This window comes from Edaphovirga cremea (assembly GCF_003332275.1).
GTDB classification, from domain to species: domain Bacteria; phylum Pseudomonadota; class Gammaproteobacteria; order Enterobacterales; family Enterobacteriaceae; genus Edaphovirga; species Edaphovirga cremea.
Genome location: NZ_QOVA01000005.1, coordinates 287,550 through 335,426, shown reverse-complemented (window position 1 = coordinate 335,426; position 47,877 = coordinate 287,550). Strand labels below are relative to the sequence as shown.

The following is a 47,877-nucleotide window of genomic DNA, read 5'->3' as shown; positions in this document are numbered from 1 at the left end:
CCGGGTAGCCCGTTTACGGGCCGTAAGTAATCCATAGATGCAAATGTCAGATCGCGATGCGCCTGTTAGGGCGCGGCTGGCAAGAGAGCCTTATAGGCGCATATGAAAAACCTCCGGCTATGCCGGAGGATATTTATTTATTCAGCATCTGTACGTTTTCCTGATTCATACCTATCTAAAATGTTCCCTCCTCACATTCCGCTGTTCGTTGTCTGTTACTATGCATGAATGATTGCGGCGCGTGCCGACATCAACCAATTTTCTGTCAGCGCTCTCTTTTCTCCCGGCAGATAGTCAGCTAGCATCGGGAAAAGGACTGGTAATGAGATGATTTCATTGAAAAGATGGCGTTTGTTTCCCCGCTCACTGCGACAACTGGTGCTGATGGCTTTCCTATTGGTGCTGCTTCCGCTGCTGGTGCTGGCCTATCAGGCGTATCAGAGCCTGGATCATCTGAGCGCTCAGGCTGCCGATATTAACCGTACTACGTTGACGGATGCGCGGCGCAGTGAAGCGATGACCAGCGTGGCGCTGGAAATGGAGCGAAGTTATCGGCAGTACTGTGTCCTGGATGATGAAACGCTGGCGCAACTTTACCAGAGCCAACGCAAACAGTACTCCCAGATGCTGGATGCGCATGCCGCCATCCTGCCTGATGTGCGTTACTACCAGACTTTGCGGCAGTTGCTTACCCAACTCACCCAGGTGCGATGCCACAAGAGCGGGCCTGACGAGCAGAGTTCTGCGCTACTGGAACAGTTCTCCCATTCCAATGCCGAAATGGTACAAGCCACGCGGGACGTTATCTTTTCGCGAGGACAACAGTTACAACATGCGATTGCAGAACGCGGCCAATTTTTCGGCTGGCAATCCCTGCTGCTTTTTCTGGTCAGTGTGCTTTTAGTCGTACTCTTTACCCGCATGATTATCGGACCAGTCAAAGGGGTTGAGAGGATGATAAACCGCTTAGGGGAGGGGCGATCCTTGGGGAATACGGTCTCTTTCAAAGGACCGCGTGAAATACGATCGCTGGCACAACGCATTATCTGGCTGAGTGAGCGTCTGGCATGGCTGGAGTCCCAGCGCCATGAGTTTTTACGACACATATCACATGAACTGAAAACACCGTTAGCCAGTATGCGCGAAGGAACAGAGTTGCTGGCTGATGAAGTCGCCGGGCCGCTCACCCCGGATCAAAAGGAGGTCGTGGCTATTTTGGATAACAGCAGTCGTCATCTACAAAATCTGATTGAACAACTGCTGGATTATAATCGTAAGTTAGCCGATGGACCGATGGAAAAAGAGCGGGTAGAGCTGGACGATTTGGTTGATATGGTCGTTTCTGCGCACAGCCTGCCTGCCCGGGCCAAACTTATCCGTACCGAAGTGGATCTACAGGCGGATACCTGTTGGGCAGAACCCACCTTATTAATGCGGGTTCTGGATAATCTCTATTCCAATGCGGTGCACTACGGGGCTGAATCCGGTAACATCTGGATCCGCAGTCGCCAGGTAGATAAACGTGTACAGATCGAAGTGGCAAACACCGGAACGCCGATTCCTGAGTCTGAGAAAATAATGATTTTTGAGCCTTTTTTCCAGGGCAGTCATCAACGCAAGGGCGCAGTAAAAGGAAGCGGACTTGGATTGAGCATTGCCCAAGACTGTATCCGCCGTATGCAAGGTGATTTGCAACTGATCACTGTGGACTATGCAGATGTATGTTTCAGAATTGAATTGCCCTTAACCGCCGAGAATGAATAACCAATGTACAAATGGTCTCCCAGAATGCATTTAAAACGGGGCTTACACTTTTTCCAGGTGGCGAAAGCTGCGACGTCGGGCAAACGCTATTTATCTCTTATTGGCGCGATGGTTCTTTTGCCTATGCTGCTCACGGGGTGCGTCGACCACGCCGTCAGCAATAATCAGACTCTTTCATCCGATGTAGTGATCCCCGACACGACAGTGGTGGATTTCAACATCGCATCCTGCGACACACTATGGAGCGTTGACAGTAAAGAAGACCTTGAGAACTCGTTGTATTGGTTGAGAGCGATGGATTGTGCCGATCGCCTCAGTACCGGTCAAGCCAGACAGTTGGCCAATGAGATATCGGTAGAATCGTGGGACAGCGCGTTCAAGCAAAGCATTCTGTTAGCCAGTGCTGAACCAACTGCTCCTGAACGACGTCGATTGCTTGATAAAGTGAACAGCTACCGTGCTCAGATGCCAGGTTCACTGCGTCCTCTGGTGCAACTGTGGCGCGAACGGCAGAATTTGCACATTACGCTGATCAATGAGCGGGAAAAGTCGCAACACATGCAGGACACGAGTGAAAGCCAGCTTTCAGCTATGCGTGAAGAGCAGTTACGTTTGCAGGAGAAGTTGGATGATACCCAGCGCAAGTTGGAGAACCTGACAGACATTGAACGTCAACTCTCCTCACGCAAGCAAATGCAGGGTGATATGTCGGAAAGCAGCAGTGAGCTGCGTTCGCGCGCTGAGAGTTCAGCCACAGATGCAGGGAAATCAACGACCAAATCGAAGAGTCGCAATGCAAATAGCGTTGAACCGGACGATACCTATGTGCCACCGGCCAGCGAATTGAAGGATACCTCAGCATCTAAACAGGAGTCTTCATCCCGATGAGTCAACGTAAACCCGCCAACCTTTTATTGGTCGATGATGATCCCAGCCTGTTGAAACTGCTTGGTATGCGCCTTACCAGTGAAGGGTTCCGCGTCACGACGGCAGAGAGCGGGGCTGACGCGCTGCGTTTGCTGGCGCGTGAACAAATCGATTTGGTTATCAGCGATTTACGCATGGACGAAATGGATGGGATGGCGTTGTTTGCAGAGATACAAAAGTATCAGCCTGGAATGCCGGTGATTATTCTGACAGCGCACGGTTCCATTCCAGACGCCGTGGCTGCGACGCAGCAAGGGGTGTTCAGTTTCCTGACCAAACCCGTCGATCGCGACGCATTATATAAAGCGATTGATGAGGCGTTGGAGTTATCAATGCCTGCCGGTGATGACAGCTGGCGTGAGGAAATTGTTACCCGCAGCCCATTGATGTTGCGTCTGTTGGAGCAAGCCAAGATGGTGGCACAGTCTGACGTCAGCGTTCTGATTAATGGTCAGAGCGGAACCGGTAAAGAGGTACTGGCTCAGGCCATTCACGCCGCCAGCCCGCGGGCTAAAAAGAATTTTATCGCAATTAACTGCGGTGCGTTGCCTGAGCAGTTGCTGGAGTCCGAACTTTTTGGTCATGCAAAAGGGGCATTTACCGGTGCAGTCAGTAGTCGTGAGGGCTTATTTCAGGCTGCCGAAGGTGGAACGTTATTTCTTGATGAAATCGGCGATATGCCTTTGTCTTTACAGGTGAAGTTATTGCGGGTTTTACAGGAGCGCAAGGTTCGTCCAGTGGGCAGTAACCGGGATTTGGACGTAGATGTCCGTATTATTTCCGCCACTCACCGTGACTTGCCGAAAGCCATGGAAAAAGGCGAATTTCGCGAAGATCTGTTTTACCGTCTGAACGTAGTCAGTTTAAAGCTTCCGGCGCTGAACGAGCGGGCGGAGGATATTCCACTGCTGGCGAATCATTTGTTGCGTATTGCAGCGCTGCGGCATAAACCCTTCGTGCGGAGTTTCTCAACGGACGCGATGCGACGATTGATGGGCGCAAGCTGGCCGGGTAACGTCCGGCAATTGGTGAATGTAATTGAGCAGTGCGTAGCGCTGACAACGGCACCGGTAATCAGTGAAGCGCTGGTGGATCAGGCGTTGGAAGGTGAGAATACGGCGTTACCGACATTTGTTGAGGCGAGAAATAAATTTGAACTGCACTATTTGCGTAAATTATTGCAGATAACCAAGGGAAACGTGACCCAGGCAGCACGGATCGCTGGGCGTAACCGCACTGAGTTTTACAAACTATTGTCGCGGCATGAGCTCGAGGCGAACGACTTTAAGGAATAGCGCCAGCATGCGACTGGCTTCTAAACAAACTGGGCAGAATGTTTTACACTCTTTTGATCACTTCCGGCTTTTTGCCGCGAAAATTGGGAAATGAAAAGGTCTACCATGAAAAAAATTGACGCGATTATTAAGCCGTTCAAATTGGATGACGTCCGTGAGGCATTGGCGGAAGTAGGCATTACAGGCATGACGGTTACAGAAGTAAAAGGTTTTGGCCGTCAGAAAGGACATACAGAACTGTATCGTGGCGCAGAATACATGGTGGATTTTTTACCTAAGGTAAAAATTGAAATTGTCGTTGCCGATGACATAGTTGATACCTGTGTTGAGACGATCATGACGACCGCCCAGACCGGCAAGATCGGCGACGGTAAAATCTTCGTCTTTGACGTGGCGAGAGTGGTGCGTATTCGTACCGGCGAAGAGGATGAGGAGGCGATTTAATTAGGTGTTGGGGGGCGGGAGTGTGCCCCAGGCACTTGGTATAGTACGCTTTGCAAGCGGTGCTTTTGAGTGTTTCAAGGTGGGCTCGGAGCCGGTTTCGGCTGATATAAATGGGTTTTTCTACTTGAGCCTTGCATCTCAATGTATGTGAACGTCAAAAGATAGCTTTGTTGGTTGAACGCTTTGGCTATGTTATTGTTCTTTAAATATTAAGTTTGGCGTTCAAGATACCGTCTTGCCAACTAAGGTGACAAGACGGTATCTTAGATGCCGATCTTCACACTAACAGAACAAAATCATAGGTTAAGCATCTAACCAACAAAACTATCTTTGGACATTGACTCTACTCACCAAGATAAATACCAATTTAAACTCAACCAAAACCTGCTCCGAGCCTCAACCCACTCCACATGAAATGTGAAAAATTTATCTCACAAAACCTTATGTGGCCCAAAACACTCATAATGCATATATTCCGGCGCTACGCCGAGATCCAGCAACTGGCGTGCGACAAACTGCATAAAACCTACCGGCCCACAGAAATAATAGTGCATCCCTGGAATGTTCAGCATCTCCCTCAATGGCGTCAGATCCATCAAACCCCGGCTCTCAAAGTGAATACCAATCTCATCTTCTGCACCTGGTTCGCGGTACCAAATGTGACGGGTCAGTGCGGGCATCTGGGAGGCGATAGACGCGACTTCATCGGCAAAGGCATGAACGCTGCCATTATCAGCGGCGTGTAACCAGAAAACTGGCGCCTCATGCTGCTGACGGAACAAAGTATTCAACATCCCCAGCATTGGTGTTTGACCAACGCCTGCTGAAATCAGCACTACTGGCGTGGTGGCAGGTATCTCGAGGAAAAAATCACCGTGAGGGGCAGCAAGCTGCACGACATCGCCTTCTTTGGCAACATCATGCAGGTAATTTGACACTTTTCCACCCTGTTCGCGCTTAACTGCAATGCGATAGTGTCGGCCATTGGGTGCCTGCGTTAGGGAATATTGCCGGATCTGCTGAAACTCCAGACTTTCATCATTGAGGTAAACCGAAAGATATTGTCCTGGCTGGAAATCAATCACCGACTGACCATCAACAGGCTCCAACTCGAAGCTGCAAATGACGGCACTTTGCGGTTGTTTCCGGCTGATGCGAAAGGCGCGCAAGCCTTCCCATCCACCTGGCTGAAGAGCCGTTTCCTGATAAATCTGCTGTTCGCGTTCAATAAACACATTGGCCAAAACTCCATAAGCTTTGCCCCAGGCATCCAAAACCTCTTGCCCCGGGTGCAATAATTCGTCAATCGAAGCCAGCAGGTTTTCACCCACTATTGCGTATTGATCGGGACGAATATTCAGGCTGGTGTGTTTCTGTGCAATTTTTTCAACGGCAGGAAGAATCGCGGCAAGGTTCTCAATATTTGCAGCATAAGCGCAAATGGCATTGAACAGTGCCTCACGCTGATCGCCATTGGTTTGATGACTCATATTGAAAACGTTTTTCAATTCTGGATGACGGTTGAGCATTCGATCATAGAAATGAGCCGTCAATTTTGGCCCGGTTTGCACAAGCGCCGGGATAGTGGCTTTGATAGTGGCGATGGTTGCTGAATCCAGCATGGAGAACTCCTTTTTATTCTATTCGACAGGTGTTTTTTAATAGATGCATTTTAAATGCATCTTATAGAATCAAATAAAGGAAGTAAATGACCTTGTGGATGTTAAGGAGTTGTAGATCGTGCGTGCTGCCTCGCAAACGTGAAATATTTGCATCTGTTGATGAGTAAATATCCATTGTCACTTTCGACTTTTTAAGAGATCAAAGCCTTGCCACATCTGGAGCCAATCGTTTGCGTAAAAACCTCTGTCAAGACCTATCGGAACTGGGTGAAAACAGTTTACACTGTGTGCCATAACCCGATGGGCATGGTGAAAACCATGGCTTTTGGTTCTTTATTGAGTGTATTGAGTCAGGAGAAGCGGATGTTAAAGCGTGAAATGAACATTGCCGATTATGATGCCGAGCTTTGGCAAGCAATGGAGCAGGAAGTCGTGCGTCAGGAAGAGCATATCGAGCTGATTGCGTCGGAGAACTATACCAGCCCGCGCGTTATGCAGGCTCAGGGATCTCAACTGACCAACAAGTATGCCGAAGGATATCCAGGCAAACGCTACTACGGCGGCTGTGAGTACGTTGATATTGTTGAACAATTGGCGATTGATCGTGCTAAAGAGCTGTTTGGTGCTGATTATGCCAACGTGCAACCGCACTCTGGTTCCCAGGCCAACTTCGCAGTTTATACGGCACTGTTGCAACCGGGGGATACCATTCTTGGTATGAATCTGGCGCACGGTGGTCACCTGACTCATGGTTCACCGGTTAACCTGTCCGGTAAACTCTATAAGGTTGTACCTTACGGTATCGACGAAAGCGGTCAGATTGATTATGAAGATCTGGCGCGTCAGGCTGAAACCCATAAACCAAAAATGATCATCGGTGGTTTCTCTGCGTTCTCCGGGATTGTTGATTGGGCAAAAATGCGTGAAATCGCCGACAGCATCGATGCATGGCTGTTCGTGGATATGGCTCACGTTGCGGGTCTGATCGCAGCTGGCGTCTATCCTAACCCGGTTCCTCATGCGCATGTCGTGACGACGACGACTCACAAAACGCTGGCTGGTCCACGTGGTGGTCTGATTCTGGCGAAGGGTGGCGATGAAGATCTGTACAAGAAACTGAACTCGGCGGTATTCCCTGGTGGACAGGGCGGCCCGCTGATGCATGTTATCGCGGGTAAAGCTGTCGCACTGAAAGAAGCGATGGAGCCGGAGTTCAAGATCTATCAACAGCAAGTGGCTATAAACGCCAAAGCGATGGTAGAAGTGTTCCTGTCCCGTGGCTACAAAGTCGTTTCTGGCGGCACTCACAACCATCTGTTCCTGCTGGATTTGGTTGATAAAAACCTGACCGGTAAAGATGCTGATGCTGCGCTTGGCCGAGCCAATATCACCGTGAATAAAAACAGCGTACCAAACGATCCGAAGAGTCCGTTTGTAACCTCTGGTGTGCGTGTGGGCACGCCTGCGGTAACGCGTCGCGGTTTCAAAGAAGCTGAAGTGCGTGAGCTGGCTGGCTGGATGTGCGATGTGTTGGACAACCTCAATGATGAAGCGAACATTGAGCGCGTGAAGCAAAAAGTACTGGCTATCTGCGCCCGTTTCCCTGTTTATGCCTAACCTCTTGGTATTTGACGTTGCACAGGCGTTAGCTTGCTGACTGGCTGCAATTGCAAATACTTTGGTTATAAACAGTACCTTGGCTAAAAACAGTACTTTGGCAAAGAACAGTTATTGGTAAAAACTGATTGATGTTCGGCAAGCCCGTTCATCAATCAGTGTCAACTGAGTTATGCGGTTGACACTAAGGTTTCTTTGATCACCAACGTCCCTGTCAGTTCAATCTCAGCACGTCAGTCACATGAATGCGACCGGGATAACGTGCCCTGCATAAGAAGGCGAAGATTTTCATTAGCGTAATGCTTCGTTATTTTTTGCCTTCCCGTTGGCGGGTAAGAAGTAATCATTTGAATAGTTCGCTGTGGAATTATAAGTCATATCATGCTCTTTCCGCTGGCAAGCGTTGCCTGTCAGGGGGGCCTCTGTCAAAGTAGCGCCTCAAACGGAGGAAGTATGGTATTGCAATCATCGCGCTGGTTGGCGCTCAGTTATTTCACCTATTTTTTCTCATATGGCATTTTTCTCCCATTCTGGGGCGTATGGCTGCAAGGTGAAGGGCTTTCACCCGAAACTATTGGAATGTTGTTGGGCGCAGGGATGGTCGCGCGTTTTATTGGCAGTTTATTGATTGCCCCTTCTGTTAAAGATCCCTCCTTGCTGGTCACCGCGCTGCGAATTCTGGCGCTGTTGACGCTGGTCTTTTGTGTCGGCTACTGGATCAGCAGCAGTTGGGCGTGGTTGATGGTCGTGATTGCGGGTTTTAACCTGTTCTTTGGTCCATTGGTGCCCATGACCGATGCCTTGGCCGGTACCTGGCAGCGGCAATTCCCAATGGATTATGGCAAGGTCAGGTTATGGGGATCGCTGGCGTTTGTGGTTGGCTCGGCAGTGACGGGGGAACTGGTTTCTGCGTGGGGCCACACCGCGATTTTATACACTCTGTCGCTGGGCGTTTTGGCGATGCTACTGGGAATGCTGTTACGGCCATCTATCATGCCTGTTGCGAGCAACAGCGCTGATGAACTGCCGGTAACACCATGGAAAACTCTCTTGGCCGAAAAACCGGTCTGGCGTTTTCTGCTCTGTGTAACATTACTGCAAGGCGCCCATGCGGGGTACTACAGTTTCAGCGCGATTTATTGGCAGGAGGCCGGTTATTCACCCTCTACAATCGGTTATCTGTGGTCGCTTGGCGTTGTTGCCGAAGTACTGGTCTTTGCGTTCAGCCATTTCCTGTTTCGCCGCTGGAGCGCCCGATCACTACTGCTGCTCTCCGCTTGCAGCGGGATCGTCCGTTGGTCGCTGATGGCATCATTCATTGAGTTGCCGTGGCTGGTGGTGATGCAGATTCTGCACTGCGGTAGTTTTACCGTCTGTCATCTGGCTGCGATGCGCTTTATTTCGGCACGCAATGGCAGTGACGTTATTCGCTTGCAGGCGGTCTATTCTGCACTGGCGATGGGCGGCGGGATTGCGGTGATGACGATGGTTTCTGGGTTCTTGTTCCAGCATCTGCATGCAGGGGTTTTCTGGGTGATGGCTTTGGTGGCGGTTCCCGCTATTTTCTTGCGTCCCCGGGTTCAGCCTCAGGGGTATTGATCGGCTGATCCGTTTTTTCAAGCATAACGCGGATCTCTTTGCGCTGGGCCTTTTGCAAGGGCAGCGCAATATAAATCACCGACAGATGACTTTGCGCGTTTTTTACCGGGTAGGGCGTAACAATGAGTTCAATGCCCGCTTCTGGCCCGTCCCGTTCGAACTCATCCAACCTCTGATACTTGATATTGAGAGGAAGCAGCGTTGCTTCACGCACTTGTTGCTCCACCGCCTGTTCCAGCGCTGAATCGTTATGGGTCAATAACAGTACCTGTTTTTCCTGAAGTGAATTTCCCTGCATTAACCAGGCACCAAAGCAGATGGCGACCAGCCCGGTCTCTTCTTGCGAAAGCGTTATACCGTAAGCGATTTCAAAATCACTCAGCGCCTCGTGCGTGGTGCGTACCAGACGAGGATACATACGCACGACTTCTTCCAGCAGCAGATTATCGATGCCAATATTAAAGTGGCAACGTTCTATCGCCGGAGCCAAATGGGCAAATAACTGACCAACGATCCCCTCTTTACTGCTGAATGTCATGCCTGACAAGTCCTGAAAACGAGCCACCAACTGCTCGATTTCATTCATCAAACGCAGGTCTTCCTGTGAGTTTGAACTGTCGTAGCTATGCGTTTTGATCAGGGTAAACATCAATGTGAGAAAATTCTGCTCTGGGCTATTGAGCGTAATGCCAAAGTGTTTTTTCAGTGCCAGAGTCAAGTGACGCGCTGCCTGATGCTCACTTTTCTGTTGAAGCCAATGTTGCTGATGCGGTGCGAATCGCGGATGTTGCTGGCAATGATGTTGCCAAAGACAGTATTGCAGAAAGATTAATAGAAAACGTTTATCACGCTCGCTGAACGAACGCTGAAGCATCGCTTCGCAGTCATCGATCAAGGATAACAGTGCGGGCTGGTCGCCGAGCAACTCGCCATATTGCAATGGCGTCAGCGCCTCTTGCAGCCAAACAGAGAGGGTTTGTTCAACAAAATCCGGGCTGATTCGCAGTCCGCGACGTAACCAATGCAGTAAACATAACCGTTGGTTAAGTGTGGTCCCCTCGATATGGCACTGATTGGCGGGGGTGATGGTGAGATCCAGATGATGGAAACGCTGGATTTCGCTGGCAACCTCGGCTATATCTTGCCGCGTAGTGGGGAGGTCAACGCGATTAAGCTGGCTGATCGTCTCCAGTTGCACCTTTCTCGTTGGCGCATAGAGCATCAGCAGCAGGTGGCAGCGCCGTTGTTGCCCGGAGAGCTCAGGCACAGAAGAAGTGTCCAGGCTCATTAATACCCTTATGAATAATAATATTGCGAGTGAATATATTAATCATAGCAAAGGGCTTTTATTAAAAGGATGAAGCTTCACGGTTTTACATCGGCTTACAACTCCCATCACACTTTAACGCAGCTCAGGGATTAAAAGGTGTAGGTTAATGTTATATTATAACACTTCAAGGGCGGTGAATTGGCGTATTGCCAGGAGAGAGGGATTGAGAACGTGGGTAATGTGTGGACTGTTGGCCAGCGCAAATCTCGTTGGGAGCGCAACAGCATGGGCGCATCCACACAGTTTTATCGATCTCAATACCACCTTCGTCGCCGAAAATCAGCGCCTGACGGGTTTGAAAATGGTGTGGACAATGGATGAAATTACCTCTGCCGACCTGCTTTACGACGCTGAAAATGCGCAAGCAGATTCTGAAATCTGGAAAAAACTGGCCGCTGAAGTGATGGCGAATGTATTGGGGCAGCACTATTTCACCGAAGTCTACCGCGACGAAAAGCCAGTGAAGTACATTAATCTCCCCAGTGAATACAATTTGTCTCGCAAAGGGCATCAAGCCGTGCTGGAGTTTGTACTGCCCTTTGCTGAGCCGCAACCGCTGACTGGCAAGCCATTTGTCATCTCTACCTACGATCCGAGCTATTTTGTAGACATGGCTTACCCTGATGGTGCCGCGCTGAATCTTTCTGAATCCATGAAAGAAAACTGTAAAGTCACGCTGTATACTCCCGCCCCCAATGCCACTTTGCAGACGTATGCGCTGTCGCTCGACAAGAGTGATGCACCGCCGGAAGATATGGAGCTGGGGCAGCAATTTGCCCAGCGGGTGACTCTGCAATGTCAATGAATACGCGCGAGCGTGCACTGCGTCAGCGACACTGGCTCATCAGTCTGTGGCCCTTGGCGTTATTTCTGCTGCTGGCTGTGATAGCAGGCCAAATGATGGCGCATTACTGGCCGCGGATCCTGATAGAAAGTATCGTGTTCCAGAAGCAGCTCCATCAGCAGATGGCGGGTCTGTTGCAACAGGTGAAAGCGGAGCCACGCAGTGCGGGTCTGTCGCTGGTGGCCTTTAGTCTGGTCTATGGTGTGCTGCATGCAGTCGGTCCGGGGCACGGTAAAATCGTCATCACGACTTATCTGGCAACGCATCCATCGCGACTCAAGAGCAGCCTGAAACTGACATTGTTGGCCTCGCTGGTTCAGGGCGTCGTGGCTATCGTGCTGGTCACGCTGATGCTGCAAATTTTCAAATTGTCGTCACGCCAGTTGCATCAAAGCAGTTTCTGGTTGGAGCGGGGCAGTTTCATTATTGTGATGCTACTGGGGGGCATGTTGTGCTGGCGGGCGTTGAGAAGAGGTTACCGTGTCTGGCAAAAGCATCAGAATCCGACGGCTGTGACAATCCACAGTATTTCACCTTTACCCGATCACCAGTATCATGCGCACTGTGGATGCGGCCATCAGCACATGCCGAGTGATGAACAACTGCAAGCGGGTGCCGACTGGCTTACGCAGATGGCGGTGGTATTGGCGATGGGCCTGCGTCCCTGCTCAGGTGCCATCCTGGTTTTGCTGTTTTCCAAAGTGATTGGTGTTTTTGGTTGGGGAATTCTTTCTGCGCTGGCAATGGCGGCGGGAACATCGCTGACAATCTCGCTGATTGGCGTGCTGGTTCATTACAGCCGGTCGCTGGCCGTAAGATTGAGTGCGCCACGTGCATCAGCGTTATGGAGTAGCCTGAGTTGGTCGCTGCTGGCTTTTGTCGGCGGGGCAATTCTTATCGCGGTGGGATATTTGCTCTACAGCAGTGGCTCAACGGAAATGATCGGCGGGATCCGCCCCTTTGCGCGCTGAATAGGCAGCAAAATAGAGAGAAAATGGCAAAAAAATGCCGGTCGACAAGTACGGACCGGCTTTTTTCAAACGTCTTTTTTATTATTGGCTTAGCGCTTAAGCGCTTCGCTCAGATCTTCACGCATGGTATTGATCAGCGCTTTAACCACACGCGGATTACCGGCTACAACGTTGCCTGAAGAGAAATGGTTGTGACCACCAACGAAATCCGTGACCACACCACCGGATTCACGTACCAGCAGCTCGCCGCCAGCAAAATCCCATGGTTTCAGGCCAATCTCGAAGAAACCGTCAACGCGGCCAGCAGCCACATAGGCCAAATCGAGGGCGGCAGAACCGGTACGACGGAAGTCAGCACATTGGGTGAATACTTTACCCAGCACGTTGATGTAGGACGGTGCGTGTTGTTTGACCTTGAATGGGAAGCCAGTGGCAATAATGGTGCCATCCAGATCTTTGGCATTGGTTCCGCGTAGGCGGTAGCCATTGAGCTGTGCGCCCTGACCTCGGGTCGCAGTGAACAGTTCGTTACGCATTGGATCGTAAACCACAGCCACTTCAGTACGGCCTTTGATGCGTACAGCGATAGAAACAGCGAAATGGGGGAGACGTTTGATGAAGTTGGTGGTGCCATCCAGCGGATCGATTACCCATTGCACATCGTCATCTTCACCGGTCAGCTCACCGCACTCTTCACCAATTACGGTGTGTTTTGGGTAAGACTTACGGATCACTTCAATGATCATTCGCTCTGCTTCGCGATCGACATTAGTTACAAAATCATTGGTACCTTTCTGGCTCGCTTCAACAGCGTCCGGAGTTTCATAGTTTTTGGCAATCAGGTTACCAGCCTTGCGCGCAGCGCGCACGGCGATCGTCAGCATCGGATGCATGGGTATCTTCCAACTAGGATGTTAAAGAACGGGAAACGGCGCGGAGTATAGCAGAGGATCTGATAAAAGCCTACGGTTGTGTTAGGATGTTGCGATTTTCCGCTAAGACAGAGTTTGTATGCTGCACAATATCCGCATCGTTCTGGTTGAGACATCTCATACCGGCAACATGGGCTCAACGGCCCGCGCCATGAAAACCATGGGCTTAAGTAATCTTTATCTGGTCAATCCGCTGGTCAAACCCGATTCCCAGGCAATTTCTTTGTCTGCGGGCGCAAGCGACGTTATCGGAAACGCCACCATTGTTGACACCCTTGATGAAGCCCTGGCGGGTTGCAGTCTGGTCATTGGTACCAGCGCCCGTTCCCGTACGCTGCCATGGCCGATGCTTGAGCCGCGTGAATGTGGTGAGCACAGCGCCCGCGAAGCAGAATCCGCTCCCGTCGCGCTGGTCTTCGGTCGTGAACGCGTTGGGCTGACCAATGAAGAGTTGCAAAAGTGCAATTATCACGTTGCGATCCCCGCCAATCCTGAATACAGCTCGTTGAATCTGGCGATGGCGGTGCAGATTATCGCTTATGAAGTTCGCGTAGCCTGGCTCGAACGTCAAAAAGCCGTGCAGCCACACTATGAAGAAACCCCCTATCCGCTGGTGGACGATCTGGAGCGTTTTTATCAACACCTCGAAGAAGTGTTGCTGGAAACCGGATTCATCCGTCAGGCGCACCCTGGCCAGGTGATGAGCAAACTGCGCAGATTGTTTACGCGTGCGCGGCCTGAAAGTCAGGAGTTGAATATTTTGCGAGGAATTCTCACCTCCATCTCTGCGAAAAAGTGATCGGCTACTGCGCGTCGCCACTGCGGGATTGTGCAGTGCTCGTAATCCTCATGGACTTTGTGTCCACTCCGGTTACTGCGCGCTGTACGCACCCGCTTTGGCTTAGCTCGCTACGCCCTTGGCCATTGTGTTAAAGAGTAGGAGAATTGTTTTCGCTGTGAGGATTTTGCCTTGGCAATGTCCCATTTTAGGGGGAGCAGATGGATGAGGTTCCCGGAGGGATGCCTCGCCATCTGGTAGACCCGTGTATCTCGGGATAGATGACTATTAACTGCATAGACCCATGTTTTTCCCAGAACAAGTTAGAGCTTTAATCATCCTGTTGGGTGACGGGCGGTAACGGAGTATAATGTTAAAAATGCTAATACTTGAGTAAATTAGTAGGTTAAATAGTTGACTGAATTACTCGGGAATGTCAGACTCGCTGCATGATTCACCTAACAGGTAACTACTAGCCATGAGACTGACATCTAAAGGTCGTTATGCCGTAACCGCTATGCTTGACGTGGCGTTGCACTCCCAGGAAGGGCCAGTGCCTTTGGCGGATATTTCTGAACGTCAGGGAATTTCGCTTTCATATCTGGAGCAACTGTTTTCACGTTTGCGTAAAAATGGCCTGGTGGCCAGCGTGCGCGGTCCGGGCGGTGGTTATCTGCTGGGTAAAGATGCTGCTGAAATCGCTGTCGGTGAGGTTATCACTGCTGTTGATGAGTCCGTGGATGCGACCCGTTGTCAGGGCAAAGAAGGTTGTCAGGGCGGCGATCGTTGTCTGACTCACACCCTGTGGCGCGACCTGAGTGAACGTATCAGCGGTTTCCTGAACAACATTACTCTTGCTGAGCTGGTTAACAGTGAAGAAGTGCTGGATGTTGCCGATCGTCAGAACAATGACACCCGTCGTACCGCAAATGGTCGGGTGCAAGAAACGATTAACGTCAATCTGCGCGCATAAGCAGACGGCGAGAAACTTTTAGTTTTTGGAAGTGATGTACGGAGCTTAAGAGCAATGAAATTACCGATTTATCTGGATTACTCAGCAACAACGCCGGTTGATCCGCGTGTTGCTGAGAAAATGATGCAGTTTTTAACCTTGGACGGTACTTTCGGTAACCCGGCTTCCCGTTCCCACCGTTTCGGGTGGCAGGCAGAAGAAGCTGTAGATATCGCACGTAACAACATCGCCGAACTGGTGGGTGCCGATCCTCGTGAGATCGTCTTCACTTCGGGCGCGACTGAATCCGATAATCTGGCGATTAAAGGTGCAGCCAATTTCTATCAAAAGAAAGGCAAGCACATCATCACCAGCAAAACCGAACACAAAGCTGTGCTGGATACCTGCCGTCAGTTGGAGCGCGAAGGCTTTGACGTCACCTATCTGGCTCCGCAGCGCAATGGCATCATCGATCTGAAAGAGCTGGAAGCTGCAATGCGTGACGACACCATTGTGGTTTCGATCATGCACGTGAACAACGAAATCGGCGTAGTGCAAGACATTGCCACTATCGGTGAGTTGTGCCGCAGCCGTGGCATCATCTTCCACGTCGATGCAACCCAGAGCGTAGGTAAACTGCCTATCGATCTGAGCCAGCTTAAAGTGGATTTGATGTCCTTCACGGGCCATAAAATCTATGGTCCAAAAGGCATCGGCGCACTTTACGTCCGTCGTAAACCACGTATCCGTATCGAAGCCCAGATGCACGGCGGTGGTCACGAGCGCGGTATGCGTTCTGGTACCTTGCCTGTTCATCAGATCGTCGGTATGGGCGAAGCCTACCGCATTGCCAAAGAAGAACTGGCAGAAGAAAGCCGCCGTCTGGCTGGTCTGCGCGATCGCCTCTGGAACGGTATCAATGATATCGAAGAAGTTTACCTGAATGGCGATCTGGAGCACGGTGTTCCTAACATTCTCAACGTCAGCTTCAACTATGTTGAAGGTGAATCGCTGATTATGGCCCTGAAAGATCTGGCTGTTTCCTCGGGTTCAGCTTGTACTTCCGCCAGCCTGGAACCCTCTTATGTGCTGCGCGCTCTCGGTATGAACGATGAGTTGGCGCATAGCTCGATCCGCTTCTCTCTGGGCCGTTTCACGACCGAAGAAGAGATCGACTACACCATTCAACTGGTGCGTAAATCTATCGGACGTCTGCGCGATCTCTCTCCTCTGTGGGATATGTTCAAGCAGGGCGTAGACATCAGCAGCATTGAATGGGCACACCATTAATTCGTTGTCACTTTCCTTCTGCGAAAGACAACGAATAGTGTTTCCCGCTGTGGCGGGAATAAAACGGATTCAGGAGCAATACCATGGCTTATAGCGAAAAAGTAATCGACCATTATGAAAACCCCCGCAACGTGGGATCTTTCGACAGCGAAGATCCTACCATCGGCAGCGGCATGGTCGGTGCACCGGCTTGTGGCGACGTAATGAAGTTGCAGATCAAAGTCAACAATGAAGGTATCATTGAAGACGCCCGTTTCAAGACTTATGGTTGTGGTTCAGCCATCGCATCCAGTTCGCTGGTCACCGAATGGATGAAAGGCAAGTCCCTGGATCAGGCGGAAGCGATCAAAAACACCCAGATCGCCGAGGAACTTGAGCTGCCACCGGTCAAGATTCACTGCTCTATCCTGGCTGAAGATGCCATTAAAGCAGCGATCGCTGACTACAAAAGTAAGCGTAGCGCCAAGTAACTGAATAATATATTACCCAAAGTACCTGGAGATGCAGGCAGCAGGTTAGTGAATGTAGCTATCGCCCCTGCAGCTTCAAATACGAAGGGTTAACAAGAGGTTTTTGTATGTCGATTACCATGAGCGACAGCGCTGCGCAGCGTGTCCGGGCATTTATGGATAACCGGGGCAAAGGCTTGGGCCTGCGTCTGGGGGTCAGAACCTCCGGCTGTTCCGGAATGGCGTATGTGCTGGAATTTGTTGATGATGTTAATGATGATGACCTCATTTTCGAAGACAAAGGCGTCAAGGTGATTATCGACGGAAAGAGCCTGGTCTATCTTGACGGTACAGAACTCGATTTCGTTAAAGAGGGGTTGAACGAAGGTTTCAAGTTCAACAACCCTAACGTTTCAAGCGAATGTGGCTGCGGCGAAAGCTTCAACGTCTGACAGTCCATCGTGTTCCTATCGGGAACTTTCCGCATTGCCGACGACTCCCCTGCCAGCTTACTGGCAGAGGGAATGAATCAGGCGGCAAGCTCATTCATGACGCAAACTCCCAGAGCACGGTATGGATTACTTTACTTTATTCGGGCTGCCTGTTCGCTATGCGCTGGACGGCAGCCTTCTTGCTTCCCGCTATCAGGATCTGCAACGTCAGTTCCACCCCGATCGATTTGCTTCCAAACCTGAACGCGAACGCTTGATGGCGCTGCAACAGGCCGCCACCATCAACGACGCCTACCAAACGTTGAAGCACCCGTTAAAACGCGCCGAGTATATGTTATCTTTGCACGGTTTTGATTTGGGCAATGAACAGCATACGATGCGTGACACCGCGTTCCTGATGGAACAACTGGAATTGCGCGAAGAGCTGGACGCGATCTCGCGTAAAGCCGATGCCGCCGATGCGTTGATTGCCTTTGTCGATCGTCTGACGGACATGACTCGCCAGCGTACTGCTCAAATGGTGCAGGAGCTGGATAACGAGGCGTGGATCGCGGCCGCCGATACGGTGCGCAAACTGCGTTTTCTCGACAAACTTCAGCAGCAGGTTGAACAACTTGAAGAAAAGCTGCTGGGTTTTTAAGAACCTATTTGTTGTTTGATGGAAGCTTTCTATGGCCTTATTACAAATCAGTGAGCCCGGTCTCAGCGCTGCGCCGCACCAACGCCGGCTGGCGGTGGGCATCGATCTGGGTACCACCAATTCACTGGTCGCAACGGTGCGCAGTGGACAGGCCGAAACGCTGGCAGACGCCGAAGGGCGCGACTTGCTGCCGTCGGTTGTCCATTATCAGGCCGATGCCCTGAGCGTTGGTTGGAATGCCCGTCAGCAGGCGGCGCAAGATCCGGCAAATACCGTCAGTTCGATCAAACGCATGATGGGGCGTTCGCTGGCTGATATTCAACAGCGTTATCCCAATCTGCCCTACGCTTTTCAGGCCAGTGAAAACGGTCTGCCGCTGATCCACACCGCCGCTGGATTGGTCAATCCAGTACAGGTGTCAGCCGATATTCTCAAAACCCTCGCTGCCCGCGCCCAGTCTGCCCTGCAAGGGGATCTGGATGGCGTGGTCATTACCGTTCCGGCCTATTTTGACGATGCCCAACGGCAGGGCACCAAAGACGCCGCGCGGTTTGCGGGGCTGCATGTGTTACGCCTGCTGAATGAACCTACTGCTGCCGCCATTGCCTACGGTCTGGATTCCGGCCAGGAAGGGGTGATTGCTGTTTATGACTTGGGCGGCGGTACTTTCGATATCTCGATCCTGCGCCTCAGCCGCGGTGTATTTGAAGTTCTGGCAACCGGTGGTGATTCAGCATTGGGCGGCGATGACTTCGATCACCTGCTGGCCGATTGGCTGCGTGAACAGGCTGGCGTGGCGGATCGTCACGATCACGGCGTGCAACGTCAACTGCTTGACGCCGCGATTGCCGCTAAAATCGCGCTCAGTGATGCTGACTCAGTGACAGTCGACGTCGCTGGCTGGCAGGGTGAGATTACCCGTGAGCAATTTGATGCGCTGATTGCCGCGCTGGTAAAACGCACGTTGCTTGCCTGTCGCCGTGCTCTTAAAGATGCCGGGGTGACTGCCGAAGAAGTGCTGCAAGTGGTGATGGTCGGTGGATCAACCCGCGTACCGCAAGTGCGTGCGCAGGTTGGAGAGTTCTTTGGCCGCACGCCATTGACCTCCATTGATCCCGACAAAGTCGTGGCGATCGGTGCAGCGATTCAGGCCGATATTCTGGTAGGCAACAAACCCGATTCAGATATGTTGCTGCTGGATGTTATCCCGCTGTCACTGGGTCTGGAAACCATGGGCAGCCTGGTCGAAAAAGTCATTCCGCGTAATACCACCATTCCTGTGGCGCGTGCGCAAGAGTTCACCACTTTCAAAGATGGTCAGAGCGCGATGATGATTCACGTGCTGCAAGGTGAGCGGGAATTGGTGCAGGATTGCCGTTCGCTGGCGCGCTTCACGCTGCGCGGTTTACCGCCATTGCCTGCGGGTGGCGCGCATATCCGGGTGACATTCCAGGTCGATGCAGACGGTTTGCTTAGCGTGACGGCCATGGAGAAATCCACCGGCGTTGAGGCTTCAATTCAGGTCAAACCCTCCTACGGGCTGTCAGATAATGAGATCGCCCATATGATTAAAGACTCAATGACCCATGCCAGTGGCGATATCACTGCCCGTCGGCTTGCGGAACAGCGTGTCGATGCGGCACGGGTTTTGGAAAGCCTGCAAGGTGCACTGGCTGAAGATGCTGCGCTGCTGAGTAAAGAAGAGAGTGATGCGATAACGCTGGCAGTCGCGGCGTTACAACACGCGATGCAGGGCGAAGATCCTGCCGCTATTGAAGAAGCAATCAAACATGTCGATGAACAAACCCAGGAATTTGCCGCACGCCGCATGGATAATTCTATCCGCCAGGCGCTGGCAGGCCATTCTGTGGACGAGGTCTAATAATGCCTAAAATAGTATTTTTGCCCCATCGTGATCTTTGCCCGGATGGCGCAGTGCTGGACGCTGAAAAAGGGGAATCCATTCTGGATGTTGCCCTGCGTAATGGAATTGAGATTGAGCACGCCTGTGAGAAATCCTGCGCCTGCACCACGTGCCACTGCATCGTGCGGGAAGGATTTGATTCACTGGCTGAAAGCACAGAAGATGAAGATGACATGCTGGATAAAGCCTGGGGACTGGAGCCGGATAGCCGCCTCGGTTGTCAGGCTCGGGTGACTGATGAAGATCTGGTCATCGAAATTCCACGCTATACCATCAACCACGCGCGTGAACATTAATTAGGAGCCTGCATGAGCCTGAAATGGAGCGATACCCGCGAGATTGGTGAAGCGCTGTACGATCAGTTCCCGGATCTTGATCCCAAGACCGTGCGTTTTACTGATATGCACCAGTGGATTTGCGATCTGAAAGAGTTTGAAGACGATCCGCAGGGATCGAACGAGAAAATTCTGGAAGCAATCCTGCTAGTCTGGTTAGATGAAGCGGAATGAAGAGTGGACGGGCTACCTGAGGGTGGCCCCAATTTTATATACCCTTGCTCTTGAAGATGCAGGGTATAAGTCAGCCGCTTTTTATGAGGCCGGTTTACCTGCACCGGTTCATACCCTGACAAAAGAGAAGAACAATCAGGAGTTACGCAATGACATCCGAAGTAATGGCAGTATCGCTTTCGCACAATCCTGCTGATGCACGCTGGGGCGAGAAAGCCCTCATTAGCACCAATAACGAAGGCATCACTATCCATCTGCAAGAAAAAGATCAGCGTACAGCGGTGCAACGTGCTGCGCGCCGTATTGATGGACAAGGCATCAAGAAGGTGAAACTGGACGGCGAAGGCTGGGATCTGGAAAACACCTGGGCGTTCTGGCAGGGTTTCCGTGGGCCGAAAGGGCAACGTGAAGTGCAGTGGCCAACGCTATCAGACAGCGATCGCGCCGAATTGGATCAACGCCTGAAGATCATCGATTGGGTACGCAACACCATCAATTTGCCCGCAGAAGAGTTGGGGCCTGAGGCATTGGCTTCCCGCGCGGTGGATCTGATGTGTGCTGTTGGCTGCGATGCCGTTTCCTATCGCATCACCAAAGGTGAAGATCTGCGCGAGCAGAAATACGCCGGTATCCACACCGTTGGCCGTGGTTCCGATCGTCAGCCAGTATTGCTGGCGCTGGACTTCAACCCGACCGGCAATCCCGATGCACCGATATTTGCCTGCCTGGTCGGCAAGGGCATCACCTTTGATAGCGGCGGTTATAGCCTGAAGCCAGGCAGCTCAATGGATTCGATGAAATCCGATATGGGCGGTGCCGCCACCTTAACGGGCGCACTGGCCCTGGCAGCGGCGCGTGGCCTGCAACAACGCGTCAAACTCTATCTCTGCTGCGCCGATAACATGGTCAGCGGCAACGCGTTTAAACTGGGTGACATCATTCGTTACCGCAACGGCAAAACCGTTGAAGTCATGAATACCGATGCGGAAGGGCGTCTGGTGCTGGCCGATGGCCTGATCGATGCGTCCGAGCAGAATCCTGCGTTGATCATCGACTGCGCCACGTTGACTGGCGCAGCGAAAACCGCTCTGGGCAACGATTACCATGCGCTGTTCAGCTTTGACGATGCACTGGCGAAAGAGTTGCTGGAAAGTGCTGAAAGTGAGCAAGAGCCGTTCTGGCGTTTGCCGCTGGCTGAATTCCACCGCAGCCAATTGCCGTCCAACTTTGCTGAGCTGAATAACATTGCCAGTCCAAGCCATACGGCGGGAGCCAGCACGGCAGCGGCATTCCTGTCGCATTTCGTGAAAAATTATCAGCAAGGCTGGTTGCACATCGACTGTTCTGCCACCTACCGCAAGGGAGCCGTGGATCAGTGGTCTGCGGGCGCAACCGGACTGGGTGTGCGTACCATTGCCAATCTGTTGTTGGCAAAAGCAAAATAATGACACTACCGGGCATCCTTTCTGGATGCCCTTTCTGATTTGAACTGAAATGAATTATGTTCACTGGAGTATCCCATGAGTATCTCACCCCCGCATTCCAGCGATGACGGCAGCGAAAATGAGCTGGAGCGTCTGCTGAAACTGGCTGTTTCCGAACCGGCGCATCGACCGGCATTCTTCCGTGCCTTGCTGGATGCCACAGTGCTGGTACTCGGTGATTCCGGTCAGAAAGAGCAGGACGGTGAGATTACGCTCGACGCGGGCAGTCAGGTTAATCTCCAGCTTTGGGAAAAACAGGACGGCACGCGCACCATTCCTTTTTTCTCGTCCGTTGAAGTCCTGCAGAAGGTGATTGAGGAAGAGCAACCCTTTGTGGCGATGCCAGCCAGAACGCTATTTGAAATGACGGCGGGAGCGGATCTGTTCCTCAATCCTAAATCTGAATACGGCAAAGAGTTCTTCCCGGAAGAAGTGGCACTGTTGCTGCGTGAGGGCGGACTCAGTAAACCGGTTGAAAAAGTCGTTGAGCAGGACACGCAGTTACTGCTGGGTCAGCCAGAAGAGTATCCATCGGCGATGATCGACGCGCTGACCACGTTGTTCAGCCAGCGCAAACCGGTACGCCGCGCATTCCTCGCATTGATGCATGACAAGTCAGTTGATGAAAAACCGAATCTGCTGATCGGGCTGGAAGTAGACGGCACGCCGCAGGAAATCGAGATGTTGATTCATGAAGCGGGCAGCGTCGCCAGTGAAACGGCACCGAATGATGAACCGGTCGATTTCTGTGTGGTGTCAGATTCCGAACGCGGCATCAGCCATTATCTGATCAGCCATACGCAGCCTTTCTACCAGCGTAAATGGGGCGGTTGGTTGCGCAATATTATCCCTTCGTCCGGGACGGCGTAAGCTACGGCGAGCGGTGCACGCAATAGCAGTAGTTAGTTTTAGACTGGATTAGCCGCTTTTTTTATGGAAAATGTGACTTGTGTGCAATAAGTAGGGAATTGGATCGCATTATTTTAATGAAATGTTGCTTTTCAGGTAGGCAAGCGGCGTTGTCCCACCTATAATCTGCGCCATTTTAACCGGCGGGCATAACATTTCATTAACCCAGCCTAACCAAAAAAACAGACAGAGGCCTCAATGACCATCGAACGTACTTTCTCCATGATCAAACCTAACGCCGTCGCTAAAAACGCAATTGGCGCTATCTATGCCCGTTTCGAAAACGCTGGCTTTAAAATCATTGCATCAAAAATGGTTCACCTGACCCGTGAGCAGGCGGAAGGCTTCTACGCAGAACATGAAGGCAAACCTTTCTTTAACGGTCTGGTCGAATTTATGACGTCTGGCCCGATCATGCTGCAAGTACTGGAAGCGGAAAACGCGGTTCAGCGCAACCGTGACATCATGGGTGCAACCAACCCGGCTAACGCATTGGCTGGCACCCTGCGTGCTGATTATGCAGACAGCTTCACAGAGAATGCGGTTCACGGATCAGATGCAGTCGAATCAGCGCAACGTGAAATTGCCTATTTCTTTACTGAAAATGAGCTGTGCCCACGTACTCGTTAAGAATATGCATCGGGGTAGAATCATTAATCTGCTGAAACAATAAATGTGACGCCGTTGGCGTCAAGTCATAGCAACGCTGCCCTGAAGTTTGTACAATACTGCGCCCCGTCTGAGCTTGTCTCGCCGGGGCGCATGTTTTACCGCATTGGCCGGATTTTCCGCGCCATGCACTTCCTTTGAGCCATAAAGTGTAACAACGAGGCCGCTAAATCATCATGTTAGAATCAACTGCTTCTGAGCAAACCGTGTCTGAAAATCAAACAGCGTGTGGAACGCACCCGGAATCTGCCGCAGCCGTTCAGTCGGTCAAACCGGCTGTCGAAAAAATTAACCTTCTCGATCTGAACCGCCAGCAACTGCGCGAGTTTTTTGCCAAACTGGGCGAAAAACCGTTCCGTGCCGATCAGGTCATGAAATGGATGTATCATTACTGCTGTGACGATTTCGAGCAGATGACCGATATCAACAAAGTGCTGCGCGGGAAATTGCAGCAGATCGCCGAAATCCGCGCACCGGAAGTGGTTGAAGAGCAGCGCTCGGCGGATGGCACCATCAAGTGGGCCATCCAGGTCGGTGACCAGCAGGTAGAAACGGTCTATATCCCGGAAGAGGATCGCGCCACGCTGTGCGTCTCTTCCCAGGTGGGCTGTGCGCTGGAGTGCAAATTCTGTTCGACGGCCCAACAGGGCTTCAACCGCAATTTACGCGTTTCTGAAATCATCGGCCAGGTCTGGCGCGCCGCGAAAATTATCGGCGCCATCAAGGTGACCGGTCAGCGCCCGATCACCAACGTTGTGATGATGGGGATGGGCGAGCCGTTGCTGAACCTCACCAACGTGGTTCCTGCGATGGAAATCATGCTTGATGATTTCGGGTTTGGCCTGTCCAAGCGCCGCGTTACGCTGTCGACGTCGGGTGTGGTTCCGGCACTGGATAAACTGGGCGACATGATTGACGTTGCACTGGCAATTTCCCTGCACGCACCGAACGACACCATTCGCGATGAGATCGTACCTATCAATAAAAAGTACAACATCGACATGTTTCTCGCGGCTGTTTCGCGTTACATCGAAAAATCGAAAGCGAATCAGGGACGGGTTACCGTGGAGTACGTTATGCTTGATCACGTCAATGACGGAACCGAGCATGCGCATGAATTGGCGGAGCGTTTGAAAAATACGCCGTGCAAAATCAACCTGATTCCATGGAACCCCTTCCCGGGTGCGCCGTATGGCCGCAGTTCCAATAGTCGCGTTGATCGTTTCTCCAAAGTCCTGATGGACTATGGTTTTACGACGATTGTACGTAAAACCCGTGGCGATGATATTGATGCTGCCTGTGGTCAGTTGGCAGGTGAAGTGATTGATCGCACCAAGCGTACGTTGAAAAAGAAAATGGCCGGGGAGTCAATCGCCATCAAGACGGTCTGATTCCAGAGCGATTTTATGTTATCTGACATGGCGTTACATTCACGGTAAGCCATTGCCGAATGCGATAACATAAAGTCATAACCAATGCGGAACTGGCAGGGGCGGGCGTTAAGCGCAGGCCTGAGATGACAGGGAAAATGGAACACGCATGAAGCTGAACGTACTGTGGAAGATAAAAGCACTGTGGAAGATGACACTGCTTGCTGGCCTGACCATCGGTCTGCTGGCGGGGTGTTCAGGACCGTCAAAGGAGGAGCAATCCGCCGAGGTGGGTTCGTCGCAAACGCGTTTGCAGCTCGGGCTTGACTACCTTGCCCGTGGTGATTTGAATGCGGCGCGCGAGAATCTTGAAAAGGCGGTGGACAGCGCACCACAGGACTATCGGACCCAACTTGGCATGGCGCTTTACGAGCAACGCGTCGGTGAAAATGCCGCCGCAGAGAAGCGTTATCAGCAGGCTCTGAAATTGGCTCCGCAAAATGGTACGGTAATGAATAATTACGGTGCGTTTTTGTGTAGTTTAGGGCAGTATGTATCGGCGCAACAGCAGTTTAGCGCAGCCGCGCTGGTGCCTGATTACGGACAGGTTGCAGACAGTCTGGAAAATGCAGGCTACTGTTTTCTGAAAGCCAATCAGAACGATGAAGCAAAAGTTCTCCTGGGTCGGGCCCTTAAGTATGATCCAGACAAGGGAGCTGCGTTGATTGCTGAAGCTGAAAGGCAATTTGGAGAAGGGAATCGCGCTCAGGCGCAAGTTTTACTGGATGTTTACCAACATATTCTTCCGGCGAGTGCCGAAAGCTTATGGTTACAGATTCGTTTCGCCGCGCTGGCAGACCGCCAGAATAACGTTGATCGTTATGGCAAGCAGTTGGCGCGAAGTTTTCCACAATCCAAACAGTACCAGCAGTTCTTAGCTAATGAATACTGAAGCCTCTCAAGAACCAAATGTTTCAACGACGACAGGTGACCGCCTGCGTCAAGCCCGTGAACAGTTAGGCCTCAGCCAGCAGGCTGTTGCCGAACGCCTGTGTCTGAAACTGTCCACGGTACGCCAGATTGAAGAAAACAATACGCCAGCTGATTTGGCCTCTACGTTTCTTCGTGGTTACATACGATCTTACGCCAAGCTGGTACATCTTCCTGAGGAGGAATTACTGCCGCTGTTGGCGAAACAGGCACCGATTAAAGCTGCAAAAGTCGCACCAATGCAGAGCTTTTCGCTGGGTAAATCACGCAAGAAGCGTGATGGCTGGCTGATGGGCTTTACCTGGTTGATCGTCTTTGTAGTGATTGGCCTGACGGGTGCATGGTGGTGGCAAAACCATCAGGCGCAGCAGCAGGAAATTGTGACGATGGCAGATCAGTCCTCGGCGCAGCTTTCCCAGAGCGACCCGCAGTCCATACCCTTGAACGGTGATGATGCCGTAACGCCGGACTCCTCGTCGGCAATGGGAGATTCAGGTAGCGCTGGAACCAGCAGTAACAGTGTCCCGGCGCTTTCCGCGCCAGCCGCTGATCCTGCGACCGTGCCAGCACCCGTTGCTCAGGCACCGGCTGCTGTTTCTACCAGCCAACCGGCAACGGCGGCGGCAGTATCACCATCGGCGCAATTGCCAACCGGGAGCGCTGAGATTTCGGCCTCAAACTCACATGCGCTGCAAATGAAATTCAGGGCGGATTGTTGGTTACAGGTTGACGATGCTGCGGGCAAAACGTTGTTCAGTGGTATCCAGAAAGGCGGTGCCACATTGAATCTTGATGGTACGGCACCGTTTAAACTGAAAATTGGCGCGCCAGGTGCGGTCGATATTCAGTTCCAGGGTAAACCGGTAGATTTAAGCCAGTTCATAAAAACAAACCGTGTTGCTCGCCTGACACTGACTGCTGAATAACGTGTATTCAACATCAGGCAGACAGCAGCAAGGAGAGCAAAGAAATGCATAATCAAGCACCCATTAACCGCCGCAAATCAACCCGGATTTACGTTGGTAAGGTGCCTATAGGTGATGGTGCGCCGATTGCCGTGCAGTCGATGACCAACACCCGTACCACCGATGTTGACGCTACCGTCCAGCAGATTAAAGCCCTTGAAAGGGTTGGCGTGGATATTGTCCGTGTATCCGTTCCTACCATGGATGCGGCAGAGGCATTCAAGCTGATAAAACAGCAGGTCAATGTGCCTTTGGTTGCCGATATCCACTTCGATTACCGTATAGCGCTGCAAGTTGCTGAATACGGCGTTGACTGTCTGCGTATCAATCCGGGGAATATCGGTAACGAATCCCGTATCCGCTCGGTGGTGGATTGTGCCCGCGATAAAAATATTCCTATCCGTATCGGCATCAACGGCGGCTCCCTGGAGAAAGATATCCAGGAAAAGTATGGCGAACCCACGCCGGAAGCACTGCTTGAATCCGCGATGCGTCACGTCGATATTCTCGATCGTCTGAATTTTGATCAATTCAAGGTGAGCGTTAAAGCCTCGGACGTATTTTTGGCCGTGCAGTCCTATCGCCTGCTGGCCTCCCGTATCGATCAGCCACTGCATCTCGGTATCACCGAAGCCGGTGGTGCGCGAGCGGGTGCGGTGAAATCAGCCGTTGGGCTGGGTATGCTGCTTTCTGAAGGGATCGGTGACACGCTGCGTATTTCGCTGGCAGCCGATCCGGTCGAAGAAGTGAAAGTCGGATTTGATATCCTCAAGTCATTGCGCATCCGGGCGCGCGGGATCAATTTCATCGCTTGCCCAACCTGTTCACGTCAGGAATTCGACGTGATTGGTACGGTCAATGCGCTCGAACAGCGTCTGGAAGATATCATTACCCCGATGGATGTTTCGATTATCGGTTGTGTGGTCAACGGCCCGGGCGAGGCTTTGGTCTCTACGCTGGGTGTCACGGGTGGCCACAATAAAAGCGGCTTCTATCAAGATGGCGTGCGCCAGAAAGAGCGTTTCGACAACGAACAGATGATTGACCAGTTGGAAGCGAAAATACGCGCCAAAGCCGCCATGATGGACGAGAGTAATCGCATCATGATCAATATGCTGGACAAGTAATACTGGGAGCGGGCGGCGCGTTCTGCCTGCTTTGCTATTGAGCCCGACCGGGGGAAGATGTATCTACGTTGAACGACAGGATACAAAACCCCTATAATCGGGTTCATTTTTTATATTTCTAGGGTAGAGACTTAACGTGGCAAAGAACATTCAAGCCATTCGCGGCATGAACGACTACCTGCCGGCTGAAACGGCGTTATGGCAGCGCATCGAAAGTACCCTGAAACAGGTGCTCAGCGGCTATGGCTACAGTGAAATCCGTTTGCCGATTGTAGAGCAGACCCCGTTATTCAAGCGCGCCATTGGCGAAGTTACCGACGTGGTCGAAAAAGAGATGTACACCTTTGAAGACCGCAACGGAGAGAGCCTGACGCTGCGTCCCGAAGGGACCGCTGGCTGTGTGCGTGCCGGTATTGAACATGGTCTGTTGTACAATCAGGAACAGCGTCTGTGGTATATCGGCCCGATGTTTCGCTACGAGCGCCCGCAGAAAGGTCGCTATCGCCAATTTCATCAGTTGGGTGCCGAAGTGTTTGGCCTGCAAGGCCCGGATATTGATGCCGAATTGATTCTGCTCAGTGCCCGCTGGTGGCGTGCATTGGGTATTGCCGATCACGTCGCGCTGGAACTTAATTCCATCGGTTCTCTGGAAGCCCGCGCCAATTATCGCGATGCGCTGGTGGCGTTCCTGGAACAGCATCAGGATCAGTTGGACGAAGATTGCAAACGCCGGATGTACTCCAATCCGCTGCGTGTTCTTGACTCCAAAAACGCCGGTGTTCAGCAATTGCTGAATGATGCACCTGCGCTGGCTGATTACCTTGATGAAGATTCCCGCCAACACTTTGCGGGTTTGTGTGAACTTTTGGACCTCGCAGGTATCCCATATACGATTAATCAGCGACTTGTGCGCGGTCTGGATTATTACAACCGTACCGTTTTCGAGTGGGTAACGACCAGTCTGGGTGCGCAGGGTACCGTGTGCGCAGGTGGACGTTACGATGGTCTGGTTGAGCAACTGGGTGGCCGCGCCACACCTGCTGTTGGTTTTGCCATGGGACTGGAGCGTCTGGTGCTGTTGGTCCAGGCGGTGAATCCGGACTTCAAGGCCCCGGCGACCGTGGATGTTTACGTCGTTTCTTCTGGCACCGGAACGCACAGTGCGGCGATGAAACTGGCTGAAGATCTGCGTGACGCTCAGCCACAGTACAAAGTCATGATGAACCATGGCGGCGGCAACTTTAAAAAGCAGTTCGCCCGTGCAGATAAATGGGGCGCTCGCGTCGCACTGGTATTGGGTGAAGATGAAATTTCAGCCGGGCAGGTTGTGGTTAAGAACCTGCAAAGTGGCGATCAAGAAACGCTGGCGCAAGGCGAACTCGCAGCGCGTCTGGCCTCGATGTTAGGTTAAGGAGAAGGACACCGTGGAAGTCTATACCACTGAAAACGAACAGATTGATGTAGTTCGCCGCTTCTTTGCAGAAAACGGCAAAGCATTGGCTGTCGGCGTGGTTCTGGGAATTGGTGCCTTGGTTGGCTGGCGTTACTGGCAGAATCATCAGAACAGCGCGATGGCTGAAGCCTCCGCCTCCTATCAGCAGTCAACGGAAGCGTTGGTGGCGAACAAGCCAGAAAGCGTTGCTGCAACTGAAAAATTCATTCAAAGCAACAGCAACAACTATGGCGTTTTTGCTGCGCTGCAACTGGCCGATCATTTTGTTCAGGCAAAAGATTTCGCCAATGCGGAAAAACAACTGACGCAGGCTCTGGGTCATACGAAAGACGATAATTTGTTGCCGCTGATTAATCTGCGTCTGGCGCGGGTGCAACTGCAACTAAACAAACCGGATGACGCATTGAAAACGTTGGATAACGTCAAAGGCGAAGGCTGGACGGCGATGGCTCAGGATGTTCGTGGTGATGTACTGGCGAGTAAGGGCGATACAAAAGCCGCTCGTGATGCTTACAGTAAAGGCCTCGAGTCAAATGCTTCTCAGGCGCTGCAGGCACTGCTGCGCATGAAATTGAACAACTTGGCCAGCTAAGGGGATTCCCAATGCAATTGCGTAAAACACTCTTGGTAGGATGGGTTTCTGTTGCCCTGCTGAGCGGCTGTTCATGGTTTAACAGCGAAGAAGATGTTGTGACGATGTCTCCGCTGCCAAAGGTAGAAAATCAGTTCACCCCAACCACCGTGTGGAGCACTTCCGTCGGTGATGGTATCGGTGAATATTATTCCAACCTTCGCCCTGCATGGCAGGATAGCAAGGTCTTTGCGGCCGATCGTTTCGGTATTGTCAAAGCGTTGGATGCCGACAGTGGCAAAGAGATTTGGAAAATCGATCTGTCTGAAAAGACAGGGATATTGTCCCGTAATAAACCGGCGCTGCTGTCTGGCGGCCTGACGGTTTCGGGCTCACATGTCTATGTCGGCAGTGAAAAAGCCCAGATTTTTGCACTGAGCACTGAAGACGGTACGGTGGCATGGCAAACCAAAGTGGCGGGTGAAGCGATTTCCCGTCCGGTGGTGAGCGATGGTTTGGTACTGGTTCATACCACCAACGGTATGTTGCAAGGTCTGAACGAAAGTGATGGTGCGATCCAGTGGACGGTGAACCTTGAAACACCAGCTCTTACTTTGCGTGGCGAATCAGCGCCAGCAACGGCATTTGGTGCTGCCGTTGTCGGCGGTGATAATGGCCGCGTCAGCGCAGTGCTGATGAAAGAAGGGCAATTGATTTGGCAACAGCGTATCTCCCAACCGAGCGGCGCGACAGAAATTGACCGTTTGAATGATGTTGATACTACCCCGGTAATAGTTGAGGGTGTGGTGTACGCATTGGGTTACAATGGTAACCTGACTGCGCTTGATCTGCGTTCCGGACAAGTTGTGTGGAAACGTGAAGTCGGGTCAGTTAATGATTTTATCGTTGATGGGGGTCACATTTATCTGGTTGATCAAAATGACCGGGTCATGTCGATGAGCACCGAAGGCGGCGTCAGCTTGTGGCGTCAAAGCGATCTCTTGCACCGTAACCTGACACCACCGGTGTTGTATAATGGTTATCTGGTCGTTGGCGATTCCGAAGGCTATCTCCACTGGCTCAATACCGACGATGGTCGCTTTGTTTCCCAGCAAAAAGTGGATAGCTCGGGCTTCCTGAGTACCCCGGTGGTTGCCAGCGATAAGCTGCTGATCCAGGCAAGAAACGGCAAGGTTTACGCGTTTACCCGCTAAATCCCTGCTGCTTTGCCAGAGCCTGTAATGGGCTCTTAAACGGCTCCTGAAAAGTTCAGGAGCCGTTTCGTCTTCTGAAAACGGCGCATCTGGCATTTTGCCTTGCGTTGTAACAAATTGAAATTTAAGTAATGAGGCTTCAAAATGATACCTGTCGTCGCGCTGGTCGGGCGCCCGAATGTGGGTAAATCCACCTTATTTAACCGTTTGACTCACACGCGTGATGCGTTAGTGGCGGATTTCCCCGGGCTGACGCGTGACCGCAAGTATGGTCGTGCAGAAATTGAAGGAAATGAATTCATCATCATCGATACTGGCGGTATTGATGGGACGGAAGATGGCGTAGAAACGCGCATGGCGGGCCAGTCTCTGGTCGCTATCGAAGAAGCGGACATCGTGTTGTTCATGGTTGATGCCCGCGCTGGCCTGATGCCTGCCGATGAAGGTATTGCCAAACATTTGCGCAGCCGTCAAAAAGCGACATTTCTGGTTGCCAATAAAACAGACGGCATGGATCCAGACACTGCCACCGCTGATTTCTACTCTCTCGGTCTGGGCGAAGTCTATGCTATCGCTGCGTCTCACGGTCGCGGTGTCACGCAACTGATCGAGCACGTTCTGATACCGTTCATCGGTGTTGAAGAGCCGGAAGCTGAATTGACCGAAGAGCAGGCCAACGCAGCGTACTGGGCGGATTTGCAGGAAGAAGAGGACGAAGCGGCTGAGGCTGAGCAGGCTGAAGACGATTTCGATCCCGAATCCCTGCCTATCAAACTGGCGATTGTTGGTCGGCCAAACGTAGGTAAGTCAACGCTTACCAACCGCATTCTTGGTGAAGAGCGTGTCGTGGTATATGACATGCCGGGCACCACCCGCGACAGCATCTATATTCCGATGGTACGCGACGAGCGCGAGTATGTGCTGATCGATACGGCGGGCGTGCGCAAGCGCGGAAAAGTGACTGAAACCGTGGAGAAATTCTCGGTAATCAAGACGTTGCAGGCGATTGAAGATTCCAACGTTGTGCTGCTGGTCATCGATGCGCGTGAAGGCATTTCGGATCAGGATCTGTCGCTGTTGGGCTTTATCCTCAATAGTGGGCGCTCACTGGTGATTGTGGTCAACAAGTGGGATGGCCTGACGGTGGAAGTGAAAGATCAGGTGAAAGAGATGCTGGATATGCGTCTTGGTTTCATCGACTTCGCCCGCATCCACTTTATCTCTGCACTGCACGGCAGCGGCGTAGGTAATCTGTTTGAGTCAGTCAACGAAGCATACCGCTGTTCTACCAAGCGTGTGAGTACGTCCTTACTGACCCGTATCATGCAAATGGCCGCAGACGATCACCAGCCTCCGCTGGTGCGTGGTCGTCGTGTGAAACTGAAATATGCCCATGCCGGTGGCTACAATCCGCCTATCGTGGTGATTCACGGTAATCAGGTTCAGGATCTGCCAGATTCCTATAAGCGCTATCTGATGAACTACTATCGTCGTTCGCTTGAAGTTATGGGAACGCCGATACGTATTCAGTTCAAAGAGGGCGATAACCCGTTTGCGGGCAAACGCAATACGTTGACGCCAAACCAGATGCGTAAGCGTAAGCGCTTGATGTCACATCTGAAAAAGAGCAAGTAACGACCACGGGGTGCATGAAAATGCATCCCGATTCATTTGGCAGGGCTAGCGCCTTCTCTGGGAGAATCACCATGACTGCATTATGTCCCGTTTGCCAGCAACCGATGAGTTGGGTAAGTGGCCACTTCCACTGTGACGCATGCGCATCAGACTATCAGCAACTGGCGCTCTGCCCGGACTGCGGCAAACCGTTGCAGGAGCTGAAAGCCTGCGGCGCGGTAGATTATATTTGTCAGCACGGGCACGGAATGATTTCGAAAAAACGGGTGCAATTCAGCTATTTGCCGTTATGAATTTTTGCCGTTATCAACTTCTACCGTTATCAACTTCAGTCTGGCTGACCGTCGCCATCCAAATCGCCACGTTTCCATAATCTGACCAAATCCGTGGGCGCATCCGATTCTGGGACCAATAATACGATCCCTGCGTAGTGTGGTTCGCTGGCAAAAGACTGTTCACTCGCGTAGTGAATTTCCAGCCGGAAGTAGCGCTGATCGCCTCGGCCAACCGAGCAGGCTTGCCCCTGCTCTTCGGCATAGGGCAGGGTTTCATTGATCACAGTGCAAATGCGTCTGCGCTGATGGTCATCCAGATTTGCCATCTCAATTCTGCGCTGCCCTGCCAGTTTGGGGATAAATGCCACGCCGCCTTCCCGCGCCAGTTCAATGACGGCATCGGGATCAAGAGACGAGATCGGTTTCATTATTTCACTCCTACCTGCTGCCAGGCTTGTTGCACCGCCTGCGCGACGGCGCTATCAAAGCGCTTTTCCGCATGCTTAACGGTGAATTTTGCAAAGGTGGCAAAGTCGGCATCCTGCGGCAGTTGGCGATCGCAAAGGGTGTCATACCAAATATATCCCGCACGTTCCCAGGCATAGCCGCCCAGTTTGGTTGCCGCCAGATAAAATGCGCGGTTGGGGATACCTGAATTCAAATGCACGCCGCCGTTATCATCTTTGGTCTGAATATAACCGTCCATGCTGGCGGGTTGCGGATCTTTGCCGAGAATCGGATCGTCATAAGCCGTACCGGGTTGCGACATGGAGCGCAGACCCTTTCCCTGGATTCCTTTGGCTAAAAGCCCTTCACCAATGATCCAGTCCGCTTGTTTGGCGGTGTGTTGCAGATGGAACTGCTTAACCATAGAGCCGAAGACATCTGATAACGACTCGTTCAGGGCTCCGGCCTGTTGAAAGTAGATTAACCCTGCTTCATTTTCCGTGACACCGTGGGTCAGTTCATGGCCAACGACATCAATGGCAATCGTAAAGCGGTTAAAGATCTCCCCGTCGCCATCACCAAATACCATCTGTTGACCATTCCAAAATGCGTTCTGATACTCACGATCGTAATGAACGCTTCCCGTGAGGACCAGTCCGTGATTATCCAGGGAATTGCGTTCGAACGCCTGCCAGAAAAAATCGTAGGTTACACCGAGATAGTCATAGGCTTCATCGACAGCGACATCGTGGTTGCTGGGCTTTCCCTCTTTTCTGACTGATTTTCCCGGCAGTGCTGTTCCTTGTTGGGCATCGTAGATATCCCGTTCAACGTGTCCGGCGCGCGCCTTTTTCTGGTCAGCGGATTTTTTGTAGGGTTCAGCCAGCAGTGTTTTGACGTGATTGAGCGTGAGCAGGGCGCAGTTACGCTGCGGTTCTGAACCATGCTCAATGATACGACGCAAGATGTAGGGCGGGATAACGCTACGAATAGGTGAATGTGAACCATGACGCATGCCGAATCTCCTTATGAAAGATGTCGTTGGTAAGGTAATTCCCCAGATTCATAAAAGGGTGGTGCTCACTATTTTGTTATTATCCGACAAACTGTTATCCACTAAGCTGTTATTCACTAAACTGTTATTCACTAAGTATAGTCCCAAGTTTGGTGCTCCAAGCCGCAAGACTATTAATGAGAGTTTTCTGAAGTCACTCTTCTGTAGGCAGCCGATCATAGATCCCGTGGCTGTGGGTTCTCAGCGCTGGTGCCACCCGATTCAGGCTGATTTTCTTGACGGAGTCCCGCACCACCAATTTCCCGTGCAGCAAAATTTTACAGAAGGGCGCATCAGGACGCAGAATTCGTCGTTGCAGTAATTGGATCGCTTCGAGCCCTAATTCGTCACGCGGAACATGCACCGCGGTCAGCGCGACATCATGGATTTCGGCCAGATTAAAGCCGTCAGTACTCATGACTGAAACATCAGTCGGTACGGACAATCCATGTTTTTTCAAGGCATTGACCACGCCAACGGCCATAAAATCTCCGCCAGCAAGAATGGTGTCTGGCAAATCCGCCAGGGAAGGGAGGTGGTCAATATATTCAGTGATGGCCTGTTCTGCTTCTTGCGCGCCAAATCCCGAGGTCACGATCAGATGTCGCTGCGCATCGAATGCCAGATTATGGTCGGCGAGGGCTTCTTTAATGCCAGTAAGTCGCAATTCCATGGTACTGCGTCGCAGGCACTGTAACGCCAGAATCTGTCGGTGACCTTGTTCAATCAAGTAATGCACAGAGGACGCGCCGATCGAGTGATGATCTGGCGAGACGCTGTCCAGGCGCATATTTTTATCGTGGCAATTGATTAGCACGCAGGGTTTGGAGAAATCAGCAGCCAAGGTATGCACATGGGGATCGTCGATGCCGATTATCAGTGCGGCTTCGGTGAGTGGATCAGAGAGCTTCTCCATAAACAAATTGATGTCGCTGTCGTTTTCCTCCAATGCACAATGACGGACTCGAACTTCATACTGCCCAACCGCCTGAATGATCCCTTGGATAACCCTATAGTAAAAGATATCGGTACGGACATCGAACGCCCGCGCTGGAGCGAATATCATGATGTTATTCAGCATCAAACGCCCCGCGGAGAGATTTTCGAATATTCCCTTTTCCTGCGCGCAGGCCAAAACCCGCGCTTTTGCACTCGCACTGGTATTGGCTTTTCCCGCCAAAACCCGCGAAACAGTACTGATAGACAGGCCAGTTTGGTCAGCAATTTGTTGGATTTTTAACTTTCCGTTCATTCTGTGATCGCCTTCAAATTTGAAAATGAAAAAATTTTCATGAGTCAGAATGCCAGTACCAGCGGCTTTTATCCCGCACTTTGCTGCTTATTTGTTCGGTCTATGAAAAAGTTTTCAAAAAATGCCATTTCTCTTCCAAAATAAGCTGGTTACCCTCTTCTGGTCAACCAATTAAAAAATCTATTAGTCCAATTTGGAAAAAGAGTGATAGCAATAAAAAAGATTTATTTCAATTGGTTATGTTTTTTCTTTCTTTACAAGACGAACTTTTTAAATAAAAGACAAGCGTGAAAACGCTACCCTAACAGGAATTCGCCCGGTCTGGCCAATATGCTGGACCAATGTGCGAGGAGAGAGTCATGAGCATTGAAATTAACCAACCTGCAGCCCATTCGGGTAGAAGGAAAATGAAGGCACTGCGCTGGTGGATGCTGGCATTATTTCTGCTTGGCGTGACAGTAAACTACATTACGCGTAACTCACTGGGTATTTTGGCACCGGAACTAAAAACCAGCCTGAATATGACGACCGAGCAGTATTCGTGGATAGTCGCATCTTTCCAATTGGCTTACACCGTATTCCAACCTCTGTGCGGGTGGTTGATTGACGTCATTGGTCTGAAATTGGGCTTTATGATCTGTGCCACCGTTTGGGCCGTTGTCTGCATGATGCATGCGGGTGCAGGCAGCTGGTTGCAACTGGCCGTACTGCGTTTCTTCATGGGGGCAGGCGAAGCGGCCGCCACACCGGCCAACGCCAAAGCAATCTCGGACTGGTTTCCACGTAAGGAGCGTCCGGTGGCGGCTGGTTGGGCAGGGGTGGGTTTCTCGATAGGCGCGATGCTCGCACCGCCGATTATCGTGGTCGCACATGTCTCCTTTGGTTGGCAGGGCGCTTTCCTGTTCTCCGGCGGGTTGGCAATGGTATGGGTGGTTTTGTGGTGGCTGTTTTACCATTCCCCGGAAGATCACCCCAATCTGAGTAAAGACGAACTGGCCTTCATTCGTTCGGACAATGAGCCACAACAGACCCGTCTGCCTTTCCTGAAATCGCTGTCCATTCTCAGTAAAAACAAGAAATTCTACGGTATTGCGATCCCGGCATTTTTGGCCGAACCCGCGTGGGCGGTTTTCAGCTTCTGGGTGCCGCTCTATCTGGCGACTGAACGTGGAATGGATCTTAAACAGATCGCCATGTTTGCCTGGTTGCCGTTCCTGGCGGCGGATATCGGCAGCGTTGCCAGTGGCTATTTAACCACGCTGTATCGCAAGTGGTTCGGCTGCACCCGCGTCAACTCCATCGTTGCCAGCTCCGTGACCGGTGCTTTCATGATGGTGTCACTGGCGTTTGTGGCAATCACCAAAGATCCTTTCCTGGCGATTGCGCTGATGTCTATCGGTGGTTTTGGTCATCAGGTTATTTCCTGCATGTTGAGCGCGCTGGTTGTTGAGTCCTTTGACAAGAGTCAGGTGGCGACGGTGAACGGTTTGCGTGGCTCTTCAGCCTGGATCGCCAGTTTCCTGTTCTCGCTGCTGATCGGCGCAGTATCCGACACGATCGGTTTCAATCCTCTCTTTATTGCCATGGGCTTTTTCGACCTGATCGGGGCCGTATTCCTTATTGCGCTGATTGCTGAGCGCGGCAAAAAGAAAACTTCAGCGGCGTAAAGTTTTTGCGCCAGAGATAAAAGATAGGCTGTCTATGAAAACGTTAAAAAAGTGGTCTTTAGTTAATCAGAATGAAAGTAGTATTGAATTACGGGTAGAAGATCGACATCTTTTTTGCCTGTATGTGCTTGAAGATTCGCTGTTTCGTGTACTGATCAAACGTGATGGGGAGTTGGCACTTAACCGTACCTGGACAATTGCGCCGCAGCAGGATGTGCCCTGGGAAGGGCGCGATCGCCTGAATCTGGACGGGTTTAGCTTGCCGGGCTTTACGCTTGAGCAGCAGGATGAAAGTTTAAGGATTGCCACCAATCGCCTGCGGGTGACGATTCATCAACCGCTGTGGCTGGAGTGGGAACACTGCAACGTTGCCGGTGAATGGTTGCCGCTGGCGGAAGATCGTCATACTGGCGCTTATCTGCTCAATGCCCATGGTGACGGGGTGGCGCACTACCAGCGGCGTCATGCGGATCAGCAAGTCTATGGCCTGGGCGAGAAAGCCGGGGATCTCAACCGTGCCGGGCGACGTTTTGAAATGCGTAATCTGGATGCAATGGGGTACAACGCCGCCAGCACCGATCCGCTCTATAAGCATATTCCGTTTACGATTACCCGGCGCGAAGGGGTCAGTTTCGGTCTGTTCTATGACAATCTGAGCAGTTGCTGGCTAGATCTCGGCAATGAACTGGATAACTATCATTTGCCGTATCGCCGTTATCAGGCCGAGGCGGGCGATCTCGATTATTACCTATTCCTCGGCCCGCAGGTGCTGGATGTCACCAAAGCCTTTGTCCGTTTGACCGGCAAAACGGCGTTCGGCCCCAAATGGAGCCTGGGCTACAGTGGTTCCACCATGCATTACACCGATGCCGAGAACGCGCAGGAACAGTTGCAGCAATTTATTACGCTGTGCCAGCAACATGATATTGCCTGCGATTCCTTCCAGCTTTCATCGGGGTATACGTCGATTGGCAATAAACGTTACGTCTTCAACTGGAACTACGACAAAGTCCCGCAGCCACAGGTGTTGTCGCAGGCATTCCATGACGCCGGATTAAAACTGGCCGCCAATATCAAACCGTGTCTGTTGCAGGATCATCCAAAATATCAGGAAGTTGCCAGCAAAGGGCTGTTTATTCGCGACTCTGAAAGCGATCTACCAGAACGCTCGGTATTTTGGGACGATGAAGGTTCACACCTGGATTTCACCAATCCGGAAACGATTCGTTGGTGGCAGGACAATGTCACTGAGCAGTTGTTGAAGAAAGGGATCGATTCGACCTGGAACGACAACAATGAATATGAAGTCTGGGACGGTGAAGCACGCTGCCATGGCTTTGGTCAGCCGATCGCCATTAAGCATATCCGGCCAGTGATGCCATTGCTGATGATGCGCGCATCCCTCGAAGCGCAACAGCGTTTTGCCCCGACGCTGCGGCCTTATCTGATCTCCCGCTCTGGCTGCGCGGGGATGCAACGTTATGTGCAGACCTGGAGTGGCGATAACCGCACCAACTGGCAGACGCTGCGCTATAACATCCGCATGGGAGTAGGTATGAGCCTTTCTGGTTTGTATAACCTGGGCCATGACGTCGGCGGTTTTGCAGGCGACCGTCCTGATGCCGAGCTGTTTGTGCGCTGGGTACAGAATGGTGTAATGCATCCACGTTTTACCATTCACTCCTGGAATGACGATCGCACCGTCAACGAGCCGTGGATGTACCCGAGCGTAACGGGTTTGATCCGTGAAGCGATCAATCTGCGTTATCGCTTAATGCCATATCTGTACACGCTGCTTTGGCAGGCCAGTTCTGACGATGAACCTATGCTGCGGCCGACTTTCCTGGATCACGAACAGGACCCGCGTACCTTTGAAGAGAACGATGACTTCATGTTGGGTCGCGATCTGCTGGTAGCCAGCGTCGTGGAGCCGGGGCAGAGTCGCCGGAGCGTTTACCTGCCAGAAAATGGTGTCGGTTGGTACTGTTTTTACAGTGGCGTCTGGTTCGCAGGTGGACAAACAATAGAACTCGACGCACCGCTGGATCGCTTGCCGCTGCTGGTTCGTGCGGGCGCAGGAATCCCCCTGTCATCACGTTTGGCGCATGTGGATGTTAACGCCGATGATTGCCGTGAATTGCGTCTATTCCCGACCCAAGGTAACGGCGAGTCAACAGGTTTATTGTTCGAGGACGACGGTGAAACGACGGCCTGGCAGCAGGGAAATGCACTGTGGTTACGCTGGAATTGCCAGACTGACAGCCAGCACATTGCCTTGACTATTGAGCTGGAGGGCGCGTTCAAACCAGTATGGCAGGAATTGCAGATAACATTGCCGGAAGGGGAAAGCCGTACCCTGACGATCAATGGCGTCAGCACCTCGGTTTTCGCTATCTAGAACGGGGTAATAAGATTGAGGCTGGCGCGCGGTTTCGTTTATGTTGACGAAAGAGGTGCGCCAGCTTTTTTCTATTTACATCAGATAACTGCATTTCTTCAATTAAATAGCCGCGTCTATTTGCAACATAACCACGTCATCTGGTCGTGGTTATTTTTTGACGGCTCGCTTGCGTACCGGTTTGACCAGCGTGACATCCGTGACTTCACTTTCGATCCAACCATCGGCCAGGCGGGTTTTCAGCTTATCACCGGGTTGCGTCTGCGCCGCTTTTTTCAGCAATGCGCCTTGCGGGGTGGTCGTAACGCTATATCCACGCGCCAGCGTTGCCAACGGACTGACGGCTTCCAACTGCGTACAGGCGGTACCGAAACGCTGTTTACTCTCACTCAATTGCCTGGTCAGCGCCTGTTGTAAACGGTATTGCAACTGCTGAACACGCTGTTGCGTGCGATGAATGCGCGGCTGCGGTTGCTGCTGTGAAAGGCGCTGTTGCAGCCGTTCTGCCCGGCGCATCAGCAACCGCAGACGGGTTTGCATCGCTTCGTCCAGACGGCGGCGTAACTTGAATAACGCGGTTTGCTGGCGTGCCAGACGCAAATGCGGATGCTGCTGTTGCAGGCGGTGATTAAGTTGGGTGAACTGGCGGGTGCGCTGGGCGAGATAATAGTCCATCGCCATTTCCAGCCGTTGCTGCTGCGCCTGAATCTGGCGTAGCAGTTCCAACTGATTGCGGCTGACCAATTCTGCCGCCGCAGACGGCGTTGGCGCGCGTAAGTCCGCCACAAAATCGGCGATCGTCACGTCTGTTTCATGACCGACCGCACTGACAATCGGGATCTGACTGGCAAAAATAGCCCGCGCCACCCGCTCGTCGTTAAAGCTCCATAAATCTTCCAGCGAACCCCCGCCGCGCCCGACGATTAACACATCGCACTCTGCGCGCTGGTTAGCCAGTTCAATGGCGCGAACAATCTGCATCGGCGCTTCGGCACCCTGTACCGGCGTGGGATAAATCACCACGGGCAATGACGGGTCACGGCGTTTGAGTACCTGCAAAACGTCATGCAAGGCGGCACCGGTTGCTGAGGTGATCACGCCAAGCTGTTTGGCCGGGGAGGGTAAGGGTTGCTTATGAATTTGATCAAATAGCCCTTCAACCAGAAGGCGCTCTTTCAACTGCTCGAACTGCTGTTGCAGCAGACCATCACCCGCAGGCTGCATACTTTCGGCAATCAGTTGATATTCACCGCGCGGTTCATACAGCGTGATGGTGGCACGCATCAGAATTTGCTGACCATTTTGCGGACGAAACGTCGTGCGGCGATTGGTGTTGCGGAACATTGCGCAACGCACCTGGGCACGATCGTCTTTGAGCGTGAAATACCAATGGCCGGACGAAGGTTGAGAAAAATTGGAGATTTCGCCGGAGAGCCAGATCTGACCCATTTCCATTTCCAGTAGCTGACGCACCGTCTGATTGAGACGGCTGACGGTAAAAATGCCTGGCGAGGAAGGTAGCGACATGTGACCTTGATCAAATTTTAAAACAAGTACTTAATTGATCGATACTACCTTCACCAGAGAGGTAATCAAGTATTTTTTGCAGAAAGTGCTGGAGGCAACCGATTACGCTCTGTATAATGCCGCGGCAATATTCTTTTCCGCATCCACCCTGGTGAGATATTGCCCATGCTACGTATCACTAAAGAAGCTCTGACGTTTGACGACGTTCTCCTCGTTCCCGCTCACTCCACAGTTCTGCCCAATACTGCAGATCTCAGTACCCAACTGACGGCCAAAATTCGTCTCAATATCCCGATGCTGTCCGCAGCGATGGATACGGTTACCGAAGCAGGTCTGGCCATCGCATTGGCTCAGGAAGGCGGATTGGGGTTCATCCACAAAAATATGTCCATTGAGCGTCAGGCTGAAGAAGTCAGCCGCGTGAAGAAGCATGAAAGCGGCGTCGTTACCGATCCGCAAACGGTCACTCCCGCCACCACCCTACGTCAGGTTAAAGAACTGACTGCCCGTAACGGTTTTGCTGGTTACCCGGTTGTTACTGAAGAGAATGAGCTGGTGGGTATCATCACTGGCCGTGACGTTCGCTTCGTAACGGATCTGGAACAGCCGGTCACCGCGGTCATGACGCCGAAAGAGCGCCTGGTTACGGTAAAAGAGGGCGAAGCCCGCGAAGTCGTCTTGCAGAAAATGCATGAAAAACGCGTTGAAAAAGCGCTGGTCGTGGACAACAGTTTCCATCTGCTGGGCATGATTACCGTAAAAGATTTCCAAAAAGCAGAACGTAAACCGAATGCCTGTAAAGACGAGCATGGACGTCTTCGTGTCGGTGCCGCAGTGGGCGCGGGCCCGGGCAATGAAGAGCGCGTCGATGCGCTGGTTGCGGCAGGCGTTGATATTCTGCTGATCGACTCCTCACACGGCCATTCCGAAGGCGTGCTGCAACGCATCCGCGAAACCCGCGCCAAATATCCTGACCTGCAAATCATTGGCGGTAACGTCGCCACCGCAACCGGGGCGAAAGCGCTGGCCGATGCCGGCGTCAGCGCAGTCAAAGTCGGTATCGGTCCTGGCTCAATCTGTACTACCCGTATCGTCACTGGCGTGGGTGTTCCACAAATCACTGCGGTTTCTGACGCGGTTGAAGCGCTGGAAGGCACCGGTATTCCGGTTATCGCCGATGGCGGCATCCGTTTCTCTGGTGATATCGCCAAAGCCATCGCGGCAGGCGCGTCGTGCGTCATGGTCGGTTCAATGCTGGCGGGTACCGAAGAATCCCCTGGTGAAATCGAACTGTACCAGGGCCGTTCTTTCAAATCCTACCGTGGCATGGGCTCTCTGGGCGCGATGTCCAAAGGCTCTTCTGACCGCTATTTCCAGAGCGATAACGCCGCCGACAAACTGGTACCGGAAGGTATCGAAGGGCGCGTTGCCTACAAAGGCCGCCTGAAAGAGATCGTTCATCAGCAAATGGGCGGCCTGCGCTCCTGTATGGGGCTGACCGGTTGCGCTACAATCGACGACCTGCGTACCAAAGCTGAGTTTGTTCGTATCAGCGGCGCAGGTATTCAGGAAAGCCACGTGCACGATGTGACAATCACCAAAGAGTCACCGAACTACCGCATGGGTTCCTGATTCAGCAATTGCCATTGGCGTATTGATAATGTCCGCTGCCCGTATTCGTCTGTAATATTGACGGTGCAGATATGCAGTGGGCTTTTCCCCTTACACGGGCAGTGCCACGGTAATTTTTGATAATTTTTTGTTTTTTCTATTTTATTGCTTTCTGGAAAACGCCCCTCATGAGCGAAAATATTCATAAGCACCGCATCCTGATCCTTGATTTCGGTTCCCAATACACCCAACTGGTTGCACGCCGCGTGCGTGAACTCGGTGTCTACTGTGAACTGTGGGCATGGGACGTCACTGAAGCGCAGATTCGTGACTTCAATCCGAACGGCATCATCCTCTCTGGCGGCCCGGAAAGTACCACCGAGCAGGACAGTCCGCGTGCGCCGGATTACGTCTTCGAAGCCGGTGTTCCGGTCTTTGGCGTTTGCTACGGCATGCAGACCATGGCGATGCAGTTGGGCGGCCACGTTCAGGGCTCAACCGAGCGTGAGTTTGGTTATGCGCAGGTCGAGGTTGTCAAGGACAGCGCGTTGATTCGCGGCATCGAAGATTCTATCAGCCCGATCGGCAAACCGCTGTTGGACGTTTGGATGAGCCATGGCGACAAAGTTACCGCCATTCCGTCTGATTTCGTCACCGTCGCCAGCACCGAGACCTGTCCGTTTGCCATCATGGCGAACGAAGAGAAAAAATTCTATGGCGTGCAGTTCCACCCGGAAGTGACGCATACCCGTCAGGGACTGCGTTTGCTTGAGCGTTTCGTGATCGATATTTGTCAATGTGAAGCGTTGTGGACGCCAGCCAAGATCATCGAAGATGCGGTTGAACGCCTGCGCATCCAGATCGGCGACGATCGGGTGATTCTGGGGCTGTCTGGCGGTGTCGATTCTTCCGTGACCGCCATGCTGCTGCATCGCGCCATTGGCGAACGCCTGACTTGCGTATTCGTGGATAACGGCCTGCTGCGCCTGCATGAAGCCGATCAGGTGCTGGAAATGTTCGGCGATCATTTTGGTCTGAATATTGTTCACGTCGCCGCTGAAGAGCGCTTCCTCTCTGCCCTGAAAGGCATTGACGAACCTGAAGCCAAACGTAAAACCATCGGTCGCGTCTTTGTTGAAGTCTTTGATGAAGAAGCCTGCAAGCAGGAAGAAGTGAAGTGGCTGGCTCAGGGTACGATTTACCCTGACGTCATCGAATCCGCGGCTTCCGCTACCGGTAAAGCGCATGTGATCAAGTCGCATCACAACGTGGGTGGCTTGCCGAAAGAGATGAAACTGGGTCTGGTTGAACCGCTGAAAGAGCTGTTCAAAGATGAAGTGCGCAAAATCGGCCTTGAGCTGGGCTTGCCTTACGACATGCTTTATCGCCACCCCTTCCCAGGTCCAGGTCTGGGCGTGCGCGTTCTTGGCGAAGTGAAGAAAGAGTACTGTGATTTGCTGCGCCGCGCCGACGCCATCTTCATTGAAGAGCTGCACAAAGCCGATCTGTACAACAAGGTCAGCCAGGCATTCACCGTCTTCCTGCCGGTTCGTTCGGTCGGCGTGATGGGCGATGGCCGCAAGTACGACTGGGTTGTTTCCCTGCGTGCGGTAGAAACCATTGATTTCATGACGGCGCATTGGGCGCACCTGCCTTATGATTTCCTCGGCCGCGTGTCCAACCGCATCATCAACGAAGTCGACGGCATTTCCCGCGTGGTTTACGACATTTCCGGTAAACCGCCTGCTACGATTGAGTGGGAGTGAGTTTTAGCTGTTCAGCTACTAATCATTTTTAATCAGTTATCCGCATAAAGCCTCTACTTCTCGGGGCTTTTTTTTTTGATTTTACTCATCAGAAAACTGAAAGCGGCTTCAAGAACGGCTATGGAAACCACTGCTATTATTGATACTGCTGTTGTTGCAAACACGAAAAAGGTCAGTTCCTCCATGTCCCAATGATCCCCGAAGTCGAACCCCATCTTAAAACGATAGAAATCTACAACTGTATCGGTCAGCATATAATCATAATGCGCCAGAGTGGCATTTATGGGTGTCAGCAGATAAAAGATTCCAATAAATAGCGCTATTCTTATTGCTATCCCCAAGCACTTAAATAGCAATGCACGATGCATTCATCTTCCCCATAACTTCAATTTCCCCGTATGTTTTTAATTTAATTATCGGTATTAGTGAGGTGTGATCGCGGAGTAGGTCAAAGTCAGCTTATGAATAATCGGTACAGACATTTTAAAATCCTTTTTGCATCCTGAAGGTGAGCTCACCATACGACCGAGTATTCCCTCATCCTTAAATACAGATCTTTTCAATGCAGAAACCAACTGACTACCTAGTATCGTTTTCGCGTAAAAAACCCATTTTGGTATCAAAATCGTTGCACCGATAGCGTTTTAAATTCTCCCATGGTATCGTTTTCGAGTGGTTTTACGATTTCAGTATCGTTTTAGCGGTTCAGATAAAGGATTCGTGTCATATGCTGGTTGGCTTCAAGGTACTAGAGCGTCTTTACGGCATCTCGCTGGCACAACCGCTGCGCGTCGAGTCGATGCTGGGTTCAGTGCGTGTCCACCGCGAGGAGGGAGGGCGCTTAGAAAACCATTACCCGGCCAGCTATAGACCAGCGGATGATTTCGCCGGGCATTTCGAGTTCGGGCTTAAATATGAAGAGTTCCATATGGAGTTCTTTGCTCGCCTGTTTGCCGCTGTTGGGCCTGAGCCTGTTGAAACGTGGTGTCAACGCGAGCCTTTTGGTCAATACGCGCGCCGTGCAGGTTTCCTGTACGAGTGGTTGACGGGGCAGCGGTTAAGCGTGCCCGACTTGACCAACGGCAAATATATTGATGCTATTTCCAGTAAAGATTACCTGACTCGGGTTGAGCCGCTGCGCGAACGACGCTGGCGTATCAACAATAATTTGCCGGGGACCGCTGACTTCTGTCCTATTATTCGCCGTACTGCGGCGGTTCAGGACGTTCTGCGCTTCGATCCAGCCGCGGCGCTGGCTGAACTAGGTAGAGAGTTTGGCACCGATGTGCTGATGCGCACGGCCAGTTGGCTGACGTTCAAGGAGTCTCGCGCGAGCTTTCTAATCGAAAAGGAGGCCGATCAATCCGACCGCATCCAGCGTTTTGCGCACGTCATCGCCCAATACTGCGGTCATATCGAAGACCCACTGAGTAGCGAAAGTTTACACACTTTGCAGGCGGGTATTTTGGGGCGCGACGCCATGGGGTTGGGCTTGCGGCGCTCGCCTGTATTCGTGGGGCAGGCAACTATGCGCGAAAATATCGTTCATTATATTGCACCTCACTATGAAGCGGTGGAGCAAATGCTGGAAGGTCTCAAAGCCTTTGAGATTGCAACACGAGGTGCCGAACCGGTGGCACGCGCTGCGGCATTGGCTTTCGCCTTTGTCTACATCCATCCGATGAGAGACGGCAATGGCCGTATCCACCGTTTCCTGATCAATGACATTCTGGTGCGAGACAAGGCGGTGCCTGACGGCGTTATTTTGCCGGTGTCGGCCACCATTACCAGCTCCACAGAATTCAGGGCGGGCTATGATCGCACGCTCGAGGTATTTTCGCGTCCCTTCATGCGGCGCTATGCCACGGCTTACCGCTTCGGTGAAGTGGTGACCTGTGAGGATGGCACCCGCAGTAATTTCGTTTTCGATGACTACGATGATGCAAGTTTCGCTTGGCGCTATCCGGATCTGACGGAGCATGTGCTGTATACCGCGCGGGTGATTGAACATACGATCCGCCATCAGATGGTGGCCGAGGCGAGAGTATTGGCAACTTTCCAGCTCGCGCAAGAGCGCATCAAGGAAGTCATTGAGATGCCAAGTCAGGATGCGAACCGGATCATTCGTTCAATCAAGGAAAACGGCTGGCGCGTGTCTGGCAAGCTTAAGGCAGAGTATCCGCGTCTGGAAGATGAACTCACGGCGCGGCGAGTTGTGGAAGCCGTGCAGTCTGCTTTTGAGGGGAGTGACGGCAAGCCTGTCAGGTCTTGAGACCCCCGCCGAACACGCCTCCAAACCCGCCGTAAAGCGAGATGAATTCGTATTCAGCGTGCTGTTTTTTCTAGTGATTTTCATGCTGTAGATAACGCGAAGGCCATATCTCAGCAGGGTGAACGCCTAACTCCTCAGCGATCAGCCTTTCCCCTTTTGGCCAGTGTCGCGTCAGGGTATTTGCCAACGTTGATGACGCCAGCCCTGCTTTTCGTGAGGTGGCCGCCAGTGTTGTTCCCCGCTTCCTTAAACCGGCAATAATATCAGCCTGATGCCAGTCTGCTCTTGTTTCCTGTTCCGCCGACATAACCAAATTCTCCTTTGCCTGGGATAAATTCTGCCATGCCGAAATTATGGGTAAAGTTAACGTGTCAGACCACGGACTATGAGTCACATTGGCTGAAAAATTTGGGTAGAAAAAAGAGAATGTGCTCAAACGATAAACAGCCACTTACCCCACCCATCAATTCCCTGTAAACTGGCCGGATAGATTTTGACCAACTCTTTATGGGAAAAATTGGGTCATTGATCTCCATTCCTTTTTCTTTCTTTTTAGTGGATTACCTAGCGCATGACGTACCTCAAAGTGTTGAGTCTTGCTTTTCTTTGTGTACTGCTTTTGTCATTTTGGCAGAGTTGGGCGCAGTCAACGCGAAATGGGGAAGCCTTGAGTGGACAGAGCTGGTCGACGGCGCGGCGCGATTCTGCCGGTATTGCGCCAAATCCCGCCAAGATTCGAAATATCGCCATCATCCAGGTTTATGCCGCACACACCTACGGCTGGCGCGGTCTGGTGGCGATCCATCCCTGGATCATTTTCAAGAAGGCGGGGGAAACCCAATACCGTCGTTACGAAGTGGTCAGTTGGGGCAGCAATGATGT

At 52.0% G+C, this 47,877-nt stretch carries 44 protein-coding genes (1 of these 44 cut by a window edge); 35 read left to right on the top strand and 9 right to left on the bottom strand.

Going from position 1 to position 47,877, the window contains the following annotated elements:
• Positions 1–327: 327 nt before the first annotated feature.
• The 4 genes from DRI82_RS10225 (at position 328) to glnB (ending at position 4,430) form a co-directional block, all read left to right on the top strand.
• Complete coding sequence (locus DRI82_RS10225) at positions 328–1,764, top strand: sensor histidine kinase (protein ID WP_114193384.1); 1,437 nt, start codon at positions 328–330, stop codon at positions 1,762–1,764.
• A gap of 24 nt (positions 1,765–1,788) precedes the next feature.
• Positions 1,789–2,652, top strand: a complete 864-nt coding sequence (gene qseG, locus DRI82_RS10220; protein ID WP_245956810.1) for a two-component system QseEF-associated lipoprotein QseG — start codon at positions 1,789–1,791, stop codon at positions 2,650–2,652.
• Positions 2,649–3,986, top strand: a complete 1,338-nt coding sequence (gene glrR / locus DRI82_RS10215; protein ID WP_114193382.1) for a two-component system response regulator GlrR — start codon at positions 2,649–2,651, stop codon at positions 3,984–3,986. Before qseG ends, glrR begins: the two co-directional genes overlap by 4 nt.
• A 105-nt stretch (positions 3,987–4,091) precedes the next feature.
• Positions 4,092–4,430 carry a nitrogen regulatory protein P-II gene (gene glnB, locus DRI82_RS10210; protein ID WP_009638933.1) on the top strand — a complete coding sequence of 113 codons (339 nt, stop codon included), beginning with the start codon at positions 4,092–4,094 and terminating at the stop codon, positions 4,428–4,430.
• Between the two features lie 431 nt (positions 4,431–4,861).
• Here the strand turns inward: glnB and hmpA are convergent, their stop codons facing one another.
• Entirely contained in the window at positions 4,862–6,052 is a 1,191-nt protein-coding gene (hmpA, locus tag DRI82_RS10205; RefSeq protein ID WP_114193381.1) for an NO-inducible flavohemoprotein, read from the bottom strand.
• Between the two features lie 363 nt (positions 6,053–6,415).
• On the opposite strand from hmpA, the gene glyA reads away from it, so the two are divergent.
• Positions 6,416–7,669 (top strand): serine hydroxymethyltransferase, encoded by a 1,254-nt coding sequence (gene glyA / locus DRI82_RS10200; RefSeq protein WP_114193380.1) that lies wholly within the window; start codon positions 6,416–6,418, stop codon positions 7,667–7,669.
• Positions 7,670–8,122: 453 nt separating this feature from the next.
• Positions 8,123–9,268, top strand: a complete 1,146-nt coding sequence (locus tag DRI82_RS10195) for a 3-phenylpropionate MFS transporter (RefSeq protein WP_114193379.1) — start codon at positions 8,123–8,125, stop codon at positions 9,266–9,268.
• Here the strand turns inward: DRI82_RS10195 and csiE are convergent.
• Positions 9,228–10,556, bottom strand: a complete 1,329-nt coding sequence (csiE, locus tag DRI82_RS10190) for a stationary phase inducible protein CsiE (protein ID WP_114193378.1) — start codon at positions 10,554–10,556, stop codon at positions 9,228–9,230. The two genes, DRI82_RS10195 and csiE, sit on opposite strands and share 41 nt — an antisense overlap.
• A gap of 220 nt (positions 10,557–10,776) precedes the next feature.
• On the opposite strand from csiE, the gene DRI82_RS10185 reads away from it, so the two are divergent.
• Both DRI82_RS10185 and DRI82_RS10180 read left to right on the top strand, forming a co-directional pair.
• Positions 10,777–11,403 (top strand): DUF1007 family protein, encoded by a 627-nt coding sequence (locus tag DRI82_RS10185; protein ID WP_245956813.1) that lies wholly within the window; start codon positions 10,777–10,779, stop codon positions 11,401–11,403.
• The gene (locus DRI82_RS10180) at positions 11,394–12,413 is read left to right on the top strand and encodes a nickel/cobalt transporter (RefSeq protein WP_114193376.1); all 1,020 of its coding nucleotides are present in this window, start codon (positions 11,394–11,396) and stop codon (positions 12,411–12,413) included. The genes DRI82_RS10185 and DRI82_RS10180 overlap by 10 nt, the downstream gene beginning before the upstream one ends.
• Before the next feature lie 89 nt (positions 12,414–12,502).
• Here the strand turns inward: DRI82_RS10180 and suhB are convergent, their stop codons facing one another.
• A complete protein-coding gene (gene suhB, locus DRI82_RS10175) occupies positions 12,503–13,306 on the bottom strand; it encodes an inositol-1-monophosphatase (RefSeq protein ID WP_114193375.1) in 804 nt (267 codons plus the stop codon).
• A gap of 118 nt (positions 13,307–13,424) precedes the next feature.
• Here suhB and trmJ point away from each other — a divergent pair, with 118 nt between their 5' ends.
• The 21 genes from trmJ (at position 13,425) to DRI82_RS10070 (ending at position 33,019) form a co-directional block, all read left to right on the top strand.
• The gene (gene trmJ / locus DRI82_RS10170) at positions 13,425–14,144 is read left to right on the top strand and encodes a tRNA (cytosine(32)/uridine(32)-2'-O)-methyltransferase TrmJ (RefSeq protein ID WP_114193374.1); all 720 of its coding nucleotides are present in this window, start codon (positions 13,425–13,427) and stop codon (positions 14,142–14,144) included.
• A 457-nt stretch (positions 14,145–14,601) separates the two neighbouring features.
• Positions 14,602–15,096: a Fe-S cluster assembly transcriptional regulator IscR gene (gene iscR / locus DRI82_RS10165; protein WP_114193373.1), complete on the top strand. Its 495-nt coding sequence runs from the start codon at positions 14,602–14,604 to the stop codon at positions 15,094–15,096.
• A gap of 54 nt (positions 15,097–15,150) precedes the next feature.
• Positions 15,151–16,365, top strand: coding sequence for an IscS subfamily cysteine desulfurase (locus DRI82_RS10160; RefSeq protein WP_114193372.1), 1,215 nt, complete (start codon positions 15,151–15,153; stop codon positions 16,363–16,365).
• 83 nt (positions 16,366–16,448) lie between these two features.
• Entirely contained in the window at positions 16,449–16,835 is a 387-nt protein-coding gene (iscU, locus tag DRI82_RS10155) for a Fe-S cluster assembly scaffold IscU (protein ID WP_114193371.1), read from the top strand.
• Between the two features lie 107 nt (positions 16,836–16,942).
• Positions 16,943–17,266 (top strand): iron-sulfur cluster assembly protein IscA, encoded by a 324-nt coding sequence (iscA, locus tag DRI82_RS10150; RefSeq protein ID WP_114193370.1) that lies wholly within the window; start codon positions 16,943–16,945, stop codon positions 17,264–17,266.
• A 121-nt stretch (positions 17,267–17,387) separates the two neighbouring features.
• Positions 17,388–17,906 (top strand): co-chaperone HscB, encoded by a 519-nt coding sequence (hscB, locus tag DRI82_RS10145; protein WP_114193369.1) that lies wholly within the window; start codon positions 17,388–17,390, stop codon positions 17,904–17,906.
• A gap of 31 nt (positions 17,907–17,937) precedes the next feature.
• A complete protein-coding gene (gene hscA / locus DRI82_RS10140; protein WP_114193368.1) occupies positions 17,938–19,788 on the top strand; it encodes a Fe-S protein assembly chaperone HscA in 1,851 nt (616 codons plus the stop codon).
• 2 nt (positions 19,789–19,790) lie between these two features.
• The gene (fdx, locus tag DRI82_RS10135) at positions 19,791–20,126 is read left to right on the top strand and encodes an ISC system 2Fe-2S type ferredoxin (RefSeq protein WP_114193367.1); all 336 of its coding nucleotides are present in this window, start codon (positions 19,791–19,793) and stop codon (positions 20,124–20,126) included.
• A gap of 12 nt (positions 20,127–20,138) precedes the next feature.
• Positions 20,139–20,339, top strand: a complete 201-nt coding sequence (gene iscX / locus DRI82_RS10130; RefSeq protein WP_114193366.1) for a Fe-S cluster assembly protein IscX — start codon at positions 20,139–20,141, stop codon at positions 20,337–20,339.
• Positions 20,340–20,488: 149 nt separating this feature from the next.
• A complete protein-coding gene (gene pepB, locus DRI82_RS10125; protein WP_114193365.1) occupies positions 20,489–21,784 on the top strand; it encodes an aminopeptidase PepB in 1,296 nt (431 codons plus the stop codon).
• Positions 21,785–21,859: 75 nt separating this feature from the next.
• Positions 21,860–22,693 carry an enhanced serine sensitivity protein SseB gene (gene sseB, locus DRI82_RS10120; protein WP_114193364.1) on the top strand — a complete coding sequence of 278 codons (834 nt, stop codon included), beginning with the start codon at positions 21,860–21,862 and terminating at the stop codon, positions 22,691–22,693.
• Between the two features lie 237 nt (positions 22,694–22,930).
• Entirely contained in the window at positions 22,931–23,362 is a 432-nt protein-coding gene (gene ndk, locus DRI82_RS10115) for a nucleoside-diphosphate kinase (protein WP_114193363.1), read from the top strand.
• 215 nt (positions 23,363–23,577) lie between these two features.
• Positions 23,578–24,792: a dual-specificity RNA methyltransferase RlmN gene (rlmN, locus tag DRI82_RS10110; RefSeq protein WP_114193362.1), complete on the top strand. Its 1,215-nt coding sequence runs from the start codon at positions 23,578–23,580 to the stop codon at positions 24,790–24,792.
• 190 nt (positions 24,793–24,982) lie between these two features.
• A complete protein-coding gene (pilW, locus tag DRI82_RS10105) occupies positions 24,983–25,723 on the top strand; it encodes a type IV pilus biogenesis/stability protein PilW (RefSeq protein ID WP_425452643.1) in 741 nt (246 codons plus the stop codon).
• The gene (rodZ, locus tag DRI82_RS10100) at positions 25,713–26,687 is read left to right on the top strand and encodes a cytoskeleton protein RodZ (RefSeq protein ID WP_114193360.1); all 975 of its coding nucleotides are present in this window, start codon (positions 25,713–25,715) and stop codon (positions 26,685–26,687) included. The genes pilW and rodZ overlap by 11 nt, the downstream gene beginning before the upstream one ends.
• Positions 26,688–26,731: 44 nt before the next feature.
• Complete coding sequence (gene ispG / locus DRI82_RS10095; protein WP_114193359.1) at positions 26,732–27,853, top strand: flavodoxin-dependent (E)-4-hydroxy-3-methylbut-2-enyl-diphosphate synthase; 1,122 nt, start codon at positions 26,732–26,734, stop codon at positions 27,851–27,853.
• A gap of 136 nt (positions 27,854–27,989) precedes the next feature.
• Positions 27,990–29,264: a histidine--tRNA ligase gene (hisS, locus tag DRI82_RS10090; protein ID WP_114193358.1), complete on the top strand. Its 1,275-nt coding sequence runs from the start codon at positions 27,990–27,992 to the stop codon at positions 29,262–29,264.
• A 13-nt stretch (positions 29,265–29,277) separates the two neighbouring features.
• The gene (locus tag DRI82_RS10085) at positions 29,278–29,898 is read left to right on the top strand and encodes a YfgM family protein (RefSeq protein WP_114193357.1); all 621 of its coding nucleotides are present in this window, start codon (positions 29,278–29,280) and stop codon (positions 29,896–29,898) included.
• An 11-nt stretch (positions 29,899–29,909) separates the two neighbouring features.
• The gene (gene bamB, locus DRI82_RS10080) at positions 29,910–31,091 is read left to right on the top strand and encodes an outer membrane protein assembly factor BamB (RefSeq protein ID WP_114193356.1); all 1,182 of its coding nucleotides are present in this window, start codon (positions 29,910–29,912) and stop codon (positions 31,089–31,091) included.
• Positions 31,092–31,235: 144 nt separating this feature from the next.
• Complete coding sequence (gene der / locus DRI82_RS10075) at positions 31,236–32,726, top strand: ribosome biogenesis GTPase Der (protein ID WP_114193355.1); 1,491 nt, start codon at positions 31,236–31,238, stop codon at positions 32,724–32,726.
• Positions 32,727–32,797: 71 nt separating this feature from the next.
• Positions 32,798–33,019, top strand: coding sequence for a zinc ribbon domain-containing protein (locus DRI82_RS10070; protein ID WP_114193354.1), 222 nt, complete (start codon positions 32,798–32,800; stop codon positions 33,017–33,019).
• 35 nt (positions 33,020–33,054) lie between these two features.
• Here DRI82_RS10070 and DRI82_RS10065 read toward each other — a convergent pair whose 3' ends face one another.
• From DRI82_RS10065 to DRI82_RS10055, 3 genes are all read right to left on the bottom strand, one after another.
• Positions 33,055–33,429: a protealysin inhibitor emfourin gene (locus tag DRI82_RS10065; protein WP_114193353.1), complete on the bottom strand. Its 375-nt coding sequence runs from the start codon at positions 33,427–33,429 to the stop codon at positions 33,055–33,057.
• Positions 33,429–34,463, bottom strand: a complete 1,035-nt coding sequence (locus DRI82_RS10060) for a M4 family metallopeptidase (RefSeq protein ID WP_114193352.1) — start codon at positions 34,461–34,463, stop codon at positions 33,429–33,431. Before DRI82_RS10060 ends, DRI82_RS10065 begins: the two co-directional genes overlap by 1 nt.
• Positions 34,464–34,656: 193 nt before the next feature.
• The gene (locus DRI82_RS10055; protein WP_114193351.1) at positions 34,657–35,754 is read right to left on the bottom strand and encodes a LacI family DNA-binding transcriptional regulator; all 1,098 of its coding nucleotides are present in this window, start codon (positions 35,752–35,754) and stop codon (positions 34,657–34,659) included.
• Positions 35,755–36,113: 359 nt separating this feature from the next.
• Here DRI82_RS10055 and DRI82_RS10050 point away from each other — a divergent pair, with 359 nt between their 5' ends.
• Entirely contained in the window at positions 36,114–37,421 is a 1,308-nt protein-coding gene (locus DRI82_RS10050; RefSeq protein WP_114193350.1) for an MFS transporter, read from the top strand.
• 34 nt (positions 37,422–37,455) lie between these two features.
• A complete protein-coding gene (locus DRI82_RS10045) occupies positions 37,456–39,819 on the top strand; it encodes a glycoside hydrolase family 31 protein (RefSeq protein WP_114193349.1) in 2,364 nt (787 codons plus the stop codon).
• Between the two features lie 150 nt (positions 39,820–39,969).
• Here DRI82_RS10045 and xseA read toward each other — a convergent pair whose 3' ends face one another.
• Positions 39,970–41,346, bottom strand: a complete 1,377-nt coding sequence (xseA, locus tag DRI82_RS10040) for an exodeoxyribonuclease VII large subunit (protein WP_114193348.1) — start codon at positions 41,344–41,346, stop codon at positions 39,970–39,972.
• A 165-nt stretch (positions 41,347–41,511) separates the two neighbouring features.
• Between xseA and guaB the strand changes: the two genes are divergently transcribed.
• Positions 41,512–42,978: an IMP dehydrogenase gene (gene guaB / locus DRI82_RS10030; RefSeq protein WP_114193346.1), complete on the top strand. Its 1,467-nt coding sequence runs from the start codon at positions 41,512–41,514 to the stop codon at positions 42,976–42,978.
• Between the two features lie 167 nt (positions 42,979–43,145).
• Entirely contained in the window at positions 43,146–44,723 is a 1,578-nt protein-coding gene (gene guaA, locus DRI82_RS10025) for a glutamine-hydrolyzing GMP synthase (protein ID WP_114193345.1), read from the top strand.
• Positions 44,724–44,776: 53 nt separating this feature from the next.
• Here guaA and DRI82_RS10020 read toward each other — a convergent pair whose 3' ends face one another.
• Entirely contained in the window at positions 44,777–45,091 is a 315-nt protein-coding gene (locus DRI82_RS10020; RefSeq protein ID WP_114193344.1) for a hypothetical protein, read from the bottom strand.
• A 560-nt stretch (positions 45,092–45,651) separates the two neighbouring features.
• Here DRI82_RS10020 and DRI82_RS10015 point away from each other — a divergent pair.
• Positions 45,652–46,995 carry a Fic family protein gene (locus DRI82_RS10015; protein WP_245956809.1) on the top strand — a complete coding sequence of 448 codons (1,344 nt, stop codon included), beginning with the start codon at positions 45,652–45,654 and terminating at the stop codon, positions 46,993–46,995.
• 70 nt (positions 46,996–47,065) lie between these two features.
• Here DRI82_RS10015 and DRI82_RS10010 read toward each other — a convergent pair whose 3' ends face one another.
• On the bottom strand, positions 47,066–47,302 hold the full coding sequence (locus DRI82_RS10010) for a helix-turn-helix domain-containing protein (RefSeq protein WP_114193342.1): 237 nt from the start codon (positions 47,300–47,302) through the stop codon (positions 47,066–47,068).
• Positions 47,303–47,566: 264 nt separating this feature from the next.
• On the opposite strand from DRI82_RS10010, the gene DRI82_RS10005 reads away from it, so the two are divergent.
• Positions 47,567–47,877 carry the 5' end (the start) of a DUF3750 domain-containing protein gene (locus tag DRI82_RS10005; protein WP_114193341.1) on the top strand. 460 nt of this gene lie beyond the right edge of the window, so 311 of the gene's 771 nt are visible here — the first part of the coding sequence; its start codon is at positions 47,567–47,569; its stop codon lies off the right edge, out of view.

Excerpts from the sequence above, each read along its gene's own strand:
- rlmN (WP_114193362.1), top strand. The coding sequence starts at position 23,578 with ATGTTAGAATCAACTGCTTCTGAGCAAACCGTGTCTGAAAATCAAACA.
- hscA (WP_114193368.1), top strand. The coding sequence starts at position 17,938 with ATGGCCTTATTACAAATCAGTGAGCCCGGTCTCAGCGCTGCGCCGCAC.
- hmpA (WP_114193381.1), bottom strand. The coding sequence starts at position 6,052 with ATGCTGGATTCAGCAACCATCGCCACTATCAAAGCCACTATCCCGGCG.
- ndk (WP_114193363.1), top strand. The coding sequence starts at position 22,931 with ATGACCATCGAACGTACTTTCTCCATGATCAAACCTAACGCCGTCGCT.
- rodZ (WP_114193360.1), top strand. The coding sequence starts at position 25,713 with ATGAATACTGAAGCCTCTCAAGAACCAAATGTTTCAACGACGACAGGT.
- guaA (WP_114193345.1), top strand. The coding sequence starts at position 43,146 with ATGAGCGAAAATATTCATAAGCACCGCATCCTGATCCTTGATTTCGGT.
- qseG (WP_245956810.1), top strand. The coding sequence starts at position 1,789 with ATGCATTTAAAACGGGGCTTACACTTTTTCCAGGTGGCGAAAGCTGCG.
- glyA (WP_114193380.1), top strand. The coding sequence starts at position 6,416 with ATGTTAAAGCGTGAAATGAACATTGCCGATTATGATGCCGAGCTTTGG.
- iscA (WP_114193370.1), top strand. The coding sequence starts at position 16,943 with ATGTCGATTACCATGAGCGACAGCGCTGCGCAGCGTGTCCGGGCATTT.
- hscB (WP_114193369.1), top strand. The coding sequence starts at position 17,388 with ATGGATTACTTTACTTTATTCGGGCTGCCTGTTCGCTATGCGCTGGAC.
- der (WP_114193355.1), top strand. The coding sequence starts at position 31,236 with ATGATACCTGTCGTCGCGCTGGTCGGGCGCCCGAATGTGGGTAAATCC.
- DRI82_RS10055 (WP_114193351.1), bottom strand. The coding sequence starts at position 35,754 with ATGAACGGAAAGTTAAAAATCCAACAAATTGCTGACCAAACTGGCCTG.
- glrR (WP_114193382.1), top strand. The coding sequence starts at position 2,649 with ATGAGTCAACGTAAACCCGCCAACCTTTTATTGGTCGATGATGATCCC.
- bamB (WP_114193356.1), top strand. The coding sequence starts at position 29,910 with ATGCAATTGCGTAAAACACTCTTGGTAGGATGGGTTTCTGTTGCCCTG.
- iscR (WP_114193373.1), top strand. The coding sequence starts at position 14,602 with ATGAGACTGACATCTAAAGGTCGTTATGCCGTAACCGCTATGCTTGAC.
- sseB (WP_114193364.1), top strand. The coding sequence starts at position 21,860 with ATGAGTATCTCACCCCCGCATTCCAGCGATGACGGCAGCGAAAATGAG.
- DRI82_RS10020 (WP_114193344.1), bottom strand. The coding sequence starts at position 45,091 with ATGCATCGTGCATTGCTATTTAAGTGCTTGGGGATAGCAATAAGAATA.
- DRI82_RS10010 (WP_114193342.1), bottom strand. The coding sequence starts at position 47,302 with ATGTCGGCGGAACAGGAAACAAGAGCAGACTGGCATCAGGCTGATATT.
- guaB (WP_114193346.1), top strand. The coding sequence starts at position 41,512 with ATGCTACGTATCACTAAAGAAGCTCTGACGTTTGACGACGTTCTCCTC.
- fdx (WP_114193367.1), top strand. The coding sequence starts at position 19,791 with ATGCCTAAAATAGTATTTTTGCCCCATCGTGATCTTTGCCCGGATGGC.
- iscX (WP_114193366.1), top strand. The coding sequence starts at position 20,139 with ATGAGCCTGAAATGGAGCGATACCCGCGAGATTGGTGAAGCGCTGTAC.
- DRI82_RS10050 (WP_114193350.1), top strand. The coding sequence starts at position 36,114 with ATGAGCATTGAAATTAACCAACCTGCAGCCCATTCGGGTAGAAGGAAA.
- DRI82_RS10195 (WP_114193379.1), top strand. The coding sequence starts at position 8,123 with ATGGTATTGCAATCATCGCGCTGGTTGGCGCTCAGTTATTTCACCTAT.
- glnB (WP_009638933.1), top strand. The coding sequence starts at position 4,092 with ATGAAAAAAATTGACGCGATTATTAAGCCGTTCAAATTGGATGACGTC.
- iscU (WP_114193371.1), top strand. The coding sequence starts at position 16,449 with ATGGCTTATAGCGAAAAAGTAATCGACCATTATGAAAACCCCCGCAAC.
- xseA (WP_114193348.1), bottom strand. The coding sequence starts at position 41,346 with ATGTCGCTACCTTCCTCGCCAGGCATTTTTACCGTCAGCCGTCTCAAT.
- csiE (WP_114193378.1), bottom strand. The coding sequence starts at position 10,556 with ATGAGCCTGGACACTTCTTCTGTGCCTGAGCTCTCCGGGCAACAACGG.
- DRI82_RS10180 (WP_114193376.1), top strand. The coding sequence starts at position 11,394 with ATGTCAATGAATACGCGCGAGCGTGCACTGCGTCAGCGACACTGGCTC.
- DRI82_RS10060 (WP_114193352.1), bottom strand. The coding sequence starts at position 34,463 with ATGCGTCATGGTTCACATTCACCTATTCGTAGCGTTATCCCGCCCTAC.
- pepB (WP_114193365.1), top strand. The coding sequence starts at position 20,489 with ATGACATCCGAAGTAATGGCAGTATCGCTTTCGCACAATCCTGCTGAT.
- DRI82_RS10225 (WP_114193384.1), top strand. The coding sequence starts at position 328 with ATGATTTCATTGAAAAGATGGCGTTTGTTTCCCCGCTCACTGCGACAA.
- pilW (WP_425452643.1), top strand. The coding sequence starts at position 24,983 with ATGACACTGCTTGCTGGCCTGACCATCGGTCTGCTGGCGGGGTGTTCA.
- suhB (WP_114193375.1), bottom strand. The coding sequence starts at position 13,306 with ATGCATCCGATGCTGACGATCGCCGTGCGCGCTGCGCGCAAGGCTGGT.
- DRI82_RS10070 (WP_114193354.1), top strand. The coding sequence starts at position 32,798 with ATGACTGCATTATGTCCCGTTTGCCAGCAACCGATGAGTTGGGTAAGT.
- DRI82_RS10160 (WP_114193372.1), top strand. The coding sequence starts at position 15,151 with ATGAAATTACCGATTTATCTGGATTACTCAGCAACAACGCCGGTTGAT.
- DRI82_RS10015 (WP_245956809.1), top strand. The coding sequence starts at position 45,652 with ATGGAGTTCTTTGCTCGCCTGTTTGCCGCTGTTGGGCCTGAGCCTGTT.
- trmJ (WP_114193374.1), top strand. The coding sequence starts at position 13,425 with ATGCTGCACAATATCCGCATCGTTCTGGTTGAGACATCTCATACCGGC.
- DRI82_RS10185 (WP_245956813.1), top strand. The coding sequence starts at position 10,777 with ATGTGTGGACTGTTGGCCAGCGCAAATCTCGTTGGGAGCGCAACAGCA.
- DRI82_RS10065 (WP_114193353.1), bottom strand. The coding sequence starts at position 33,429 with ATGAAACCGATCTCGTCTCTTGATCCCGATGCCGTCATTGAACTGGCG.
- ispG (WP_114193359.1), top strand. The coding sequence starts at position 26,732 with ATGCATAATCAAGCACCCATTAACCGCCGCAAATCAACCCGGATTTAC.
- DRI82_RS10045 (WP_114193349.1), top strand. The coding sequence starts at position 37,456 with ATGAAAACGTTAAAAAAGTGGTCTTTAGTTAATCAGAATGAAAGTAGT.